General features: G+C 42.6%; 35 protein-coding genes and 1 pseudogene. 6 read left to right on the forward strand and 30 right to left on the reverse strand.

Features of this window, described 5'->3' with window-relative positions; translation table 11 throughout:
- Window positions 1-1,130: 1,130 nt before the first annotated feature.
- Window positions 1,131-2,966 (reverse strand): monovalent cation:proton antiporter family protein, encoded by a 1,836-nt coding sequence (locus EV207_RS18005; protein ID WP_132747545.1) that lies wholly within the window; start codon window positions 2,964-2,966, stop codon window positions 1,131-1,133.
- Between the two features lie 485 nt (window positions 2,967-3,451).
- Between EV207_RS18005 and EV207_RS18010 the strand changes: the two genes are divergently transcribed.
- Both EV207_RS18010 and prpE read left to right on the forward strand, forming a co-directional pair.
- Window positions 3,452-4,609: an FtsW/RodA/SpoVE family cell cycle protein gene (locus EV207_RS18010; protein WP_132747546.1), complete on the forward strand. Its 1,158-nt coding sequence runs from the start codon at window positions 3,452-3,454 to the stop codon at window positions 4,607-4,609.
- A gap of 129 nt (window positions 4,610-4,738) precedes the next feature.
- Complete coding sequence (gene prpE / locus EV207_RS18015; RefSeq protein WP_132747547.1) at window positions 4,739-5,488, forward strand: bis(5'-nucleosyl)-tetraphosphatase PrpE; 750 nt, start codon at window positions 4,739-4,741, stop codon at window positions 5,486-5,488.
- Here the strand turns inward: prpE and EV207_RS18020 are convergent.
- The 3 genes from EV207_RS18020 to yjbM form a co-directional block, all read right to left on the reverse strand.
- Window positions 5,457-6,374, reverse strand: coding sequence for an RluA family pseudouridine synthase (locus tag EV207_RS18020; RefSeq protein ID WP_132747548.1), 918 nt, complete (start codon window positions 6,372-6,374; stop codon window positions 5,457-5,459). The genes prpE and EV207_RS18020 overlap by 32 nt on opposite strands.
- Before the next feature lie 34 nt (window positions 6,375-6,408).
- Window positions 6,409-7,200 carry an NAD kinase gene (locus tag EV207_RS18025; RefSeq protein WP_132747549.1) on the reverse strand — a complete coding sequence of 264 codons (792 nt, stop codon included), beginning with the start codon at window positions 7,198-7,200 and terminating at the stop codon, window positions 6,409-6,411.
- A gap of 66 nt (window positions 7,201-7,266) precedes the next feature.
- A complete protein-coding gene (yjbM, locus tag EV207_RS18030) occupies window positions 7,267-7,887 on the reverse strand; it encodes a GTP diphosphokinase (protein WP_165887002.1) in 621 nt (206 codons plus the stop codon).
- A gap of 137 nt (window positions 7,888-8,024) precedes the next feature.
- On the opposite strand from yjbM, the gene EV207_RS18035 reads away from it, so the two are divergent.
- From EV207_RS18035 to EV207_RS18045, 3 genes are all read left to right on the forward strand, one after another.
- The gene (locus tag EV207_RS18035) at window positions 8,025-8,615 is read left to right on the forward strand and encodes a CYTH domain-containing protein (RefSeq protein ID WP_132747550.1); all 591 of its coding nucleotides are present in this window, start codon (window positions 8,025-8,027) and stop codon (window positions 8,613-8,615) included.
- Between the two features lie 3 nt (window positions 8,616-8,618).
- Window positions 8,619-9,278 carry a lytic transglycosylase domain-containing protein gene (locus EV207_RS18040; RefSeq protein ID WP_243647139.1) on the forward strand — a complete coding sequence of 220 codons (660 nt, stop codon included), beginning with the start codon at window positions 8,619-8,621 and terminating at the stop codon, window positions 9,276-9,278.
- 226 nt (window positions 9,279-9,504) lie between these two features.
- The gene (locus EV207_RS18045; protein WP_132747551.1) at window positions 9,505-9,729 is read left to right on the forward strand and encodes a methionine aminopeptidase; all 225 of its coding nucleotides are present in this window, start codon (window positions 9,505-9,507) and stop codon (window positions 9,727-9,729) included.
- A gap of 4 nt (window positions 9,730-9,733) precedes the next feature.
- On the opposite strand, the gene EV207_RS18050 is transcribed toward EV207_RS18045, so the two are convergent.
- The 26 genes and pseudogenes from EV207_RS18050 to EV207_RS18170 form a co-directional block, all read right to left on the reverse strand.
- Window positions 9,734-10,216: a GyrI-like domain-containing protein gene (locus tag EV207_RS18050; RefSeq protein ID WP_132747552.1), complete on the reverse strand. Its 483-nt coding sequence runs from the start codon at window positions 10,214-10,216 to the stop codon at window positions 9,734-9,736.
- A 112-nt stretch (window positions 10,217-10,328) separates the two neighbouring features.
- A complete protein-coding gene (locus EV207_RS18055; protein WP_132747553.1) occupies window positions 10,329-11,975 on the reverse strand; it encodes a M4 family metallopeptidase in 1,647 nt (548 codons plus the stop codon).
- A gap of 435 nt (window positions 11,976-12,410) precedes the next feature.
- Window positions 12,411-13,112, reverse strand: coding sequence for an ABC transporter ATP-binding protein (locus EV207_RS18060; RefSeq protein ID WP_132747554.1), 702 nt, complete (start codon window positions 13,110-13,112; stop codon window positions 12,411-12,413).
- The gene (locus tag EV207_RS18065) at window positions 13,112-14,212 is read right to left on the reverse strand and encodes an ABC transporter permease (RefSeq protein WP_132747555.1); all 1,101 of its coding nucleotides are present in this window, start codon (window positions 14,210-14,212) and stop codon (window positions 13,112-13,114) included. The genes EV207_RS18060 and EV207_RS18065 overlap by 1 nt, the downstream gene beginning before the upstream one ends.
- 103 nt (window positions 14,213-14,315) lie before the next feature.
- Window positions 14,316-15,695: a sensor histidine kinase gene (locus EV207_RS18070; RefSeq protein WP_132747556.1), complete on the reverse strand. Its 1,380-nt coding sequence runs from the start codon at window positions 15,693-15,695 to the stop codon at window positions 14,316-14,318.
- Window positions 15,692-16,369, reverse strand: coding sequence for a response regulator transcription factor (locus tag EV207_RS18075; protein ID WP_132747557.1), 678 nt, complete (start codon window positions 16,367-16,369; stop codon window positions 15,692-15,694). The genes EV207_RS18070 and EV207_RS18075 overlap by 4 nt, the downstream gene beginning before the upstream one ends.
- 113 nt (window positions 16,370-16,482) lie before the next feature.
- Window positions 16,483-17,964 carry an arylsulfatase gene (locus tag EV207_RS18080; protein WP_132747558.1) on the reverse strand — a complete coding sequence of 494 codons (1,482 nt, stop codon included), beginning with the start codon at window positions 17,962-17,964 and terminating at the stop codon, window positions 16,483-16,485.
- A 6-nt stretch (window positions 17,965-17,970) separates the two neighbouring features.
- Complete coding sequence (locus tag EV207_RS18085; protein ID WP_132747559.1) at window positions 17,971-18,894, reverse strand: ROK family protein; 924 nt, start codon at window positions 18,892-18,894, stop codon at window positions 17,971-17,973.
- Window positions 18,895-18,908: 14 nt separating this feature from the next.
- Entirely contained in the window at window positions 18,909-19,931 is a 1,023-nt protein-coding gene (locus EV207_RS18090; protein WP_132747560.1) for an SIS domain-containing protein, read from the reverse strand.
- Between the two features lie 18 nt (window positions 19,932-19,949).
- Window positions 19,950-20,894 (reverse strand): 1-phosphofructokinase, encoded by a 945-nt coding sequence (gene pfkB / locus EV207_RS18095; RefSeq protein ID WP_132747561.1) that lies wholly within the window; start codon window positions 20,892-20,894, stop codon window positions 19,950-19,952.
- Window positions 20,895-20,898: 4 nt separating this feature from the next.
- Window positions 20,899-21,753: a class II fructose-bisphosphate aldolase gene (locus tag EV207_RS18100; RefSeq protein WP_132747562.1), complete on the reverse strand. Its 855-nt coding sequence runs from the start codon at window positions 21,751-21,753 to the stop codon at window positions 20,899-20,901.
- A gap of 86 nt (window positions 21,754-21,839) precedes the next feature.
- Window positions 21,840-22,580, reverse strand: coding sequence for a GntR family transcriptional regulator (locus EV207_RS23765; RefSeq protein ID WP_279389205.1), 741 nt, complete (start codon window positions 22,578-22,580; stop codon window positions 21,840-21,842).
- Between the two features lie 163 nt (window positions 22,581-22,743).
- Window positions 22,744-23,502 carry a carbohydrate ABC transporter permease gene (locus EV207_RS18110; protein WP_243647141.1) on the reverse strand — a complete coding sequence of 253 codons (759 nt, stop codon included), beginning with the start codon at window positions 23,500-23,502 and terminating at the stop codon, window positions 22,744-22,746.
- 81 nt (window positions 23,503-23,583) lie between these two features.
- Window positions 23,584-24,492, reverse strand: a complete 909-nt coding sequence (locus tag EV207_RS18115; RefSeq protein WP_424511387.1) for a carbohydrate ABC transporter permease — start codon at window positions 24,490-24,492, stop codon at window positions 23,584-23,586.
- Window positions 24,493-24,569: 77 nt separating this feature from the next.
- Window positions 24,570-25,826 carry an ABC transporter substrate-binding protein gene (locus tag EV207_RS18120; RefSeq protein WP_132747564.1) on the reverse strand — a complete coding sequence of 419 codons (1,257 nt, stop codon included), beginning with the start codon at window positions 25,824-25,826 and terminating at the stop codon, window positions 24,570-24,572.
- A gap of 50 nt (window positions 25,827-25,876) precedes the next feature.
- Complete coding sequence (locus tag EV207_RS18125) at window positions 25,877-27,022, reverse strand: Gfo/Idh/MocA family protein (protein WP_132747565.1); 1,146 nt, start codon at window positions 27,020-27,022, stop codon at window positions 25,877-25,879.
- 427 nt (window positions 27,023-27,449) lie between these two features.
- Window positions 27,450-27,533 (reverse strand): annotated as a pseudogene (locus tag EV207_RS23970) (PH domain-containing protein); the annotation flags it as partial.
- Between the two features lie 211 nt (window positions 27,534-27,744).
- Window positions 27,745-31,665, reverse strand: coding sequence for an endo-alpha-N-acetylgalactosaminidase family protein (locus tag EV207_RS18130; RefSeq protein WP_132747566.1), 3,921 nt, complete (start codon window positions 31,663-31,665; stop codon window positions 27,745-27,747).
- Between the two features lie 161 nt (window positions 31,666-31,826).
- Complete coding sequence (locus tag EV207_RS18135) at window positions 31,827-33,566, reverse strand: glycoside hydrolase family 35 protein (RefSeq protein WP_132747567.1); 1,740 nt, start codon at window positions 33,564-33,566, stop codon at window positions 31,827-31,829.
- Between the two features lie 34 nt (window positions 33,567-33,600).
- Window positions 33,601-35,109 (reverse strand): sulfatase family protein, encoded by a 1,509-nt coding sequence (locus EV207_RS18140; protein WP_132747568.1) that lies wholly within the window; start codon window positions 35,107-35,109, stop codon window positions 33,601-33,603.
- A 47-nt stretch (window positions 35,110-35,156) separates the two neighbouring features.
- Window positions 35,157-35,984 (reverse strand): carbohydrate ABC transporter permease, encoded by an 828-nt coding sequence (locus EV207_RS18145; RefSeq protein ID WP_132747569.1) that lies wholly within the window; start codon window positions 35,982-35,984, stop codon window positions 35,157-35,159.
- A 12-nt stretch (window positions 35,985-35,996) separates the two neighbouring features.
- Window positions 35,997-36,968: a carbohydrate ABC transporter permease gene (locus tag EV207_RS18150; RefSeq protein ID WP_207902970.1), complete on the reverse strand. Its 972-nt coding sequence runs from the start codon at window positions 36,966-36,968 to the stop codon at window positions 35,997-35,999.
- 63 nt (window positions 36,969-37,031) lie between these two features.
- Entirely contained in the window at window positions 37,032-38,468 is a 1,437-nt protein-coding gene (locus EV207_RS18155; RefSeq protein ID WP_165887003.1) for an ABC transporter substrate-binding protein, read from the reverse strand.
- Window positions 38,469-38,865: 397 nt separating this feature from the next.
- Complete coding sequence (locus tag EV207_RS18160; RefSeq protein WP_132747571.1) at window positions 38,866-40,695, reverse strand: acyltransferase family protein; 1,830 nt, start codon at window positions 40,693-40,695, stop codon at window positions 38,866-38,868.
- A gap of 646 nt (window positions 40,696-41,341) precedes the next feature.
- On the reverse strand, window positions 41,342-41,728 hold the full coding sequence (locus EV207_RS18165; protein WP_132747572.1) for a VOC family protein: 387 nt from the start codon (window positions 41,726-41,728) through the stop codon (window positions 41,342-41,344).
- 77 nt (window positions 41,729-41,805) lie between these two features.
- The gene (locus tag EV207_RS18170) at window positions 41,806-42,849 is read right to left on the reverse strand and encodes an LCP family protein (protein WP_132747573.1); all 1,044 of its coding nucleotides are present in this window, start codon (window positions 42,847-42,849) and stop codon (window positions 41,806-41,808) included.
- Window positions 42,850-43,043: 194 nt separating this feature from the next.
- Here EV207_RS18170 and EV207_RS18175 point away from each other — a divergent pair, with 194 nt between their 5' ends.
- Window positions 43,044-43,346: a hypothetical protein gene (locus tag EV207_RS18175; RefSeq protein ID WP_132747574.1), complete on the forward strand. Its 303-nt coding sequence runs from the start codon at window positions 43,044-43,046 to the stop codon at window positions 43,344-43,346.
- Window positions 43,347-43,528 lie beyond the last annotated feature (182 nt).

Here is a 43,528-nt window from a genome sequence, read left to right on the forward strand (position 1 = left end):
GCGTTCGTCCTGAGCCAGGATCAAACTCTCAAAAAGTTGTGATGCGCGATGCATCATTATAATTAAGTTGCTTAGCAACTTGTCATTCAATCGTTATGATCCTTAGCTGTTTAATTCAAAAGGTTGCCCTTTTCAATTACGCTTGGCTTTTGTTTAGTTTTCAAGGAGCATTCTCTTCTCGATTTGCTTCGACTTGCGTGACAACACCAACAAAATCAAAGTGTTGTTGTGCAAAGAAAGTGAGTTTCTCAAGTTAACATCGATTTGCGAGAAAACACACATTATTCGATGTTTTTGAGCATTAACTCTTCTCGAGTACGCTGTGATTTGCGTGATAACATGACGCGAAGCGCGATGTTATTGTGCAAGGACACAAAGAGCGTTAACTCTTCTCGTATTCGTTTTGATTTCTGCGCCGCTTTATTGGCGACTCTTAAAATTATACTCTATCGAATCGCCGAAGTCAATACTTTTTTTAAAAAAGTTGTTTTTGAGATTTCTTATTGAAATCTACTTTCTTGCGACGACAATTAATATTATAACATTCACCAAAATAAAAGTCAACAAACAATTAATAGATTACTATTTAAAAATTAAAATGCTTTATTTAATGCTTAAATAGCAACTTTTTCATTTTACTGCCTAAGCACTTCTGAGTCAATAGATTTTTCAATCCCGAATTATTTACACCATAATCCTTACGTTTATATATTCCATTTCATTTAAATTCCACTAACCTGCCATATAAAATATTCGGCAAGACAAATTCTATCTTTATTAATAAGAAATTAATCAATTACCTTCAAGTAAAAAGCGAAAAGAGTCTGGGACAGAAGTTTTTTACTCATAGAAAAATCCGAACTCATTCAGACATTCCATCTGAATGATTCGGATTTTTATTTTACAAAAGAAAGGAACGGAGCGCTCCGTCAAAATACTTCGCTTTCCACGGGCACGGCCCGAGCCTCCTCAGAAAGCAAAAAACGCTTTCTTGCGGGGTCTTCGGACACGTGCTGTTCCCGTAGGAGTGTCCATATTTTGACTACGCTTCGCATTTGCTATTATATTTTTAAATTTTATTGTTCGGCATTTGAATGAACCCTTTTAGTTTTGTCTCAGCCTCTTTTAAATTATGTTAACAGCTCTCTTAGCTGGTTAACATGTTCTTTACCTCCCGTAACAATAAGGCGGTCACCTATATTAATTTCAGTGTCGCCATGTGGAACGATGAAGTCTTTTCCCCGATAGATCCGAACAATAATGATATCACCCAGAAATGGAAATTTCCTTAGCGTTGTCCCTGCATACTCGTTGTTCGCAACTTCGATCTGGTACAAGCCGCCTTCGTTTGTTGTTAACATATTTACCAGCGTTGGGGATTGAATAATGGCTTTCAGCATGGATTTAATTGAGAAATAAGATGAGAAAACCTCAACACCCTTTTCCTTAAGCCCGTCGCCCAGCTCCGGACTTTCAATTCTTACTATTATACGTTTGACTCTATTGTCATAGGCAAACTCGGCTATTTCAGCGTTTGTTTCATCATTGCCCGTTGTTATAACCAATATATCAGCGGATAAAATATCGGTTCCTTCTAATGTCGACAGTTCATAGTTCTCAAGCTCTTGGACGCTGAAATGAGGATCCGCATCCTCTTCCTTATTTTTTTCTAATTTTGTATGGTATATCTTCGTTTCAAATTGGTTATCATGCATCTCCAAAGACAGCGGCAGAGTTAACTGGTTTGCGCCGACAAACACGAGTTTTTTCTTTGTTTCTGAAATCCGCTTTGGAAAAACCTTACGAAAAGCAATCGGTGTGATTAAACATGTCACAACAGCAAGTAAAATCAGCGCTGAAGACATTCTATTATCGATGACGTGAATACGTTCACCGACTTTTGCCGCAGCAACAATCAAAGATAATGTCGATGTTAATAAAAAGCCTGAGCCCCACACGGTTCGCCAATCAAACCATTTTCTCAAGATTATAATTGGAACCATTTTGGATACCAAGAGCCCAACAAATAAAAGCGGGATCAAAATAAAGATTATTTTATCCTGGAACAGCTTCCATATGTCTAAGTCAACGCCAACCATCACGAAGAAAATCGGAATAAGAAAACCATAGCCAAATGAATCGAGTTCTTGAACCATTTCACGATTCGGTGAAAGCAAGGATACAAGGACACCCGCCAGGAAAGCTCCAAGGATATTTTCTGCCCCGACCGATTCCGATAAACCGACAAGCAAGATAATTAACGCAAACACGGCCCGCGTACCGATATGGACAGTACCTTTGGATAAGGTATCGAGAAATGACATGTGCCGGAATCCCTTTCCAATAAAATAAAGGATCACACCAGCGGCAAACAGTATCAATAGAAGCCACATATCCCCCGAGCCCGGGTCGTAAAAGGATACGAACACGGATAATAAAATCATTGTCGCGAGGTCAGCGATAACGGTAATGAGCAGGAGAATTTGCCCAATCACCGTTTTCATCAGCCCTGTTTCCTTTAATGTCGGCATGACAACACCCAGCGAAATCGTGGAAATGACCAAGGTCATAAAATAGGGATTTTTAGTAAAATGTATCAAGACCAAGCCAAGAGAAATTAGGAAAGACAGCACTAGGATCATCACGAATACCATGAATGACAATCCAAAACGGTTAGGTTCCAATTTTCCGTTTGGCAATGTCTTTTTCTTTCCGTTTGTCAAAAAGACGGAAAAGTCGATCTCCACCCCGCTTAAAAACATTAAGTAAATGAAGCCCAGGGTTGATAAGATATCGATCCAATGCCCATGATGCACAAGGTCGAATCCGCTTTGACCGATAATTAAGCCGGCGATAATTTCGGCGACAACTACCGGGATCACATTTAGCTTTAATTTATTGAGGATAATCGGCGTCAGAAAAGCGGCGATTAAAACAACTATTAAGGATGTAACTGATGAATGCATGAATAACCTCCTTTTTGTTTACAAATAAGAAACCATATTTACCCCACACTTTTATTAACTTTCCATTTGTTTTTTTGGCACTTCTAAATTAGATAAAATAAAAAGCTCTACTAAATCTAACTGACTTATATTAATGTTTCAAGAAAAATGTTTATACCTTTTTATAAGATTTTCAGTCCGGTTCAAATTGCGCATTTTCCACCTTATCTAAAACCCTCCGCAGGCACCTGTTATCAGTAAAAAGATAAAAATTCTATGTCATCTTTATTTCCTCTGTTTTCATTCCAATCACTTTAAGCTATGATTAGTAACGGGTAAACTTATAAAAGCTTATTGCCCCAAAATAAAAAGATGTATGCTTTATTATGACATCACAGCCGTGGTTTAAATCATTTCACTTAAAACATCAATAAGTTCCATCCGTTCTATTTGTATATTGTTCAATAATGTTTAAGCGTATTTTATTAAATGAAGGATCGATGACTATGAATAACCGCGAATTATTTTCGAAACTTGATTATACATTAATCTTTATCGTCTTTTTACTGTTTTGTTCAAGTATTATAGCCATTCAAAATGCGCCGGATGTGGATGGCAGCAGTTTCGCCAAAAGACAAATTATGTGGTACACCATTGGGGCAATTGCCGCGTTGGTTGTTATTCTGTTTGATTATGAACGGCTCAAAAACCTTCACTGGTTTTTTTACGGTTTTGGGATTCTGCTTTTACTCGGACTCACAGCCGCAAAACTTGGTGTGCCGGTGCCATTTGCTGATGAAAGTAAAGGAGCCTTAAGTTGGTACAAATTACCTGGTATTGGTTCCCTTCAACCGTCGGAATTTATGAAAATTTTTCTGACCTTGTCACTCAGCCAAGTGATTGTCAAACACAATGAAACCCATCATGTTAAGTCATTGCGTGACGATATTTGGTTATTGGGGAAAATCGCTGTTGTTGCAGGCATTCCTTTTTTTCTTGTACTTATTCAGCCCGACCTCGGAACCGCGCTAGTAATGGCAGCTATCATCGCTGCACTTGTGATCATTTCCGGGATTAGATGGCGGATTCTTCTCATTTTGTTTTTGTTTGTCCTGCTCGGACTCGGTTTTTTCGCTTTTTGCTGGTTTCAATTTCCAGAAGTCATTAAACTGCTTCTTAAAGGCCACCAAATTGATCGTTTCTATGGCTGGTTGGAGCCGGAACAATATGGTAACCATGAAGGCTATCAATTAATAAGGTCATTATATACAATCGGCCCGGGGCAATTATACGGAACGGGACTTGACAGCAGTTCAGTTTCACTTCCTGAAGCGCACACTGACTTTATCTTTGCGGTGATCGCCGGGGGATTCGGATTCGTCGGTGCGGCTGTTGTAATCTCTTTGTTCTTTATGTTAATTTACCGAATGATCCATGCGGCGATCGGCACCCATGATCCCTTTGGCAGCTATATTTGCACCGGTCTAATCGGTATGTTCACCTTTCAGATCTTCGAAAATATTGGGATGACGATTCAAGTGATGCCGATCACTGGGATTACCTTGCCGTTCTTAAGCTACGGGGGAAGTTCTCTTCTGACAAGCCTCATGGCTGTCGGCTTGATTTTAAGTATTCAATCCAGAACAAGAAAATATATGTTTTAAGTAAAATGGAAAAGGCAAAACATCTCATTTGATGCTTTGCTTTTTTTTAATTAGCATAAATAAAACTATTTTTATGGATAATAATCCTTGCTGCGAAACGTCACATTCTTTAGTTCGGAGGTTAGGAACATGTTTGATATTATCGGGGATATACATGGCTGTTTTGATGAATTTAAGCGGCTGACGGAGGAACTGGGATACGACTGGACGAATGACTGCCCTCAACACCCTGAGAATCGGCAGCTTGTTTTTCTCGGCGATTTAACTGACCGGGGCCCACGCTCCCTTAAAGTTGTCGAAGTGGTCTATCAGCTGGTCAAAAGCCAAGCAGCATTATATGTCCCTGGAAACCACTGCAACAAGTTATATCGATTTATGCTTGGTCGTCCTGTACAAGTCAAGCATGGCTTGGAAACGACGGTTGCCGAATTGAATCATTTAAATCAGAAGGAGAGAAAAAAGGCCCACCATATGTTCATGTGGTTATACGAAAAAGCTCCCATATATTTGACTTTAGAAGATGGCAGGCTTGTTATCGCACATGCCGGTATCAGAGAGGACTATATCGGCAAGACGAGCAAAAAAGTTGAATCCTTTGTTTTATACGGTGATACAACTGGCCAAAAAGATGAGCGGGGACTGCCCGAACGAAGAGACTGGGCGAAGCATTATCGCGGCGCGGCCTGGATTGTCTACGGCCACACCCCTGTCCAGAAACCCAGATGGAAAAACAGGACGGTTAACATTGATACAGGGTGTGTCTTTGGCGGAAAGCTGACAGCACTACGCTACCCTGAAATGGCGACAGTCTCTGTGCCCTCTGATCAGCCTTATGTTGAAGAGAAATTCAGATCATTTGAAGAGGAATCTCCCCAATAATTGCCCTCATATCTTCAGGACAGGGTGCCTGAAAAAGCATATTTTCATCAGTAAATGGATGCCGGAAGCTTAGCTCAAAGCTGTGCAAGGCCTGCCGTCCAATGATTTCAAGAGATCCGCCGTATAGATCGTCGCCTGCCAGCGGGTACCCAAGATGTGAAAAATGAACGCGGATCTGGTGTGTTCGCCCTGTTTCGAGCTTAATGGCCGCAACACTTAAGTCCTTTAAACGCTTTATAACCTTGTAATTTGTACGGGCCGGTTTGCCGTCCAACCTAACCGTTCGTTCAATAATGCTGCCATCCTTCCTGCCTATCGGAGCGTCGATCACACCCTCCTCTTTCTCCAAATTCCCCTGAATAACAGCCAAGTAACGGCGATGCACCTCATGAGCCTTTTGCATTTTAACAAAAAAGTCATGGGCGTGGCGGTGTTTGGCAATCAAAAGAAGTCCTGATGTTTCACGATCAAGCCTTGTAACAGTATGAACGGTATAAGCCAAATTCTGTTTCTCCAAATGCGCTAAAACGCCATTTGCCAGCGTATCCGTTGAGTATTTTTGCGACGGAATGACCGGAATGCCAGGCGGCTTATTAATTACGATGACATGCTCATCTTCAAAAATGATATCCAGTGGCATCGGCTTCCCTTTTAAAGAAGGACTCTTATCCTCCGGCGGAAAGACAATGGAAAGTTTGTCACCGGCTTTCAAACGGTAGCGGACAGTCTGCTCTTCGCCATTGATCAACAGCCGCCCATCGCGGAATTTAACAGCCTTCAGGGCCCTCCTAGAGAGGCGCACTTTTTTAATTAAATAATCTCTTAATAACATACCTTCATAAGAAGGGGCGATTACCGTATCAATGAAAAAGGGTTGTTGGACCATGATGATTCCTTTCTATTTGCGCACCTGCTGTATATTAGCCAATAAACGAATCCTTGACCCTTTTCCAAAACGGAAAGGGGCGAAATCGGGCAAAGCGGACCCGTTCATCTGCAACACGGCATTGAATGGATTTAACGTCTTTGTGAACCAAAAAAAGGTGGTCAATCGATATATCAAAATTCACATCATTAACCGGGCGCAAATTGCATGTGTGATGTTGCGGCAGCACAAGCGGGGAACCGACTGTTCGGAAGACCCGATTATTTATGGAAGCCATCTCGGCCAGTTGTATTGATGGCAATGATGGATGAATAATCGCACCGGCTAAAGCCTTGTTATAGGCGGTGCTTCCTGAAGGCGTAGAGATGCACAACCCATCACCCCGGAAAGTCTCAAATTTTTCACCCTTAATGATGACATCAATCACAAGCGACCCTTCCATACTCTTGACAGTACATTCATTTAATGCAAGGTATCGTTTTTCAAGCCCTTCACTGTTAAAGCGGATCGTTACCTCCAACAGAGGATATTCGACGACTTGGAATGGTGTTTTTGCTAAGTGGATGACGAGCTTCTCAACCTCGTCAGGCGTCCAGTCGGCATAGAAGCCTAAATGCCCGGTGTGCACGCCAACAAAAGCTGTCTGACTTAAGCGGTCCACATAGCGGTGAAAAGCATGCAATAAGGTGCCGTCACCGCCAACGGATATGACGATATCCGGTTCCTCTTCATCATAAGCCAGTTCAAATCCCCTTAAGTGGCTCTTTATTTGGTCCTTTAATTCATTTGATGTGTCATCGCCCTTCGATTGTATGGCAAATTTCATTGAAACCACCCTTATTTGCTTTTGATTTTTCTAATGGATATCGTTTTGAAGCGAACGATGCCTTCTTTATTGATCTAATTTTTTTAGGATGAAGTGTTGTTGTGCTTCTTGAATTTCGCCGCGAATTTGCGACATTTCCTCATCGAGGCGAAAGGCAGCTTCTGCAGCCCGCTGCAATCGGTCTTTGACATCCTTAGGGATCTGTCCCTCATATTTATAATTTAGAGAATGCTCAATGGTCGCCCAGAAATTCATAGCAAGGGTCCGGATTTGAATTTCCACCAAAATTCTTTGCTCGCCCGCAATCGTCATTACAGGGTAGCTAACGACGAGGTGATATGAACGGTAGCCGCTGTCCTTTTTGTCTGCTATGTAATCTCTTACTTCAACAATATCAAAATCCGTCCTGCTCTTGATTAAATTGATGACAATTTTGATGTCATCAACAAACTGGCACATGACCCGCACACCTGCCAAATCCTGCATTTGGGTATCAAGCTGATTTAGGGGTATACTTTTTCTCCTGGCCTTATCTAAAATGCTCGGGATCGGCTTGACTCTCCCGGTAACAAACTCAATCGGTGAATGTTGGGACGCCATTTCATATTGTTCGCGATAGCCCCGCAATTTAATTTTCAATTCATCTACTGCTTGTTTATAAGGTGTTAAAAATACATCCCAATCCATCGAAATCACCACCTGTAGATTTTCAACTAAAAAATAACGGATCATACTCATTTCCGATCATTTGGGAGTTGTTTCCCCTATACCATTATGTCATAATTCATTTAAACTTACCAAATAAAGCTAGGGGTATCTTTCTTATGAACCAAGAGATCGAGATTGAATTCAAAAATATTTTAAAAAAGGGCGAATTTGAAAAGCTCCGCACAGCTCTTAACATGACCGCCAATCATTTTAAACGGCAAATTAATTATTATTTTGACACCGAGGATTTTTCCATTAAGGGTAACCACTCAGCTCTGAGAATCCGTTTTAAAAACGGACAATACCAGCTCACGTTAAAACAGCCTCACCCTGAAGGTCTGCTGGAAACCCACCAACACCTCAGTGAATCTGAAGCAAGCTTAATGATCAAGACTGCTAAGCTGCCGGCAGGTGATGTTCAAACATTGCTGCGGAGAGCCGATATACCATATGAGGACTTGGTGTTTCTAGGCCAATTAACGACAGACCGTGCGGAAATCCCTTTTATGTCAGGGGAACTGGTGCTGGACCACAGCTTTTATCTTGATCACGAGGATTATGAGCTGGAATTTGAAGCATCTGACCGGACTGACGGGCAAGAAGCTTTTGATCAATTACTTACGGCGCATAACATCCCGGCCCGCAAGACACAAAATAAGATTATTCGGTTTTTTAATCGCTATAAAGAGCAAATTAATGGGGGATAACATATGGCGTCAAATTTTCAATGGATGCCTGCCATCGGCAAGTTAGATCAGTATCAAGGAATAGCGACAAGAGCGCAGCAAACATCATTGATAGGGACACAATCATTTTCAGATTTAATGGAAACCATGCTGATGATGCTTGAGCAGTCCCCATTGCAGGCAATCACCCCGGATTCGGCATTACTTAAAACATCACCTTCATTGAAGATCACTCCGGAGGACTATTTATTAGGACGGCTTGATCAGGTAACAGCTGTGCCCCACCATTATTCCAAAGTTATAACAAAAAACAAATATGACGGAATCATTCAAGAGGCAGCCGAAAAATATGGTGTCGATCCAAAATTAATTAAGGCTGTCATTCATCATGAGTCAAGCGGTAATCCCTTAAGCACAAGTTCTGCTGGGGCCCGGGGACTTATGCAGCTCATGCCGGAAACCGCACGTGCTCTAGGTGTAACAGATCCGTATGACCCCGCCCAGAATATTGACGACGGAACAAGGTATCTAAGGGAGATGCTGGACCAATTTGACGGCAATAAGCCGCTTGCTTTAGCAGCCTATAATGCTGGAGCAGGCAATGTTAGAAAATTTGGCGGCATCCCGCCTTTTAAAGAAACAAAGGCCTATGTAAATAAAGTCATGGGGACATTTTTAAGTTAAGCAAAGGGAAGGCATCGCGGTATGATGCCTTCCTTTTTTAAGTTAATCAGAAAGTATAACTTTCTGACGCACATAAGTGCAACTACGCCTCTGTCTTCACCAAAGGCTCGCCAATCGGCTAGTTTTCTTTATTCAATTGATAACCATAGATGACATTTACCCATAAAATAGTATAAAAAATAATGCTTACCCCAAAAATAATGAAAATGATTTGAGGTGAGAAAAAATGGGTCTTTTCAATGCAGTTTCTAATTGGCGGTCTGACAGGTATGAAAAACATTTATCTAAAATGAAAGCCCTAGATAAATGTCCGGATTGTAAGGGCCGAGGGTATACAGCGATTTATGATTATGAATCAGCGGCTGTTTTCGATTGTGAAAGCTGCGATGGCAGCGGTTTGTATTCACAGTGGGAGGAAAACAGCGCACAGCAGGGCGGTCCTTATCTGTAATTATTTATTTCACAGCTATGTAAATATCGATTTCCGCATTGTTCGGGTCGTGGCTTCTCGTATCATAGAGTTCAAAGTCCCCCGTATATGCCCTTTTATAAGATGAATCATCATTAAAAAATGTCCAAATTGACTGCCATGTTTCAGGGACTACCTTGGAAATTTCTCCTTTATTTGATGTGAATATAATGTATTTAGCTGATGGAACAGTTTTCGCAATCAATCCCTCAGAGACCTCTTCAGGGGAATAGGTTTCTGCGCCGATCATTATTGTATAATGCCCTGACACCCCATCTTCATAATCCGTATAAAGGGCAATAATGTTTTGGCACGGGCGTGAGGGTATTTTTTCAACTATTTTTTGATCATAAAATTGGCCCCACAGTTTTGGAATCACCCCATCATAACCGCTTTCTCCTTCGTTGCATGTCCGGACACCAATGCCATGTATATGAAATGCATCCTTTGTAACAATCTTTGGTTTCATACGATCTGCCCCTTTCTCCAGAATAAAGTTGTTACCTATTTTTATTCGATAAGTTTGTTTCAATTCCTTTAAAAATGGGGTCTGACCCCTGAGGGTCAGACCCCTTAATTAATTACTTCACTCCGACTTGGTCCCATGCGCTGGCAACGGCGTTATATTCGGCACCTTGGCCGTACAAATCACTTGTTGCCTGAAGAAGCGCTGCTCTTGCGTCACTGAACTGGCTTCTTGGTGAAAGGTAAGTCGTCAGCGCCCGGTAATAGATTTTTTGCGCTTTGTCCCAACCGACGCTTTCAATCGTCAGATAAGCAGCTTTATTAGGGATGCCGCTGTTGGTATGAACCCCTCCGTTATCTTGACCTGTATGAACATAATCGCTCATATTATCAGGCTGGCCGTATTTTGTCGGATCTGACATGCTTCTTAAGGCATCTCCCGGTGTATTCGGCGTGTAGACATCCTCACCGACGAGATAATCGTGGTTGCCTTCAATGAAGTTGCCGAACACATCAGACATGGACTCATTCAAAGCTCCGGGTTGACTACGATATTGCAGCCCTGCAGTATATTCTGTCACGGCATGTGTCAATTCATGGCCGGTAACATCCAAGCTTCCGGATAACGGGATGAAAGTGCGGCCATCACCATCACCATAGACCATCTGCTGACCATTCCAGAACGCATTATTGTAGTCATTGCCGTAATGGACGGTGGACTTCAGGGTTGCCCCCTTATTATCATAGCTGTTTCGATTGAAATTATTTTTATAATAATCGTATACTTTTTCAATGTTATAGTGAGCACTCACCGCAGCCGCTTGACCTTTATCTGTGAAGCTATTATCAGCATCACTTACAAGGTCACCCGGTAATGAGCTTCCATTATTCGCGCTATAAGTTTCGACTCCGCCGCCCCTTGATTGATCGACAAGGACGTAAGCGCCATTATTAAGTGTCGTATTAAACGTCAGCTTCTTCCCTAGAACGCCTGTACCGCTGCCCGTTGCATCGGATGCCGCATTTGTTGCCTGAATGATATGGCCGTCATTGGCATCGACAATAATTTGCCAGTTTGCCGGATATGGTTTGATAAATTGAAGTTCAACATGGTAAGCAAGTGCACTTTTATCCTTTTCCGGATAAACGACAAGCTTGCTTTTTTCTGCCGTATTTTCGACATTAGATTTAAAAGCCAGCGATTTTTGGCCGTCCGCCTTAGCCCCCAAAGTTTGCTTCTTAGTCAGATCAATGTGCTGCCATGCTTTTTGGACAGCTTCATCTTTCGACAGGCCAGCCTTCACACTATCAACAGCTTGCGTGGCCTTTGGGTAAACCTGGCCGGTGACCGAAGTGACTTCTCCAGCTTTATTGGTATGAACAGTAAAAATGGCATCGTCTACAGGAACACCTTTCACGGTTTGCTGGAACTCATAATGTGTCATCCCCAATTTATCCGTTGTCTTTTTCTTGAAGGTTAAATCCTTCCCGGGATCCATTTTAAAAAGATCACTTTTTTTCTTAAGATAATTTTTCACATCAGCGACAGAGGTAATCTTTTCTTTGGATAGCTTTCCGGAAACAAAAGTTGGTACATTGTTTTCCTTACTCGTCACCATTTGAAAATGGCCTTTCGACATTGACTTCATATCCTTTAATGCGTTATCCCCCGCAGTGGCTGCCGAAGCTGGTGTTATCCCTCCCATTCCAATCGTTGCTGCGGCAATGACTGTGGCAAAAGAACCGCTCACCCACTTTTTCATCTTTATCAACCATCCCTTCCTGTTGTTTCGACACACAACTTGGTGTATCGCTACTAACACAATTAGAGAAATGGCCGCCTATTGCCTGCTATGTAAAGGAATTGAAAAAATATTAATAAAATTTTATTAAAATCATGCCTTTTCGATAACTTATTCATAAAAAAATAGATATTACTAAAAAAGTTGACGAAAGTTTTACAAAACACGCCAAAACAACCCACTATTTTTAATGGGTTTACTAAAAAAAGCTATATTAAAAGGTTGTTATATGTAAAATGTTGATGAAATAAAGATATCAATCATGTTGGAAAATATCGATTATTGTTACAATATTAATATACCATTAATATAACATGTCCTTCCGATATATTAATAAGGCTTTGTTGCTGATTTGATCAATAAAAACCCGCCATTAGCGGCGAGTTTTTTACTTCCTTATGACGTTTTCGTTTCATTGACCGGCTGCTCGGAAAGCTGCCCGTCCTCGATATAGACAACACGGTCACAAAGGTCTAACATCCGCTTATCGTGAGTGACCATAATAGCCGCCTTATCCCTTAGTTTCACTTCATCCGCAAGCATCTGGACAACAGCTCTGCCGCGTTCGGAATCAAGGCTTGCAGTTGGTTCATCGGCAAGAATAATCTCCGGGTCGTTCATCCAAGCCCTTGCGATAGCTACGCGCTGCCGTTCGCCTCCAGATAAACTTTCTGGATAATGACTGCGGCGGTGGTCGAGTCCAAGGCGCTTGAGAAGATCATCTGCCCTCTTTTCAGCATTTTTATTGCGCTTACCTGCTAACTTGGGAATGAGCAGCAGCTGATCTTGAACTGTTAAATACGGGATCAAATTCGCCGATTGGAAGACAAAACCGATTTTTTCTAATCTAATCCGATTCATTTTTTGCTCAGGTATTTTATTTATTTCTTTATTATCAAGGAAAATTCGCCCGCTGGTTGGTGACAATAAGGCTCCTGCAATCGAAAGAAAGGTGCTTTTGCCAGAGCCTGAAGGTCCGACAACAGCCACAAATTCACCCGCTTTAACTTGCAAGGAGACACGGTCAAGCACTTTAACCGAGGTATCCCCATCTCCAAATACTTTGCTGATATTATCGAGTACAAGTTTGTCACTCATTACACAGCCCTCCCAATTGCTTCAATCGCGTCAATTTTTGCCACACGATATAACGATAATAACGATCCGATCACAGAGACAACCAAAAAGAGTCCTGAGCAGCCTAGAACTAATTGTGGACTGAGATCAAACGGCATGCTGCTTGGCAAAATAAATGCCACACCATAAGTCAGCGCGATGCTGATTATAAGACTTGCTATCGTAAGCAGCAGGACCTGGGAAACGATATTCTTCGCCAGATAACCGGTTTTTGCCCCGATTGCTTTCAAAACACCGAACTGATTCATTTTTTGTATCGTTATGACGTAAAAGAAGACAGCAAGCACGACCGCCGCAATCACAAACAAGAAAGCGATCATCATGATCAGTGAACCTTGTTCTTCCTTGTAACCAGGAATACCCTTTAAGGCATCGCTTTTGGTAATGACATCAACGCCTGATACGCTATTATCTATTTGATCAGCTTTATCCTGATTTGCTTTTAATGCCACGGCATTAAAAAATTCGCCTCCGCGGGCATTCGCCTTGTGAATTGCATCCCATTCCTTGAAATTCATGTGAATAACCGGTGCATGGCTAAAGGATTGTTCCTTGGTAAACCCAATAATTTTAAAGATTTTCCCTGAAGCTTGATCCTTCACAATGTCTCCTAAATGAAAGCCATTATCCTTTAAGGAACTGTCTGCCACAACCTCATTGGTTGTTGTGTTATTGATCATTTTGCCTTCCGCAACATCCGGGGCAAGCATGCCATTCGTATTAATGGCAAAAAACGTGACGTCCACCTTTTTCGCAGAGCCATCTTTCGTCAATGTAGTCATTTGCACACCTAATGGCGTCGATTTCTTATCAGAGACGAATGTGCGAACATCTTTCAATGTATCATTTGATATAACAGACCGGTTTAACCTGTTATCCGCTTGCTTTTGCAGCACCAAATAGTCCGTGTTCATGTTTTGAATAGATGAAGCATTGTCAGAAGATAACCCTTTAGCAAGTCCTGATACAAAAAGAACGAGCCAAGCAATAAGAATCATAATTAAAGCCACCAATAGATAGCGCAGCTTAGCATGTTTGAATTCGCGTAATGCAAGAAACATACGTCCGTTCAACTCCTTCAAATTATAGGCTGGCATTTGAATCATTCTCGCCTGCCTTGATTAAAGTATATGAAGCGAATATGAACGGAATATGAACGGAAAATTACATTCGCGGAAGTTCAATACGGAAAATGGTCCCTTCCCCTAATTTACTTTCAACATGAATCTCTCCTTCATGCATGTCGATGATTTTCTTCGTAATCGCAAGGCCTAATCCGCTTGATCCTTCTTTTCGTTCCCTTGCCTTGTCCGCTTTGTAAAAGCGATGAAACACATTTGGCAAATCTTTATCTGAAATCCCTATGCCGGTGTCCTCAATCTCAATTTGACAGGTGTTATCCTTTTTACCAAGCCTGATCAACAGCGTCCCGCCCGCTTCAGTAAATTTAATACTGTTAGTAATAAGGTTTGTCCAAACCTGATGGAGCAGTTTTTTATCACCATATAGATAAGTCGAAGGCAGTTCCATATCAATAGCCAAGTCTTTTTCGCGCCAGCTCCATTCCGTCATGAACAAGACTTGCTTGATTTGTGCCGCAACATCAAACGTGCTTTTCTCCAGCAACCCTTCTTCTTTATCTAAGGAGGCAAGCGTCAATAATTGTTTGCTTAATTGGGACATGCGGCGGCTTTCGTCCTCAATGATAGACAAATAATGCTGTCGCTGGTCTTCAGGTAATTGTTTGGACTGCAGTGTCTGAGAAAAGCCTTGAATAGAGGCAAGCGGCGATTGGATTTCGTGTGACACGTTTGACACAAATTCTTGCCGCATCTCTTCAAGCTGCTCAAGGCTTCTGGCCATTTGCGAAAAGTTACTTGCGAGCTTGCCTATTTCATCACGCCGTTTAACATTTAATTGAATATTATATTTCCCTTTTGCGATCCTTTTGGTGGCATCTGTCAGCTTTGTAATCGGTTTAACAATATAACGGGTACTGACTGCGACGAAGATTATGCTTAAAAAAATGGTTAAGACAAGGATCACCGCAAAAAAGATTCGCAGCTCCCCAAATTGAACCTCGACATTTGGTCTAATAAAGAGAGCGGAAGGCTTCCCATCAACCTTTATTGGCACACCTATGGTATTGATAAGTGCATTGTCGAAGAAACCTGTAACAAATAATTTTGAGGGAAACTGAATGATGCCATGATAGGTGCTGCCATCAATAACCTTTTGGATGACTTTCGGGTCTAGATCCTTTTTCCTGAATTCACCGCCGAAAAAAGAGCCTTGATGATTCCCATCTGCTAAATAGAGCTGATAGCCTAAGCGGCCGATGTTTTCCAAATAAGCATCAAGATTAACATCTGGGTTGCTTTTGTAAAATGTTTGCACATCTTTTGCCATCCGGGTTATTTTTTTGTCATTGTATGGTTTTAATGCAAATTGGTAGTAGGCATTTGATATGATAAAAGCGAACAGACTGCTTAGGATCATGACGAGGATCGTTGTCATGACAATGCGTAAATAAAGTGTTCTCAACGTTTCGTAACCTCCAATTTATACCCGATCCCCCGCACAGTTTTGATGTTAAAATCATCCGTGCGCTCTGAAAAACGTTTGCGCAGCCGCTTAATATGGACATCCACTGTGCGATCATCACCTGCAAAATTTGTTCCCCAGATAAGCTCGATCAGTTCCTCCCGGGAAAAAATGCGGTCAGGATAGCTTGCCAGCTGTGACAGCAATTCGAATTCCTTCATCGGCAGCATAATCAGCTTGCCGCTGCAATGTACTTCATAGCTTTTTCGATCAATCACTGTGCCATTTAGCTGAATCTTATCAGCATTAACCATTCGGTAACGCCGGAGCAAGGCTTTTATTCGAAACAACAACTCTTTTGGCTCGAAAGGTTTGGTCAGATAGTCATCCGTGCCGACTGAGAACCCCTGCTCCTTATCCCACAGCTGATCTTTCGCCGTTAACATAATAACGGGAAAATCATAATACTTTCTTATTTCTTCGCACACCTCGAGCCCGTCTTTATTTGGCATCATCACATCCACAACAGCTAGGTGGATTTGCTCCGCAGCAAGGCATGCCGAGGCCTCTTCTCCATCCTCTGCTTCAAATACAACATAACCTTCCGCTTGAAGGTAATGTTTTAGCAATTCACGAATATGTGCATCATCATCCGCGATTAATATATGTAACATGACCACTGGCACCTCCCTCGACCCGTTCCAAAATTCATTAATATCCTACCGTTAAAATTAAAAGGATTTGATGTGATTGTCAATAAAGGAAGGGAAAAAATAAAACCCACCTTTTAAGGGTGGGTCTTTTCGGAAATAAACACATGATCTAATGTTGCTTTTGGCTTTGCCCCAACAATGAGTTGTTCCCCGTCTGTATAGCCTTCTTCTCTGCCGGCCAATTCCTTAATCAGCATACCTCGCCAAAATGTTAAGCGGTCAGAGTACTCAGCTGCATCCGCCAAATTAACGATCTCTTGTGGATCATTCACTAGATCAAATAATTGTTCCTCACCTGTTTGTGAAAACCAGATATATTTCTCCTTGCCGTTTGTCACATAGTGGTGGGAAGTGTCCCCTGCGGCATGCTCGCCATGCAGATAATCACGCCATTTAATATTCGCTCCAGAACATAATGGCAATACACTTTTTCCATCAACAGACTTCGGAATGGAAACACCTGCGGCATCAAGCAAGGTTGGCATAATGTCACGAATTTCCACGACTTCTTCTATTTCATGATTCCTCTTGCCCTTTAATACATTCCCTGGATCAGATAAAATAAATGGAATGTTTGCGCTCCCTTCGTATGGAAGAGATTTGCGGAACAGATGATGATCGCCAAGCAATTCGCCATGGTCCGATGCGAATAAAATGACTGTATTATTCAGCACACCATGTTCCTTCATAGCCATTAGAAACCTGCCAATCTGGTAATCTATATGTGTAATGAGCGCGTAATAAGCAGCTTGCGCGCGTTTGAAGCGGTTCTTTGGCACGCTTCCTTTTGAAGTCGTTGGATCTAAGCCGCTCTTTTCCAAATCATTAATATCAGCCCAATCACCCATGGCCGGATCTGGAAGGTCAGCATCCTTATACATATCGAAAAAGGCTTGCGGTGGATCAAACGGCGGATGCGGCCTCACAAAAGACATCTTTAAGAAAAACGGCTTCGATGGATCGCGCCTTCTTAAGAAATCAATTGATTCAGATACAACCCAATTCGTCGGGTGCCAAGCTTCGGGAAGATGCCATGGTCTCGCCACGGTCGAAGCATTGCAGTCAAGTCCCAAATCATTTAAATCCGCACTAGAGCCTGCCCTCTCCTTTAACCATGGCAAATAATCATCCCCGCCGTAATTATAAGATTCAACTTCCACATTAATGTGTTTGAAGCGGTTGTAATGAAGATAACCATCATGCAGTACGACATGATGAAATCCGCAAAGGTTTCTAGCAGGATAAGTATGCATTTTCCCGACACATTGGGTATGATAGCCGGCTTTTGTAAATTCACCGGCTAGGGTGTGTTCATAGTTCCATGGCACTTTATCTTGGTAACCGACACGTCCCGTTGACGTTTGACTCATGCCGGTTAAGAGCGACGCCCGCGCCGGCACACAGGAAGGCGTTGCCGAATAGGCGTTTTTAAAAAGCGTACCTGTTCTTGCAAGCTGATCCAAATTTGGGGTATCAACGGCCGGATGATCTAGAATGCTTAGACAGTCTGCTCTCATCTGATCAACCATGATCAATAAGACATTCGGCTTGGTCATGCAAGTTCACTGCCTTTCTATTAAATCCTGCTTTTCGTTGTTTCTGAGCGTATACCACACTGCCCCCTGCAAACCGGCATCACCTTTATAATGACTTGGCCAGATCCGCTCCAATGCATCGTTTTGGATAGGGTTTTGAATCAAAGGAGTCATCTTTTCCTTCACCAGCTCAACGAATTGCGGCTGGTTATTCATCACCCCGCCGCCAAGTACAATGACATGGGGATCTATGACTGAAATGATTTGATGCAGGCCGCGGGCAATATGTCCTGCGGCATTACCGATAATAGCTGATGCCCTTGGATCGTTATTTTTGTATTGATCCATCACTTGCCTAGTCGTCAATGCAGTATTATCAAAAGTCCGGCTTGCCTCTTTTTCTATCGCCGGACCTGAAGCGAGATTTTCAAGTGTCTTGACTTCGTCCTCATGGTTCAGGACGGTAAAACCTATTTCCCCTGCCATGCCGGCCCCGCGGATAAACCTGCCTTCATGAATAATACAGGCTGAGATCCCAGTGCTTACAGTGAGATAGACAAACGTTTCCTGCATAAGTCTTCGTGCCTGCCATTCCCCATAGGCTGCCATATACACATCATTTTCAATAGCAATGTCAGCTTTGGGAAAGACCTCTTTTAACCTTGAAACCAAAGGGAAATGCCGCCATGACAGATTATTTTGATAGACCGCGAGTCCTTTTACCGGATCGACTTTACCAGGAACACCGATACCAATATGCTGGATATCATTTTGTGGTGTATCGGCTTCATCTAGTACATTCGAAAACGCTGAAAGTAATGATTCAAATAATGCTTCAGAATCATGCGCGGCGCTTTCCACTTGTGTCCTGGCAGTAAAACCGGCTTTTTCATGTGCAAGTGCTGCAGCAATCTTCGTTCCGCCGATGTCGGCTGCTAAAACATGAGTCATTGCAGTCCCCGTCCTTATGCTAGATTTACCGTGACAACCTGGGTTAAATTCCGAGGCTGATCCGGATTATAGCCTAATTTTATGGCGCGATGGTAAGCCAAAAGCTGAAGGTGAGGGATGTACAGCACCAATCTGTTTCGGTTAGCAAGTGATGCTTCCAGCTGAATAGTATAATCTGAAGTAAAGGTTTCCGAAACCGGTCCGATTGTCAAAACCTTACCGCCAACCTTTTGTATATCGCGTACCAGATCTTGGTCAAGAGCTTCAGTTTCAGGCTTTGACAGCAATACAACAACGGTTGACGCATCAACAATTGAGATCGGGCCATGACGAAATTCAAGGTTGGAATAGCTTTCACACTCTGTTTGTGTCATCTCTTTTAACTTCAGTGTCGCTTCCTTCGCAATACCATTGTAATAACCTGACCCTAGGAAAACAAACCGCTGATATGATAATTGATCAGCCACTTCCTTCGTTTTTTCCCAGTTATCCAGAAGGCTGCCTGTCAGCTTTGGCACAGCTTTTAACTCATCTAGATCCTTCGCAGATGCTGCCTTTTTCGCTGCGAAAATTTGTAAAGCGTAGAGCATGTTCGAAAAAGATTGTGTCATCACAACACTTTTTTCATTAATGTGGTTGAGTGCAATGCTTTGATCTGATAGTTTTGCAATCTCACTTTCACCATGGCACGTGATCGAAAGTGTCTCGACATTAGGACGGCCTTGCAAAAATTTGAGAGCCGCAATGATTTCTGATGTTGTGCCAGAACGGGAAATCGCCATAACCTGATATTTCTTATTACCTGAAAGGACAGAGTCCGTGTCCAAAAAGATCTCCGAGGCAGGAAGAGCAACTGCGAATTCCCCTGTCACCGCCTGAAAATACCGGGCTGCCGAAGCAGCAAGATAAAACGATGTACCGCATCCGATAAAGAGATGCATGTCATACTGGTTATTTTCAAAAGATTGATTAATTACCTCATTAAAAGTTATTTGCAATTGATTTGCCTGATCTAAGATTTCATGATCCGTATGCATCAATCAAGTCCTCCCTTGTTAACTAAGAATATTATCTATTTTCTTCACAACAACTTGCTTTCTAAGCTCTTCCAGATCCGTTAATGCCACTTGACCCGCTTGCGGCATCATAGCATTAGCCGAACCGCATGCTGCTGCCAATAGAATGACGTCCCGGGCTGGAAGGTTTTGATAAAAACCCGCCGCTAACCCCGCTACCATCGCATCACCGCAGCCAATGGTGTTGACAGCATTAACAACCGGCGCCTTCACATGAAAGACTTCGTCCCGAGTAAAAAACAAAGCGCCTTCTTTCCCAAGCGAAAGGCACACATATTGAATGCCCTTTTGAATGAACATTTTGCCTGCTTCCAACGCTTCGCTAAGGGACAGGGTTTCTTTATTAAGCCACTGTTTTAATTCACGTTCGTTTGGTTTCACTGCAAAAGGTGCCTTTTCCAATCCATAGCGAAGAGCTGCTCCGCTTGAATCCAAGATAGCCTTTGAACCATTTTGCTTTATGATATCGATGAGCTGCCCATAACCGTCAGCAGGGACGCCTTGTGGTAGGCTGCCTGATAAAGTCATGATAGTACTCTTCTTTGCCGCGGCATCTGTAAAATGACATATTTTCTCCCAGTCTTCTGAGGAAATGTTTGGCCCCGACTCCAAAATCTCAGTTTCCTCTTCCCGCTCATTATCAATAATTGTCAGACATGTCCGGGATTCGCCTTGGATGCCGATAAACTCATGGCCCACCCCTCTGTCTTGTAAAAGGGCAGAAATGACTTTGCCATTGTTTCCGCCAATGAATCCGCCCGCTGTCACCTCCAACCCCAAAGAGTGGAGAACCTTGGCGACATTAATCCCCTTTCCCCCTGGTTCAATATGGACATCTCTTAACCGATTCGTTTGCCCTATGGATAGCGTCTGCAAATAGTAGGTTTTGTCTAAGGCGGCGTTCAATGTCAACGTTGTAATCATGGCATCAAACCTTACACGTACCCTGAAGCATGTCTATTTTTGCCTTTACGAGATTCGTAACCCTGTTTCTCGCTGGAACAAAAACTTTGCGCGGATCATTTTGCTCTGGATGTTCATGAAAGAAACGGCGGATTTCTTCAGCAAAGACATCTTTTAATTCAGTTGAGAAATTGACTTTTGTCACACCAAAATCTAATGCTCTTTGGACACTGCCGGCAGCAACACCTGAAGCGCCATGCATGACAAGCGGACAATCTGTACGGTTATAAATGTCATCAAGCAAATCGAATGCAAGCTTTGGCTCTTCCTTGTACATGCCGTGAGCGGTGCCAAATGCTGGGGCAAATGAGTCAATATTCGTTTCTTTGACAAATTGTTCCGCCGCATCCGGATCGGTCAATAAAGCCTTCACATCTTCTATCACCAGGTCATCCTCGACTCCGCCAATTGTACCGAGCTCTGCCTCAACAGGGACACCTGCTGAATGGGCAGCCTCCACGACTTTCTTAACCAGATTGATATTTTCTGCAAAAGGCAATGTTGAGCCATCGATCATGACAGAGGTATAACCAGCCCGCAAGCACTTTATTACCGTATCGTACGAGTCGCCGTGATCTAAATGTAAAGCAACAGGAACTTTCGCTACTTCAGCAGCCGCTTCGGCCATTGCCTTCATATAGTTGATGCCAACATACTTAATGGTACCCGGCGTCGTTTGCAGAATAACGGGCGCACCCAGCTCTTCTCCACCGGCGATAACCGCTTTAATGATTTCGAGATTATGTGCGCCAAAGGCACCTACAGCATAATGATTTTGATAAGCATCCCGTAAGATCTCTTTCGTTGTCACGAGTCCCATCTTTCCACTCCTCTACTATCAATGGGTTGTTGGTACAAGTAAATGTATGAAGAACTCACAGCCATTTGGCTATGAGAGTTTCAACGTTAGGTTAATTCTGTGTAAAAGCGGCACCGGTCGCCGCGGACGATAGATCGGCAAAATTCTACCGGAGTGCCGTTCACTTCGTAAGCAATACGTTCTAACAATAAAGCTGGAAGACCTTCTTCGGTCTTAAGATATCTGCTCTCTTCTTTGCGTATTAATACCGGTTCAAAAGCCTCTTTTGCCCGGCTGACGACAACGTTGAATTTTTGTTCAAGTAAATCGTACAGCGAAACTTGACCAACATTATCCAATTGGTTCAAATCTGAAACGACACGTTTCGGCAAGTAAGAGGATTCTAAAATAAATGGCTCGTCATTCGCACAGCGAAGACGCTTCATTTCCACCACCGTCTCCCCTTCATCCAATTGCAGGGCTTCCCTTACCTTTGGATCAGGTTCCGTCTCATTTACTTTAAGGATAATATCCTTGGGGTTCATGCCTTGGTCTTTCAGCACTTTGCTGAAGCTGTAAAATCCCATCAGTGATTGCTCGAGCTTCGGCTTGGCCACAAACGTGCCTTTCCCTTGTATCCGATAAAGAATACCTTCTTGAACAAGCTCCTCTATTGCCTTCTTCGCAGTGTTTCGGCTCACATTATATTGGTCCATCAATTGATTTTCAGATGGAATTTTGTCACCGGTTTCCCATGACCCGCTGTCAATTGACTTTTTCAGCCTATCCTTTAATTGATGGTACAACGGAATAAAGCTTCCATGTTCCAATGGTTCCATTATCTTCATCTTTCCTCCAAGTTTAATTAACGCATATCGTCTTTTTCCTTTAATATTTAGAAAGTTAATTAAATTTATTATATCCATCAATACTTATCCTGTCAATCCAACAAGCTTGATTTCATCCTTATTCTTCCTTAGCTCAGGCATCAGCAATCCCTTTTTATTATTTTTATTTTGATCCTGTGATCGAAATACCTTCAATAAATTGCTTTTGAAGGAAAATAAAGATTAAAATCATTGGCCAAATAGCCAGTACCGTCCCCGCCATTAAGATCGCGTAATTTGTATAATGTTGACCCTGGAGTGATGCAAGTCCAGCAGATAACGTCATTTTGTCCGGCGAACTATTTACAATTAACGGCCATAATAGGTCATTCCAGCCCCATAAAGAAGTAAAAATCGCCAACGCCAACAATCCCGGTTTAACTAATGGCATCATAATGTGCCAATAAATTTGGAAGTGATTACAACCATCCAACCTTGCTGCTTCTTCTATTTCTTTTGGCAGAGACATAAAAAATTGTCTTAAAAGAAATGTTCCAAACGCACTGAATAATCCCGGGACAATCAGAGCCTGTATAGTGTTCAACCAATCCAATTTTGCCATTATCATATATTGCGGCAAAAGGAATACTTGTCCAGGAACCATTAAAACGGCTAACATCAGAATGAATAAGAAATTCCTTCCGGGAAACTTAATTCTCGCAAATGCATAAGCTGCCAGCGAACAAAAGATCACTTGTCCAATGACCTTAGCCAATGTTGAAACAATGGTATTCCAATAGAACGACAGAAAGGGCAGACTATTAAAGACATTTAAATAATTTTCCCATTGGAATTTTTCGGGGAAAATAACGGGTGGGACTTGTGTAGTTTCCCCGAAGGTCTTCAATGAAGTTAATACCATCCAGATAAAGGGGAAAACCATAATTATTGCGCCAATAATGAGAACAATATGAATCAACCCTTTACTGCTTTTCGATGCATTTGGCAATATCATCGCCTCCCTTTACTCGTAATGTACCCACTTTTTTTGCAACTTTAATTGGACTGCAGTGATAATTAAAATAATAATCAGCAACACTACAGCAATTGCCGCTCCATAACCTTTATCATTAACGACAAAAGCAGCATGATAAAATAAGTAAACCAGCGTTTGGGATTCTTCAATAGCATTATTATTTGGCCCTATCATCATTAGAATAAGGTCAAATACTTGAAAGGCACTAATTAAAGACATAATGGTAACGAAAAAGATCACAGGTGAAAGCATCGGCAATGTAATTTTGAAGAATTTCACAAAAGGTCCTGCGCCATCAATCGTTGCCGCTTCATAATAAGTGGTCGGAATCCCTTGTAAACCCGATAAAATGATAACCATGTTATAGCCAATCGTGCTCCAAATCGCAACAATAATAACTGAGTAAAGTGCAATATTTGGATCTGTTATCCACCTAGGTCCGCTTATAGAAAAAAAGGATAAAAACTGGTTAATTAAGCCGTAGTCCGAATTATAGAGCCAGCGCCATACCATGGCAACAGCGGCAGGCATTGTTACTACCGGTAAAAAATACAAGGTTCTGTATACAGTCAGCCCCTTTATTTTTTGATTGAGAAGGACTGCCACGATAATGGAAATTGCAATGCCAACAGGCACAGTTATGACAACAAAAATTAACGTATTTTTGAAAGCTTCTAAAGTCACCGGATCATGAAAAAGTCTTTTATAATTTTCTAGGCCGATCCAGCTATGATTACCGAATGCTCCCCACTTTGTGAAACTGAAATAAATAGTTTGAATCGTCGGCCATAAATAAAAGATTCCCAATCCGATCATGGTTGGTGCTATCATTAGATAGCCCCAAAACCAATCGGAATAACAGGGTTTGGATTTTCTCAATTTTGGTCGAGGATGCAGGTTTGTCTCAATGGTATGGCCTTCAACCGCTCTTTCCGATGTTGTCAAATGAACACCTCCCTTTTGGCAGTTACGTTCTAATGCTCTTCCGCCAAATCCTTATTCATTTTTTTAGCCAATGTTTTGGCCGCCTCATCGACAGGTATTTCTAATCCCCAAGCTTTATTAAGGATTTTAGTTTCATCATCCCACCATTTTGATGTGTTTTTTGATGATGGAAGTGGTACAGCATATTTAGCGCTGTCTATAAAGACTTGTAAATTTACATTCGGATTAGATTTCACCCACAATTTTTGCGTTCCGTTATAAGCTGGAATCACCGTGCCAGATTTAGCTTGTATAAGGGAAGCCTTTTTTGATCCTAGAAACGCTAAAAACTCTTGTGCTTCTTTTTTATGCTGAGTATTAGCAGCAACAACATTTGCTAAGCCATGAATAATGTTTGCTTTTTTCTTGCCTTTTGGCAATGGTGCGACGTCTACTTTGTCTTTTGTGTATTCGTTTTGTTCATATTCAATCTGCATCCAAGAGCCATCATAGATCATCGCTACCTTTCCCGATTCAAACAGTGCGCTTGGAGTTGTTTCTGTCATTTGCGCTTGTGTCGGCGATGAACCGTCCTTAATCATATCAATCCAAAACTTGAGGCCGCCAATGGTTTCGGGTTGGTCATATCCTGATTTTTTCTTATCATCCGAAATGACATATCCACCGTTTTGATAAATCGTATTATAAAACCCCGCTTGATTTTCCATTCTCGCGGCAATTCCCCATACGCCTTTCTCCTTATTGGTTAGTTTTTTTGCTGCTGCTTTTAATTTATCCCAATCCCATGTTTCATCTGGATAAGGAATGTGGGCTTCATCAAATAGTTTCTTATTATAAAAGAGACCTATTGTATCAAAGTCTTTCGGAATTCCATAAGTTTTCCCTTTAAATGTATAAAGGTTTACCAAAGCCTTGGGATAATTCCCTAAATTAACTTTGTCCTTCTTAGTAAGATTATTGATTGGCATTAACATATCATTGGAGGAATATTTTATAAAATTCGGGCCATTCATCCAAAAGACATCTGGAAGGCTTTTTCCTGTAGCAGCCGTTTCCAACTTTGTCCAATACTGATCATATGGTGTAACCTCAATTTTTACATTAATTTCAGGATGCTTTTTTTGGAATTCATCGACGATTTTTTGCATAGCCGGTTTTTGATTCTTATCCCATATGCCATACCTAAGTGTTACTTTACTCGAACCTGAGCCTGACTCACTATTGGAGCATGCGCTTACGAGACATAGCAAAAAGACACTAACCAAAATTAAGCAAAGCTTTTTCATTTTTAACCCTCCCCTATTTTTTATAGAAAGTAAACAGTAGTTGCCACCTTTTAAATTCTTACCGTTCTTTGGCTAACGTCTACAACCTTACCTCCAGCCCGAATCGATTCAGTCGCCGCACACCCGACCGCGACACTCATTCTTCCTGCAAATGGAGATGTTAGCGGTTCTTTGTTATTTGCAACCAATTCAATAAAGTCATCGCAAATTTTCGGGTCAGCTCCGCCATGACTGCCAGTTTGTTTCTTAATCTCGTAAGTCATATCACTGTGCTCACGCCAGGAATTCGATTTCCGTGTACGGACATAGACTTTTCCTTCTAACTCGTTGTTCTCCATCCGGCCTTCTGTACCAATGAAGGTATAATTCCTTTGGTAGTCCGGTGTAAAGTGACATTGTAAGTATGAAGCCTTAATCCCACCTTCAAGCTCCATGATCACCACATTATTATCTTCAACATCAATCTCTTCCCTGAACGCACATTGAATCAGCGTGTCTGGGCTTGCTTCAGTGCACGTATCCTTTACGTCACAGGTCGGGCACGTTAAATCATTTGGTTTATCACCGCCGAAGAAATCAAGTCCGCCAAAAGCGGAAACTTTTTTGGTATATTTTCCAGTAATCCAGTGGATCACATCGATATCGTGCGAGCCTTTTTGCAATAACAGCGATGTGGTATTCTTAGACGCACCATGCCAATCGTGATAATAAAAATAGCCGCCAAGCCCCACAAAGTGTCTGACCCATACCGCTTTGATGTCTCCGATCACACCAGAGTCAACGATCCCTTTCATCGTTTGGAACATATTCATATAGCGCATGTTGAAGCCAACCATCAGATGCTTGCCGGTTTTCTTCGCTGTCTCTATAATGTGGTCGCAGCCTTCAACCGTAATCGCCAAAGGCTTTTCGCAATAGACATGCTTTCCCGCCTCAAGCGCAGCGACCGCATGCTCTTCATGCAAAAAGTCAGGTGACGTAATCGCAATCGCATCGATGTCTTTCCTTTTGAGTAATTCTTTATAATCCGTTGTAACAAAAGCACTGTCATTAACTTTTTCTTTAAACGTTTCTAATCTATCCACTGAAACATCAGCAGCCCCAACAACAACTGACTTTCCGTCCGGGTTATGCCAATACTGGGCAATCCCGCTGCGAAGTCCTGCTCCTATAATGCCGATTCTTACTTTTTCCATCCTCTCAGCTCCTATTATTCTAGTTTGGTTATCTCCTTTTTGGGATGTTCACCCGACGGCGTTCACCTCCTTAAAGTTGGAAAATATCTCGTTATGTTCTCCGGGATTGACCACACTTAATACTCCCCTTTTAAGTAAACGCTTTCTTCTTAGCATATCAAAAATATAGCCCTAAAGAGGAGTCCTTACATTGTGTTAATGGGTTGTAGGTACAAGTTTAGTTAAAAAACAACACCGACGCAACCTCTGTTTTGCAGATAATTTTAACTAATTAAAATATACACTTGAGCTCGTTCACCTGTCAACCCAATAAGTTAATAAAACCTTTAACGAAGCAGATATAATGAGGAGTGACCTCCCTAGAGACTGTGACGAGCCAGGTGGAGATCACTTTTTTCTCTTGCTTATTTAAATTAATTGTTGATATATCGTAAGTAATCTCTGAGATTTTAATAAGAGCTTTATATACATCTTTTAACTGTTCAATGTACTTTTTGTAGACATCAACAGAGAAAATCCTTCCCCCTCGTCCTTTGGATCACTTTGGTGTCTTCATTACCCTTCAGACCGACGACTGCGTCCTCTTCGGTGATTTCTGCGTCGATTTCGCGGGACATTGCGTCCTCATGATCCCGATTTTTCTACAACTGTACAAAAAGTACCCAATAGGCGACTTTTTCAAATCTACACTATCGGGTACATTTTTGAACCTTCAATTTTTCCTATTCACAAATAATGCGGGCGTTTGCCCAATCGGCATGATCGCTGCCATTGCCGTTGCCGCCATCAGTCACGATCAGCTTAAGTTTGTCCACCCCTTTAACATCAACATCGACTGATTTCGTCTTAGACACAGCTGTCATCATACCGCTGTCGTAAAGTTTTTTGCCATCACCCCACACCTGGAAGTCGACGCTTGCGGCTGAATTGTCAGTCATCTCGTCATCAACGCCAACCTTGGCAGCAAAGCTTGAGCAGTTGCCGCCCAAGAAATACTCGATGTCTGACGCGGCATGGGCACCAAGTCCTTTCTGGAAAGTGGCGCCATTCAAGGTTAAGGCTTGACCATCATTCTTACCATTTCCTCCATTGCTCATATCCTTTTCCACAGGACCCCATCCATTGGACGCATTGATCCAGGCAAGATCACTCAGCCAGCTGTCTTTGGTTGGAGGCGGTGGAAGAATCTGTACCGTTTTGACGGCCGATGTGCTCGCTCTCTTATCGTTCCATAAGAAGGTTGCCTTACCCGCTAAATCATACGAACCTTGTGTAGTCGATTGATCCGGTGTCACGTTCCAAGTTGCTTTAACCGTTTTACCAGGACCCACTTGTTCAAACGAAGTGTCCGACACAGGTTTCACAGACCAACCCTTTGGTACATTAAGATCAAGAGTTACATCTTTCTCAGGCTTGCTACTGTGATTTGTAAAACTGCCTGTCACCTCGGCCGGAATGTCGGCACTTATTGAACCGGAGTCTAATTGCAGTTCACCTGTTGGTGCTGCTGGGCACTGATTTGATTCTTTTGCCGTCCCAAGATCTTCAACAGAGAGGTTGTCGATCGTTAATGCTCCCGAACCTCCAGGTGACGTCACACCAATGTAATATTCTCCACACTCTTCACCGCCGGTTGTGACCGTTTGTGTGTAAGTACGGTGTGGCGCTGAATATTGCGGCGGAAGACTATCAGTCCAGCCTGCAGGTTTTTCACCCGTTGCCGAAGGCGGACTGTCAAGCGGCCGATCCGTCGTTGCCTGCAGCTTATCACTCACAATTTGCGAATTGTTATGATCAGATTGAACAACAAAGTTAAACAAGTTAGATGCATCGGCTTGATAATCAAATGTCACCTTATAGGTGTGATTCGGATCGAGCCGCAATGTTTGGCCAAGTGTTCGGTATTGCATGCCTTTTCCTGGATTCAAGATCTTTAATGAGCGCTTGCCGGAAATCGTGTCCCGGGTATAGCCTTTATGCAATCCAGACAAATGGATCGTCGGGTCACCGCTTGCATGACCATAGACAAAGGGCCCCCAGCCTTGATCGACATGTTCAAAATCTTCATAGTACGTTTTTCCATCCTTATGCTGGTCCGCGCCGTTGTTTTCCACAACACGCACATCGGCAAATTGTACTAACGCGCTGCTATCACCGGCTTCCGTCTTCAAATAAAGCGTCGCTTCACCTTTTTTATTATTCTTTGGTACGGTAAACAAGACTTTCATTCTTTGAAAATGACTTCCTTGCCGCGGGTTGGATGCCGTATACTGGACAGCTGGCGACTCGTCCGTCCAATTGCTGACGTTTTTTCCGCCGTAATCTTTGACACCGATCACAGCCTTCCGTTTTCCTTTAACTTCTACCCAAACAGATGCTGAATAGGTATTGCCTGGCTTTAAACCTTTGATCCTCTGACTGACGGTACCTTCATTTGTTCCAGCAAACTGTAAGTTCTGATAGCCCCGGTCATCAGTGACAACCGAGATGCCGCCGACATCGCCTGATTTTGAAGACCTTTTCCAATCCTTAAAGCTATGGCTGAAAAAGTGCGGGTCCTTGACGAAACCGCCTTCACCCCAGTCCATCTTTTGGCTCTTGCCATCTTTCGTATGGCCGTGGCCTTTAACGGGCTGTTTATAAATAACGTAAGGCGTGTCCTTGTCAGCTTTAATGGTTACTTTTCCATCCTTAACTGACAGCTTTTTCACAAACTTCTTGCCGGTATCCGTCAACTTATAAAGCACAACCTTTTTCTCTTTTGCCCAGCTATCAGGCAATTGCCATGTGGTCGTTCCGCCTTTCATATTCCAGTGATAAATTTTTGTCTCTTTTTTCGGATCCCATGGTAAAAATACATCGCTGCCATTCATGACAAGCTTATTATCTTTGAAAATCTGAATTTTCCCGTCCGTTTTGGTGACATGGACATGATCTTTAAAATCAATGCGGTGATCTGACCATTTCACTATCGGGAAGTTTTGCATATACTTAGTAGGCAGATTATTCGTAAAGACCCGCTTTGACCACTTATTTATATCATTCTGGCCCATCCAGCCCATAAAGCTAAGGTTGCTGTCACCCATTAGCATGGCATCCTTCTTCACCCAAACATCTTTATATTCGTTATAAATGAAGCGTAGGATCTTACTGTTAACGCCAATGCCGTCATACTGATTAGCCCTGTGATAATATAAGGCATTTGGCCACATATAGTCTTCGAATTCGGTATGGACACCCCATCCCAAGTTATGGATCGTATCTGCGACTTCATGAGCATCCCAGCCTCTGTCAAAATAAACATCAACATAAATCCATGACAGGTTCGGAACATCCTTCTTCAACTCTTTAATCCGCTTTTGGAATGACCCTTCAGCAACATCTTTCTTCTGATTGATTTGATAGGATTGGTCCATCCAGGCCCAACCTTTCTTAAGATTGTTGGTCAGGTCCCAGCGGAAATTCTTTGCTTCCGGGTACATTTCCTGTTGGTTGATATGCACCCCAAAGCTGGTATTATATTTTTTCCCTTGGTTTACTAGGTATTTTAAGTCTTTTAACCCGCCGGCCGCCTTATTATAATGGTTGCCGTAATCCGGATGGGAGCTGTCGTGGCCCTGATCTTGATAACCTTTGAGAAGAATGGATTGCCCCAAACCATCCGTCAAGAGGTAACTTTTTTTAACTTCATCTAACGTCCGCAAGAAGGGATGTGTCGGTTGGCTGGCAATATTAAAAGCAATTTGATTAACGACATCATGGTCGATATCCTTTGACCCTTTTGGCAATGTCATGATATCCCGGAAAGCTATCGCACCGTCTTGCCAGTCTACCTGGTCATCACTGTTCTGATCATCGGTGAGGACAACCTTTTCCCATGGCAGGGCAACAATCTTGCCGTCACCCCCTCTATATGTCCATACGCCGCTCCACAGCCCTGTTGCCTTGTAACTGCTGCTATCGGTTGTTTTATATAACAGCCGTGACTGGTCGCCAAGACTATTCGTTGCTAGCGCTGCTGCCAATTGATCCGTATTAAGGATTGCCATCGTCGCTCCACTCGCATCCTCATCCGTTGGCAAATCAGCAATCTTCCTATACTGGTCGATCGGATCATGGTCACCGTATGACCCATTGAAAGGAAGTCTGGCACTTGCCATTTCCGCATTCGGCTGGTTGCTGTGAACAGCGATGATGCTTTGATCAGGGAAGCTCAGCGTATTAACCTTAGCAGCTCCCTTTTCTTCTATTTTTGTGACTTTAAAAGATAGAACATTACCGGCGACCTCGAGCCGGATCGTCATATTGACATCAATCTTGGAGAAGGACAAGTGATAGATCACCGCATCAGTCGCGGTTTTCGATGTAACGGTCGGATGGTATTCCTCCCCGTTAATTCGAACAGTTGATAGTTTGTGGTCTTGGCCATAAAGAATAGCGCCATTTTTATTCCACTTATACTGAATGACGCGGGGAAAATCTTTGTCGACTTGAACAGTAAGGTCTTCCGACGTGATGGTTACCGTATTTTCTTTTGCAAAAGCTTGTCCTCCGCCGATTCCGGGTAGCCCGGGTATGGAAAACAATGCCAAAAGGAATACAAGACCTAATCCTGCTAAAAAAACTATGCGGCCATTTTTCATCGGTTCGTTCCCTTCCTTTCGTAAATTTGTCTTTCAAAAGAGCGGGTCATTCTCCGAAGCACCTTCACCTCCTTCATTTTATTAAATTAATTAATTTAATAAAATAAGTTGAGTATGACCAGCGGATATACCCTTCCGCTGATCGAAGTGTTAATATTCAATTATCCCAGATCCGGTTTTTCCTGAAATATGACTTCTGGTTTATCCATGCCATGTAATTCGAAAACAACAAGTTTATTTTTGCCTTTATTCAAAAGAGGGGCGGGAACATATAATGTTTTTTGCGGTCCGATTTCCCAGTAGCGGCCGAGATTGAAACCATTAATAAAAGCAGCGCCTTTTGTCCAACCGGGGAGTTCAAGGAAAGTATCCGCAGCCTCATCGATGCCGAATGACGCTTTATAAAACGACGGCCCCCGTTTTTTGCTAAGCGTATTAAAGGAGAGATTTGTGAGATCGTCCAGAGGCAACGGATAAATCGTCCAATTATACAGAAACTGCTGGCCAAGTCGCACACCTTCAGTAATACCTTTGCGATCCTTAAGATAGGGGCCATAATTTATTCGTCCCATATTTTCAACAAGAATATCTAACTCTGCACCGTCCTCCCCCACTTCAATGTCTAATTCCCCGCCGTTTATGCGGTCGATCACACCAATATATGCTTGATTGACAAAAACAAGTGCTCGGTCACGAACATCCTGAATGGCTAATCTGGCAGGCTCCCTAGGACCTTTTATCGTTGTCCGATATAAAGTAAAACCAACATTTTGCCCCAGCTTTTCCATCGATTCTGGATGGGTCCTTTGCAAAGGACTTGCGATCTTATTAAGGGAATCGAACAGGCCAGCTTGAGCTGTTAAGTGGACAGCGCCGTATGCTTTCTTTGGAATCGGAGCAGGCAGTTCCGGCGGTGTCACACCTGTATGGCGAGTCATAACGTCCCGTACCTTATAATATTTTGTAGTCAGATCTCCCGATTCAGAGACCGGACAATCATAATCATAACTCGTCACCGTCGGCTGGTATGCGCCACCGTAATTGGCACCGTTATAAAACCCAAAATTGGTCCCGCCGTGAAACATATAAAAATTAACAGATGCACCCTCTTTCAGGATCGTCTCAAAAGAATCCACAGCATCCTGGGGATCACGGGTATGGTGCTCCTCCCCCCAATGGTCGAACCATCCGTTCCAATATTCCATACACATAAGGGGCTGATCTTTCTGGTATTCTTCCAGTTTGGCAAACGATTCTTTAGGCTTTGAACCAAAGTTGACTGTTTCTAAAACGCCCGGCACCATTCCACCTTGAAGCATAAATCCCTCAGGGCCATCGGATGTGAATAATAATACATCAATACCACGGGATGTGAGCCCGTCTCTTAGATATTCAAGATACTTTGTATCATTGCCGTAACTCCCATATTCATTTTCAATCTGCATGGCAATAATGGGTCCGCCATTAGTGCTGAGCAAGGGTTTTAGCTTTTCCATTAACACGTCATAGTAGTTATCAATTTTTTCTAAGTATTGCGGGCAGGAAGATCTTAGGCGAGTACTATCATCCGCCAAAAGCCAAGCCGGCAGCCCGCCGAATTCCCATTCTGCACAAATGTATGGGCTTGGGCGAACGATGACAAATAAGCCAACCTCCTCCGCCGTTTTAATAAATTCAACGACATTCGCCATGCCTTCAAAACAAAACTGCCCTTCCTTTGGTTCATGGACATTCCATGCGATATACGTTTCAACTGTATTAAATCCGCAGGCCTTCAACTTTAGCAATCTATCTTTCCAATACTCGGGAACGATGCGAAAATAATGGATTGCTCCGGAAACGATTTGCATGGGTTTATCACCATGCCAAAACTCTTGATTTTTGACTTTTAATTGTGTCATAAGCCCTCTCCTTTTCTGCTAAGTCTCGCGATATTCAAGCGCCCGCTATCCGAGGCATAGGAAGTATTTCCTTGCCCAATTCCGCCCAAACATATTTCATCATAACATTCGCTTTGGTGTCTTTATAATCCTCGTCATCCCATAAATTGCAGAGTTCATGAGGGTCATTGCACAAATCGAATAGCTCACCATAACCCTGATTGTAATAAACAGTGAGTTTGTACCTCTCATCAATATAGGTTTTTTGATGCACCTTGGTCGGCTGATTTCGATATTCACAAATCACATGGTCTCTCACTTGCTTTTCTGTTCCTTTCCAGACGCCGCTTTGGTCTTTACCTGCCATTGGATGGGATGACCGAATACCCGCTAACTGCAAAAGTGTCGGTCCTAAATCAACTAAGGACTGCATCGCATGTGAGACCCTTCCAGCAGGCACGATACCAGGAAACCGCACAACAAACGGCAATTTCAATAGGTCTTCATAATGAAAACCGCCTTTGTCATGAAGACCATGCTGGCCGAACAAATGGCCATGGTCCGTCGTGAATACGACAATAGTATTTTCAGTTAATCCTAGTTCATCCAATCTATCCAGGATTTTGCCAACGTACTTGTCAACCATGCTGATCATGCCATAATAGACCGCCATGTTTTTCCTTTTTGCCTGCTCCGATACACCTGCGTGTGAATGGAAGCCAATATTACCGTAGGGTGTTTCCTTGTACATGCTAAAGTCTGGATTGGTTTCTTGTGTCATCTGGAAGTGCGGCGGATTCTTCTTATGCTCTCCTGGGACGTATTTGGGAACTGTCAAACCATCAGGATCATACATCTCATCCCAAGGCTCTGGAACTAAATAAGGAGGATGAGGGTCAAAGAAACTTGCCCATAGAAAGAAGTTATCGCCGTTTTCGTGATATTTATTTAACTTGGCACACGTTCTTTCCCCAATCCAAGGATTATAATGATATTTTTCCGGTATCGCCCACTTGTATCTCTTGGACCGATCCATATTGCCTGTCGGAGGAACAAAGAAATCCCGCCAATTAGCGCATCCTTTTTCTTCCATCCATAGTGCATAATGCTGACCGACATGAGCTTCATTTGTATGATTCCGTGCGAGCTCCACCTCCTCAAATCCATAAAAGACATCGTTAAATGCCTTCCAGAAATCCAAATTTTGAAGGATGGGATAAGCTTCCAACGACCGATGCTCTTCAGTGGATTGAAGCGGCTGGAAATGCGCTTTTCCGATTAGAGCGGTTTTATAGCCTTCCCGCATAAAGTCTTCACCAATGGTGTGTTCTTCTTCCGAAAGTTTCGTGCCTATGCTCCAAGCCCCATGCTGACTTGGATATTTTCCCGTAATAATAGAAGCTCTTGAGGGCGTGCAGGTTGGATTTGGACAATAAGCCCTGTCAAAAGCCGTCCCCTCGCGAACGAGTCTGTCAAGATTAGGCGTGTGTATTTCTTGGTTAAATGCGCCAATGGTGTTCCAGTGTTGTTGATCGGTCGTTATTAACAGTATGTTAGGCTTCATGATACCTCTCCCTCATAAGTGAAGATAAGAAATACAACCTGAAACAGTTAACCTTTAACAGAACCCGATACCCCTTCTATGAAGAAGCGCTGGAAGACGATGAAGATGATGATGACGGGTATAAGAGAAATCGTCGCAGCGGCAGTCATGCCGACCCAATCGACGGAATGCTCCCCTACAAAAGAATACATACCGACGGCAAGTGTCCGTAATTCAGGTTTATTTAACGTAAATACAAACGGAATGAAAAAGGAATTCCAAGTCCAAATAAATTGCATGATCGCGACTGTTGCGATAATTGGCTTAGACAGCGGAAGCATAATACTCCAAAAGGTTCTAAAAAAGCCGCAGCCATCCATGATCGCCGATTCCTCAAGTTCCTTTGGCAACTTGCTAAAATAGGCCATAAACAACAAAATGAATAAGACATGCGCACCGCTTGATTCGGCTAAAATAACACCGCCAAGAGTGTTCAAAAGCCCCAATTGCTTAATGATGATATATATAGGAATAATGGTGTATCCCTTTGGAATGAACATTGTGCCAGTAATAACTAAGATAAAAAGCTTCTTGCCTGGAAAATCCACCCGTGCCAGCGCGTACCCTGTTAAAGCGCACATAACTAAAATAATTAATACAGTAAAAATAGTAATGATAACTGTATTCAGAAAATAGCCGGAAAAGTTAGCCTCATTCCATGCCCTGGCGTAATTAACCCATTGAGCTTTTTCCGGTAATAACTTTAGCCCAGAACTTATCAATTCAAAGTTTTTCTTCAATGATGCGGATATCATCCAAATAAAGGGATAAATCCAAATCAGACCAATGATAAGCAGTAATATATGAAGAGAGCTCAAACTCAATTTTCTTTTCATGGCTACCTCCCGTTATGATTGTTTTGTTCTTCTGATTAACCATCCAAGCAGAAGAATAACAGCAAACACTGCCAATCCAAAAACGACCCCTGCAGCGGATGCATACCCCATCGATGGCAGCCCTGAATCTGGATTGAAGGCAAACCGGAATATATAAAGGTCAACAACATCCGTACTATAATAAGGCCCGCCTCCGGTTAATGTCAGGACTAAGTCAAAAACATGCAGACTGCTGCTGACACACAAAAGTAAAATCACCATAGCAACGGGAAGCAGAATTGGAACAATGACATGGCGCAGTTTCTGCCATAGATTACAGCCATCCATACTCGCCGCTTCAAGGACATCTTTCGGAAGTGTTTGCAGCCCTGCGAGCCAATAAACCATCATCATACCAAAGAATTTCCAAGCACCGATGACGATCAAAATAATCATGGCTGAAGTTGGAGACCCGAGCCAGTTATGAGGCTCGTCAATGAGCCCTATCGCCATCAGAAATTCATTGAGAACGCCCGTACTGCTGAATACTTTACGCATGACAATTCCGACGATAGCGGTTGTTGTTACAACGGGAAGGAAAAAGATTGTCCGATAAAATACGCTGCTTTTTTTCAAGACATTGTTCAATGCAATAGCCAATAGCAAACTAGTAGGCAACAAAAGAAGCGTAACGCCGGCCATGTATATAAATGTATTTTTAAATGCATTCCAAAAACTTGGATCCTTAAGCACTCTCGTATAGTTTTCTAAGCCGGCGAAATCATCAAGCGGACCGATTCCCGGCCAATCGAATACAGAGTATACATAGCTCATGACGATTGGATAAATAGTAAAAACAAGAAAGAACAAAAGTTGCGGAAGTATAAATAAATAGGCCCACCAGATCCGTTTTCGCCTTAATGTTTTATTATTAGCAACTTTTTTCGGTGACAGTGACATATAAGGTTTTGATTTCTTTTCCGTAATAATTTTCAGGCGGCTCACCTCCTAAGTTCCATATAATAATCCTGGGGCAGCAGGCAAATTCCGCTGCCCTCCAGGATATGTTTATTTTTTATAGGGTTCAAACGGTGTCCAATCATTGAATTTCCAGTCAGAAAGACTAATTTTATTTCCTTTGCCCTTTACCTCTTTAACGGCATTTTCAAGTGCTGTGTTTTTCTTTTCGCTCACTTTATGCAGTGTGCCTTTGACATCCCTGACTTGCCCTGTCAAATATCCCGCCAGGACATCACCGACGGTTTTTTGCGGGCCTTTTCCGCTCATTTCTGTCTCAACTTTCGTGACATTTTTATTGTGGTAGACAGGATTCGGAGCGGCAATGAATGTATCGTACTGAAGCTGGAAGGTCTTCCCTACCACATTGTCAGATGCATTCTTTTTATTAATTTCGGCAATCGGCGAAAACTGTGAGCCATTCTTAACTAAAGTTTCATAGCCTTTATCTTTCATAAACTTCAAAAATTCCTTAACCTCTTTATAATGTTTTGTTTCCTTGTTAACTAGCAAGCCGGCAGCCAGAGTCCCTTGGAAACCTAAGTATTGTTTTTTACCATCCTTTGTAGGGAGAAATGATACACCGAAATCTTTAAATCCATCTTTTACTAGATTAGATGCTGTCCAGGCCCCGTCAAACAGAAATGCCGATTTGCCACTTGCGAATAGTGCCGGGGCTTCAGCTGGATCAAGTGTTGAAGAACTTGGATGCAAGATCTTTTGATCATACATTTTTTTGAAAAATTCAATGGACTGAATGGTGCCCTTAGTATCGTATTTATAGTCGCCGCCTTTTGGAGAGTAATAAACGCTTGGCAACACTTCCGGTGAAATGGCTGAAGCCATCTGAGTCAAAGCGCCCTCCGCCACCCAAGGATCTTTAAATCCAACCAATACACCGTAGGCATCTGTCTTTTTCTCAATTTTCTTAGAAACAGCCATCAGCTGATCCCATGATTTTGGCACATCTTTTTCACTCAAACCAGCTTTTTTCAAGATATCCTTGTTGTAATACATAACAAACGAGTCCTTGTGGCCGCTCATGATTGGAAAAGCATAAATACTGCCGTCATCCATCACTGTGCTGCCCTTTGTCCAGGTCCCTTCTTCATATTTATCTTTATCATCTCCGATCACATCGTCAAGCTTATGCAGCACGCCTAAATCATACAATTTGGATACAGGCAAGGATGGGTGCGAGGCGAAAATGTCCGGCAAATTGCCGCCATTCACAGCAGCCTGAAGTGCTTGGGTATAATTTTTATTAAAGCTAGTCTGTAATTTAACCTCAATATTTGGATGTTCTTTTTCAAATTCCGGAATGATTTTCTTCTCGATAATATCAGCCGCGGACACCCAACGGATCATCATCGAAATTTTGACCTTGTCCCCTTCTCCCGATGAACTTGTATCCGAACTGCACCCTGCGATCAACAAAGTACTGATAAGTACAATCGCCATTACAAGGTATTTACTTCCCTTTATCATGATGACATCCCCTCCCATAATTTGAATCTTCCGGGCAATCTATAAAGGTCTCTGTTACCGCTTACAGATAAAGTCTTCAAGTCATGCCGGCACCCCCTTTTAATCCAAAAGAAAATTAAGTTAATAAACAAAGTTGGTGGGTCATAGGGTCAACTTATGCTAAAAAATAAAGTGCATGTCGTTAGCACATTAAAAGGCTACTCCGATTGTTTGCATAATTAAAACTAATTAAAATATACACTCAGCATGTTCACCTGTCAACCCAATAAGTTAAATTATTATATTAAGTTTGGGGACGCATCGGCTGGAAATTGTAGAGCCCCAAGTGAAAGTTGACATCACTTGGGGCTCTTCCCGGTCAATAGAACCAACCGGGCAATACGTTTATTTTATAACTCTATTTTCCAACCTTGTTAACAACATTGGCTACAAGGGAAGCATACTGCTCAGCACCCTCGGGGTTAAGATGAACGCCGTCTGGCGCGAAATAGGAATTTTTTCCAGCGCTTGCTTCATACCAATTGACAAGCTTGATGTTAGCGAAGTCTGATGCCGCTTTTTGAAGCGCTGCATTAACGGCATTTTCCCATGGACGGGAGACACGGGTATTGACCAGTACAATTTGTCTGTCCCGCCCAATTGAATTTACCAGGGATTTTAACTGCGTTTCAGTGAAAGGGCCGTTTGTGCCTAATTCTATAATCACACAGTCACCTAATTTCCCTTTAGATTTAAGGCGATCCACAACAGCCTCGCCTTCTGACATCTGCCTTCCGATATGAGCACTAATAACAATGCCCGGCAACTGGTTTTCCAAATACGGTGCAGCGTCAATTAGCACCGAATCGCCAATTGCGGTCACACTTTGTTCTTGTTCGACCGGTGCAGGTTTTTGTTGACCTTCCTGCTTTTTGCCGGTATTCTTTTTCGGTTTAGGCGGCTTCTTCTCATCTGTTGACGCCGGCTTATCCGTGGTATTCACGGATGTAACTTTGGCATGCTCAGGCTTATCGGGGCTAGGTGCGGCCATACCCACACAGGATATGCCGAAGATAAGAAAGGCACATCCTATAGCAATCCGGCTAATAATTGATAATCGGCTCCACCGCCAGCCATGAGAACGTAACTGCGTCCAAAGCTTTTTAATGGCGCCATGGCGGATAGGATCTTCAATATATCGCCATGATAAAGCGGCAAGCCCGATGCTTGCAGCAATTTGGAGCGTACACCTCAGAATATCTGTCCCTCCAGTATTTACTGCCGGAGTTGTAAGCACGATAACCGGATAATGCCAAAGATAGATACCGTATGAACGAACGCCAATCCAGCGCAGCGGTTTCCAACTGAACATTTTGGCAAGATAGCTGACCGGGTGGGCAAGTACTGCCACAAGAACAGCCGTCGCTATAGAAATAACAACCATGCCGCCTCTGTAAAGTGAAGGATCAAACTGATTAGTCTTCCAGACCATGTACAGTACTGCGATTAGTCCTGCCGTCCCTGTCAGATCTAGAATCACACGGGCTTGACGCGGCACTTTTTTTGACAGCTTTCGACTTGGCCAAACCAAAGCAAGTGCTGCTCCGATCAACAGTGAAAACATCCTTGTATCTGTACCGTAGTAGACGCGGCTTGGATCAGCGCCTGGTTCATAGAGTACCGCCATGAGCAAGGCGGAGTCAATCGCGATTAGTATTGTCAGCAAAATCAATAGGCCCCGCTGTTTTACAAATCGCAGCCCTAGATACAATAATAATGGCCAAATCAAATAAAACTGTTCTTCAACAGCAAGCGACCAAAGATTGTTGAGCGGCGAAGGCAAACCAAATTTATCAAAATAAGAGACGTTATGGAATATGAACCACCAATTGCTTATGTATAATAACGCCGCTACCACATCACCGCGCAGCTTCGCTAATAGATTATGATCAAAAAAGGTTGTCCAAGCAACAACCGCTATTAACAAGATGAGCATGGCCGGCAACAGCCGCCGCGCTCTCCGCAGCCAAAAGTCCCGAAAATCCATCCGTCCTCTTTGGTCCCACTTTGCAACGAGCTGGTCTGTAATCAAATAACCAGATAAGACAAAGAAAACAACAACACCTAGAAACCCGCCAGGTGCCCATCGCAAATTGAGGTGATAGGCGATGACTGCAAGCACGGCCAAAGCCCGCAGCCCATCCAGACCTCCCATGTAACGAGCATTACCCTTGATAGGTTCCGGCATCTCGTCTTCCTCCTATCAAAACTCCAATACTTACCTGTTTCGTAGGATTATTATGTATATTGTGGCTGATTATATTACTGCATGTCATTTTTAATCCCCCTATGCTCATAAGCAAATAACCCTTTTCTATTTTATTATAAAAGGTAGATTGAGACAAAAGGTTACAAAAAAATTACATGGTTCGACAATCGAAAAGCGAGGACGCCTATATAAAGAAAACTTGCCGATTGGCGTTCCTTTGGCGAAGACAGAGGCGTAGTTGCGACGCACAGGACGTGCTAGTACTGGCGTTGTAACAGGATGTTACGTCTTTAGCCAGTGCACTTATGTGCGTCAGAAAGTTATACTTTCTGATTAACCTAAGAATGGAGTAGCGATCGACTCACTGCTCCAAGATGATTATTTCTTTTCAGATGCAAATGCTTCCGCTGCGGTACAAAACCACTAGGGATTATCAGGAAATCCCCCCTAGCTCCGGTTCTTTCGGCAGTCTGCGGCCTCAGCCGGTGCGATTGCGTCCTCTCCGGTGATTTCTGCGTCGATTTTGCCGATCATTGCGTCTTGGACATAGGGTCTTCGGCCTTATAAATTGGTTCATCCGAAATCACTCTAATCGTTCCAATAAATAAACCGCCATTTAAGGCGGTCATCCCAAAACTGCTTTAATTCTTTCGTCTCTTTCCTTTTTGTTCAAATATTCGAAGAACCCGAGCCGATTTCCCCAAGGGTCATTAAAAGTCCCCCATTTTACCGGCACTTCTTCTCTTGAATAGATGTCAAAATTCTCAACACTAAGTTCCTTTTTTAATCTTGCACGTTCTGATTCAATATCAATGACGCCTAATCGCAATGGTCCGCTGTCTTTCGCCGGTTCTCCTTCCGCTACTTGCAGCCAACAACCCGGAATCAACTCCCATTCGGCAAAGCCACCATGGGGGACAAAATCAGGTTCCCTGTTTAGTAATGTCTGATACCATAGTTGCCCTTTATCAAAATCCGGAACACGAACTTGTACCGTCATTTCAAAGATCACCTTATATTCCCCCTTTTTTCTAAGGTACAAGAGTCCATTCACCGTAAAGCGCCATGTGTAGCCCCCTTCCAAATCTTCTATTGCCCAACTGTATCAGCGTTTGTTGTAAACTGGCTATCAGGCTTTAACCCCAGAGATCGCCGCAGTTTTTGACTGACTTCTTCCAGGCTGTCTCTGTCTGCAATATAATAGGAGGTTTGGCCAATCACCTTATCTTGACCGGCTATTTTGATCGTTTTTATAGAAGACTTGTTTATTGTTGAAAACCGTTTTTCCAAAGCATAGATTTCACTAGCCGTTAGATTGGTCTTGACGTGTTCCCCAAGGATATCGGTAATTTGCCCAACCTTAAAAATCGTCCCCGCTGAAACAGCTTGATTGATCGTTGCCTTCAGGAATTGCCTTTGCCTTTCATCACGCGAGTAAGTCGCGTTAACGGCTCTCTTTCTCATCCGTACAAAAGCAAGGGCTTCCTCACCGTTTAAATGAGCCTCACCCTTTTTAAAATAAATGCGCTTGTTATGATTATAAATATTTTTTTCCCAAAATCCTTTTTTGATATCGATATCAACACCGCCGAGAGCATCAACGATATCCCGGAAACCGTCAAAGCCGACAGCTACAAACTTATCTATTGGAATATCTAGTAAACCTTCTACCGTTTCCACTTGAAGCTTAACAGGCCCATAATCTGTAATCCCGCCATAGTAATATGCTGAATTTATTTTATGTATCCCCGTGTACTGTCCCGCATTATCAATGCTTACCCTGGTGTCTCTTGGGACTGATACCATCGTAAGGTCCTTTGTATCAGGATCCATCGTAATAACAATTTCAGTATCCGCCCGCCCGCTTTTTCCCTTCGTGGCATAGGTTTCTACACCCAATAACAAGATTGAAATTGGATCTTTCCCTAGGGTCACACCATCTTTTCTTAGCTCTGACTTATCACCTTTTCTCCCTATGTCAATCTGAGATTGGTTTAAAGCAGCTTTCGTTTCAACGAAAACATACACACCATATCCTACAAGAACAAGTATGATGACCAACAAGATTAGGAGCAGCCTCTTCCGCCACTTTTTCTTTTTCTTTTTCCGTCTCCCATCAACTCTTGATTCCAATAAAAATACCCCCGCTTTTATTTGATGTCGTTATATTATTCTAGGCAATTGGGAAGGTTTAAAAAAATCAGGAAAGTCCTTTTTCAATATAACAAATATAGGGCAGAATGACATCATTTTTTTATAGACAATTGTCAAAAGTCATGCTTATAGCATACCAATGATTGTAGGCACAAATGGAGAGGAGATTTAATATGGAAAATGTCCATTATGCTGGTCAACAGCATTATAACAACGCGAATGTTAATAACATCGTGAATCAATGCAAACAAAATTTATATCAGCCTGTCCAAGTTGAAACAACTGACGGGCAACTGCATCAAGGCATTCTTCATAGTTATGATAATGAGAAATTATATTTGCTCATGCCTCACAATCGCGATCATGAGACACAAGATGAAAGGGTTTACCCTTATAGTCCGTTTGGATTCGGATTATACGGGTTCCCTTTCTATGGCGTTAGACGATTCTGGCCGTATCGGCCGTTTTGGTGGTAATTTTCCTCATGCACGGCAAGTCCAGCACTTTATCTGTGCTGGGCTTGTTGTTTTACAAAAGGCTTTGTTAACAAAAAAGATCCTGATACCTGATTTATTCATACCTACGAGATGAAACGAGATTTAAGTCCGAAACCATACTTTTCGTTCCTCTATTGGGAAAAGGATTGCGAAATTCACTG

The organism is Scopulibacillus darangshiensis (genome assembly GCF_004341035.1).
Taxonomy (GTDB): Bacteria; Bacillota; Bacilli; order Bacillales; family Sporolactobacillaceae; genus Scopulibacillus; species Scopulibacillus darangshiensis.

What these genes read in the sequence shown, in the direction of transcription:
- EV207_RS18005 (WP_132747545.1), bottom strand. Translation starts at nt 2,966, where the DNA reads ATGCATTCATCAGTTACATCCTTAATAGTTGTTTTAATCGCCGCTTTT.
- EV207_RS18010 (WP_132747546.1), top strand. Translation starts at nt 3,452, where the DNA reads ATGAATAACCGCGAATTATTTTCGAAACTTGATTATACATTAATCTTT.
- prpE (WP_132747547.1), top strand. Translation starts at nt 4,739, where the DNA reads ATGTTTGATATTATCGGGGATATACATGGCTGTTTTGATGAATTTAAG.
- EV207_RS18020 (WP_132747548.1), bottom strand. Translation starts at nt 6,374, where the DNA reads ATGGTCCAACAACCCTTTTTCATTGATACGGTAATCGCCCCTTCTTAT.
- EV207_RS18025 (WP_132747549.1), bottom strand. Translation starts at nt 7,200, where the DNA reads ATGAAATTTGCCATACAATCGAAGGGCGATGACACATCAAATGAATTA.
- yjbM (WP_165887002.1), bottom strand. Translation starts at nt 7,887, where the DNA reads ATGGATTGGGATGTATTTTTAACACCTTATAAACAAGCAGTAGATGAA.
- EV207_RS18035 (WP_132747550.1), top strand. Translation starts at nt 8,025, where the DNA reads ATGAACCAAGAGATCGAGATTGAATTCAAAAATATTTTAAAAAAGGGC.
- EV207_RS18040 (WP_243647139.1), top strand. Translation starts at nt 8,619, where the DNA reads ATGGCGTCAAATTTTCAATGGATGCCTGCCATCGGCAAGTTAGATCAG.
- EV207_RS18045 (WP_132747551.1), top strand. Translation starts at nt 9,505, where the DNA reads ATGGGTCTTTTCAATGCAGTTTCTAATTGGCGGTCTGACAGGTATGAA.
- EV207_RS18050 (WP_132747552.1), bottom strand. Translation starts at nt 10,216, where the DNA reads ATGAAACCAAAGATTGTTACAAAGGATGCATTTCATATACATGGCATT.
- EV207_RS18055 (WP_132747553.1), bottom strand. Translation starts at nt 11,975, where the DNA reads ATGAAAAAGTGGGTGAGCGGTTCTTTTGCCACAGTCATTGCCGCAGCA.
- EV207_RS18060 (WP_132747554.1), bottom strand. Translation starts at nt 13,112, where the DNA reads ATGAGTGACAAACTTGTACTCGATAATATCAGCAAAGTATTTGGAGAT.
- EV207_RS18065 (WP_132747555.1), bottom strand. Translation starts at nt 14,212, where the DNA reads ATGTTTCTTGCATTACGCGAATTCAAACATGCTAAGCTGCGCTATCTA.
- EV207_RS18075 (WP_132747557.1), bottom strand. Translation starts at nt 16,369, where the DNA reads ATGTTACATATATTAATCGCGGATGATGATGCACATATTCGTGAATTG.
- EV207_RS18080 (WP_132747558.1), bottom strand. Translation starts at nt 17,964, where the DNA reads ATGACCAAGCCGAATGTCTTATTGATCATGGTTGATCAGATGAGAGCA.
- EV207_RS18085 (WP_132747559.1), bottom strand. Translation starts at nt 18,894, where the DNA reads ATGACTCATGTTTTAGCAGCCGACATCGGCGGAACGAAGATTGCTGCA.
- EV207_RS18090 (WP_132747560.1), bottom strand. Translation starts at nt 19,931, where the DNA reads ATGCATACGGATCATGAAATCTTAGATCAGGCAAATCAATTGCAAATA.
- pfkB (WP_132747561.1), bottom strand. Translation starts at nt 20,894, where the DNA reads ATGATTACAACGTTGACATTGAACGCCGCCTTAGACAAAACCTACTAT.
- EV207_RS18100 (WP_132747562.1), bottom strand. Translation starts at nt 21,753, where the DNA reads ATGGGACTCGTGACAACGAAAGAGATCTTACGGGATGCTTATCAAAAT.
- EV207_RS23765 (WP_279389205.1), bottom strand. Translation starts at nt 22,580, where the DNA reads ATGAAGATAATGGAACCATTGGAACATGGAAGCTTTATTCCGTTGTAC.
- EV207_RS18110 (WP_243647141.1), bottom strand. Translation starts at nt 23,502, where the DNA reads ATGGTTTTCCCCTTTATCTGGATGGTATTAACTTCATTGAAGACCTTC.
- EV207_RS18120 (WP_132747564.1), bottom strand. Translation starts at nt 25,826, where the DNA reads ATGAAAAAGCTTTGCTTAATTTTGGTTAGTGTCTTTTTGCTATGTCTC.
- EV207_RS18125 (WP_132747565.1), bottom strand. Translation starts at nt 27,022, where the DNA reads ATGGAAAAAGTAAGAATCGGCATTATAGGAGCAGGACTTCGCAGCGGG.
- EV207_RS18130 (WP_132747566.1), bottom strand. Translation starts at nt 31,665, where the DNA reads ATGAAAAATGGCCGCATAGTTTTTTTAGCAGGATTAGGTCTTGTATTC.
- EV207_RS18135 (WP_132747567.1), bottom strand. Translation starts at nt 33,566, where the DNA reads ATGACACAATTAAAAGTCAAAAATCAAGAGTTTTGGCATGGTGATAAA.
- EV207_RS18140 (WP_132747568.1), bottom strand. Translation starts at nt 35,109, where the DNA reads ATGAAGCCTAACATACTGTTAATAACGACCGATCAACAACACTGGAAC.
- EV207_RS18145 (WP_132747569.1), bottom strand. Translation starts at nt 35,984, where the DNA reads ATGAAAAGAAAATTGAGTTTGAGCTCTCTTCATATATTACTGCTTATC.
- EV207_RS18155 (WP_165887003.1), bottom strand. Translation starts at nt 38,468, where the DNA reads ATGATAAAGGGAAGTAAATACCTTGTAATGGCGATTGTACTTATCAGT.
- EV207_RS18160 (WP_132747571.1), bottom strand. Translation starts at nt 40,695, where the DNA reads ATGCCGGAACCTATCAAGGGTAATGCTCGTTACATGGGAGGTCTGGAT.
- EV207_RS18175 (WP_132747574.1), top strand. Translation starts at nt 43,044, where the DNA reads ATGGAAAATGTCCATTATGCTGGTCAACAGCATTATAACAACGCGAAT.